Raw genomic sequence first — 57,671 nt, forward strand, 5'->3', positions numbered from 1 at the left:
CGCGGGAGAGTAGGTCGCCGCCAGTCTTTTTTAATCCGCCACGGCGGAGAACAAGCTCATCAATTTATTTTGATGAGCTTTTTTTGTGACCGAAATATAGATGATGAGATGAAAACAACAAATACAATGAAACGATAGACTCAAAAGTGTTTTAATATTATTGCTGATGATTTTAGCATTTCTCTTTCTCTAAATGTACTTTTTCAGTTTTAAACTATGTCGGTAATGACTTTCATCGAGGTCAAAATCAGTTGTTAGAAGTAAACGTATATATTGATAGCTCTAAAATACATGTAATTTTAGATATGGTTAGTGGCTATTTCTCACTTGATATTCAAAAGCAAAAAAAAGTGCGGCACTTGTTTTTCAAAAAAACGGGTAAGAAACTTCTACTGTAAAAATTTCTGATGTTATTAGCAAGAAAGTGAAAGTTATCTTGTTCAGAATTCAGGATATCGAAGAAGTGGTTCTTATCCCTTACACGGAAGGCGCTTATCAAAAATTCACACTTATTTTTTTGTTCAATTTGTAGGATTTGATCAAGTTAATGCCAAAAAAAAATAAGAGGTCACTAAAGTTTTCTTTCGATAAAAAGAACAAAATTTTGAAGGTGAAAGCACCCCAAACTTTAATTTTCAATAACAAGAAATTGGCGTATCAAGTTCAATTTAATCTAATGAATTTTGAAGCTGATTTTAAAAATAATACCGTCGCTTATTCTGGAACGTCTTTTTTTAAAAGAAGGGAATCCAAAGAAAATAAATAAGGTAGATCGGCTGAATGCTTATCGCGGTAGCTTTATGCATTTTTTAAGAAGCGCTTATCGAGATCAAATTGAAAGTCAGGGATTTTGGGTTAATCAGATTGTAAAAATAGACGCAAAGAAATTAAGTCCTCAGAAAAGTTTTTTGGCTTTAATCACCACCAAATTGCCGATGTCTTCTTTTACAAATATTGTGGGTGATAAAAAAATTCTTTCTTTTAAAGATATTCTTCAAGTCAATTACAACAAACATTGTTTTGAAATCAAGAAATCCAAAATTGAAAAAGCCAAGGCTGCAGTTCAGCAAACTTCCTACATTTATGTGGAGGGCAATTCCTTTGAACTTTATCCAGATGGAAATTCTTCGGATCCTGAATCTATGATTTTGCAAGGAAGATTAAACAATAATAAGATGGGAAATTTTTTACCGCTCGATTATGAACCGAAGATGGATTATAGAAAAAAGAGTGAAAATTTTCACTCTTTTTATTTAAACTTAAATATTAAATTACAGAAAATCCTGATTCTAAATCGGCGATAATATCGTCGATATGTTCAATTCCGACACTTAATCGAACTTGCCCTGCACGAATTCCCGCTTTTTCTCTTTCTTCATTCGACAATTGCTCGTGGGTTGTTGAGGCAGGATTAATTATTAAAGTTTTGGAATCGCCAACATTAGCAACATGACTGATTAGTGACAAATGATTAATGAATTTCACCGCGGATTCTTTTCCTCCTTTAATATCGAAACTTAAGACGCCACCAAATCCTCTTTTTAAATATCTCTTGGCATTTTCATGATCTGGAAAACTTGCTAATCCTGGATACAAAACGGTCTCCACTTTTGGATGGTTTTCTAAATATTCTGCAATCGTTTGTGCATTACTTACTGTTCGTTCTAAACGCAGCGACAATGTTTCTAAACCTTGCAATAGTAGGAATGAGTTGAAAGGGGATATGGTCGGACCGAAGTCTCGCATTCCTTCAACTCTAGCTTTAATGACAAAGGCGATATTTCCAAATTGAGAATCGACTCCGAAAACGTCAGTGAAAACCAAGCCGTGATAACTTTCGCAAGGTTCAGATAGTTGTGGAAATTTTCCATTACTCCAATCAAAATTTCCACCATCAATGATAATTCCACCGATTGATGTTCCGTGACCTCCAATCCATTTGGTTGCAGATTCTACCACGATATTTGCTCCGTGTTTCAAGGGTTGAAAAAGATAACCCCCAGCGCCGAAAGTATTGTCGACAATTAAAGGAATACCATGTTTTTTTGCCACCGCAGCAACGGCTTCAAAATCTGGAATATTTAAACTCGGATTTCCGATGGTTTCTAAATAAATGGCTTTGGTATTCTCATCGATAAGTCTTTCAAAACTTTCTGGTTCGTCATCTTCGGCGAATCGGGTTTCGATGCCTAACTTTTTAAAGGAAACTTTAAACTGATTATAACTTCCACCATATAAATAAGGAGAACTCACGAAACTATCACCGTGTTGAAGAATGTTAGTCAATGCTAAAAATTGAGAAGCATGTCCAGAACTCGTTGCCAAAGCTGCAACGCCACCATGCAAGGCTGCCATCCTCTTTTCGAAAACGTCGGTGGTTGGATTCATCAAACGCGTGTAGATATTGCCGAACTCTTTTAACCCAAAAAGATTGGCGGCATGATCTGCATCATTAAACGTGTAACAGGCAGTTTGATAAAGCGGTACGGCTCTCGAGTTGGTGGTTGAATCTACGGTTTGACCGGCGTGAACTTGCAAAGTTTCAAATTTTAAATTGCTCATATTTTAATTAATTGTTATTAATATTGTGCAACTTATCCTTTAAAAACACTTACCGAAAGAACCTAAATAAAGCTCTTTCGATAAATCAAAAGAGCTTAATATATAGAATTTCTATTTTCTAAATTTTAATATCTGACTTATCTTTCCCGCACGAGCGAGTTGAATTTTGCACCTTATTTATTTCTAAACAGGTTGCCAAAGTTTCAAAGGGTCAATTCCCTCCACTTTTCTGAATAAGTTGCGATGTTGTTAAAGAACGTCTTTAGTCTTGCAAATCTATAAAATTAATTCTTAACAAAAAGAAAATATTTTTCAAGATTTTTATTTTTCGATTAAATTGATTGTGTTTCAGTCATTTATTCTTTTGTTCCCCAAGGTGCGGTCGGAGTAGCAATCGTTTTGGTTAAATCGAACTTGACCGTAAATAATCGATCGCTTCCAACACGACGAAGATTGTAAGTGAAACCTTCGTTATCAATGGTAAACCACCAAACATTAGTCGCTGCTTTCGGAATCAGTTGCGCAGTGTAAGCATCTGCGGGAAACATTTGCAAATTTTCTAATCCAACATTTGAACTGGTGCCACCATATTGCGTCGATTTTTCTTCCGTTCCATCTGGATTTCGGTGGTCGTGTTTTAATCTTAAAATTTGATCTGCATTCTTATGTAAAACCCAAGTTCGAGATTGGTCTTCACCCACAAAAAACGGAATTCTAATATCATTTTTCTCACAAGACCGAACGTGCATGACTAATTTCTTTCCTGTAAAACCGTCGCCAGCAACGCCACCAGAAATAATTTCGCCTTCATATGATTTCCCACAATGAGTTTCAAGTTGAGCCCAGAATTTTTCGGACGGTGTTTTTTCTTGCGCCAAAAAATTGACTGGAATTAACAGCAATAAGTAGAGTAGTGGTTTCATGTTTTTTTTGAATAATATTTTTGTTTTATAAAAAGTTAAACATACAAAAATCCCTTCGGTAATAAAACTCAAGGGATATTAGGATATCTTTAAATTTTGCCATTTGATTTTAATCTAAATGCATATTATCAATTAGCCTAACCTCACCAACATTAACCACAATAAAGGCGCGGTAATTTTTATCTTTATAAAAGAAATCAGTTTGCTTTAAGGTCTGTTCATCAGCGATCTCAAAATATTCTAAAGTCATTCCTCGTTGGTCATCAAAAATATCTTTAACACGTTTGTTAATTTCAGCAATTGTAATAATGCGAAACCAATCATTTACTTTCACTAAAGTTTCGTGAATCACTTTACCAGCATCTCTTTGAACAGCATTTAATCTTTCGTTACGGGAGCTCATTGCCAGTCCGTTATCTTCTCGATAGATTTCAACTCCGTGAATTTTAACTGGTAATTTTAATTGTTGCACCAATTTCTCAATGATTGCCAACTGCTGAAAATCTTTTTCTCCAAAATAAGCGTTGTCGGGTTTTACTTGACGCAACAGTTCTTCTACCACGGTTCCGACACCATCGAAATGTCCAGGACGAGACTTTCCTTCCATTTCATTTTCCAGGCCATCAAAATTGTAGGCTTTGCTTTTCAATCCGGCAGGATACAGATCTGCAACTTCAGGAAGATAGACCGCATTCACGATTCCCGTATTTTCTAACAACTTTAAATCGCGATTGGTATCGTGTGGGTATTTTTCTAAATCATCCGGATTATTAAACTGCGTGGGATTTACAAAAATGGAAGATATAACCAAATCATTTTCTTTTTGGGCAGCTTCATATAGGGAAAGGTGACCTTGGTGCAAGGCACCCATGGTGGGAGCAAAGCCAATTCTTTTACCCATTTCTTTTTGCCTTTCGATATAATCTGTAAAGGTTTTCTTGTTTCTAAAAATTTCCATATTTAATTTGATAAGCATTGTAAAAATAGGAAATTCTTAGAAATGTAGATGACATTTTTCTTTATTTTATGAATGATATTTACCATTTTTAGGTAGATAATCTTAATTAATGTTAATTAAAAGTTATTACATTAAAATTTCGTAAATTTGCCTTGTAGAATATTCTGCCCAAAAATTAGAAAGAAAGAAAGAATTTATGCCGAACCAAAAGATTTTATATGTGACGACGGAGCTTTTTCCTTATCAGGAAGATAGCAACATGGCGACTATGGTGAGTAAAATGGCCCTCAAAATGCACCAAGACGGAAATGATGTGAGAGTGTTCATGCCAAGATTTGGCCAAATCAGCGAAAGAAAATTTCAATTGCATGAGGTAATTCGTCTGTCTGGGATGAATATCATAATTAATGACTTGGATCAACCCTTGATTATTAAGGTCGCCTCCTTGCCAGGAGAAAGATTACAAGTCTATTTCATCGATAATGAAGAATATTTCAAAAGAAAGCAATTTTATGTTGATGACGCCGGACAACCTTTTACAGATAATGATGAGCGCGCGATTTTCTTTGCTAGAGGAGTAATCGAAACCATCAAAAAACTGAACTGGGTACCAGATGTAATTCACCTTAATGGGTGGATGGCTTCATTTATCCCTGTTTATTTGAAAACTTTTTACAAAAACGACTCCTATTTTAATGATTCCAAAATTGTGCTTTCTGTGTACAATGAGGAAAATCTAGCATTAAATGAATCTGTAGAAGAAAAAATGAAGTTTGACAATATTACGGGGCTTAAAGCGTTTAAGAAACCAAGTTTTCAGAATTTCGTAATCGAAAGTATGGATATGGTGGACGTAGTGCTTAAAGGTGATGAATTCTTACAAGAGGAACTAGATAGTGCTTTTTCTGCGACCAAGACTACCAAATCTGAATACATAGAAGCCGAAGCAATCAATACTTTATACTAAATCAACTTACATTTAATGACAAGAACTATTCAAGAGTTATTCAAAATTACCGCAACTTTGGTAATTGGGAGTTTAATATTAGTGAATTGTGAACCGGATGCAGATCAATTGGGTTCACAATTTTTTCAAGACGGAGCGAAAGGTACAGAAGCATCTTACCCGATTATCGCTTATAACAACAACAATAACGATTCGATAAGAACAGATGCAGCTCGTCTGCAGAATGCAACATTGGGTGCCTTTACAGAACCTCAATTTGGATTGCAGAAATCTGCTTATGTAACGCAAGTTCGTCTGTCGGGGATTGCCCCAGATTTTGGCACCAATGCGAAGTTGGATTCAGCTGTGCTTGTAATTAAACCGCAATTCGCAGCAGATTCTGTGACTACGGTGACAAATGAAGATTATATTTACCCTATCGGTGCAGTGCCTGCAAAAAAGGTAGTAAGTACATTCCCCGTTATTAAATATGGAGATACTAAAATTAATGGTAAAACAATCTTTAATTTTAAAGTTCATGAAGTTACCGAGTTTTTAGGCGCTAACTCTGATAAAGTTCGCTCAACCAGAGAAGTAACTACCGGCACACAAATCGGTGCAAAAACTTTTGATGGTAAAGTTCATTTTGTAAAAATAACCAAAGATTCAGATAATAGTGTTTTAACCGAACAAGCTGCTGCGATAAGAATCCCTTTGGATAGTGCTTTTTTTGAGAATAAAATCATTAGTAAAGATAAGTCACCAGAGCTTGCTGATGCAGCTTCATTCATCCGATATTTCAAAGGGTTGAAAGTTTCTGTGGATGAAAATGATGGTTATATCTTTAATTTCGATCCTAACAGCGTCGAACTTAATCTCTATTACAAAAATGATGTTGTAACTAATGGAGTCACAACTAGAGAGCAAGTCGTATACTTGATGAATATGGGTTCTCCCAATGCTCATTTTAATCAAATTACTTATGACCGTACAGGAACTCCTGCTGCAGCTGCTTTAGCGACATCAAACCAAATAACTGGTGACGCAAAAATATTTACGCAAGGAATGGGTGGTCCTGGAGTGGGACTTAGAATTCCTGCAGCAGATGTTGCGAATATTAGAAGTCTATTCAACACTAATAAAATTGGGATCGTGTCTGCTAAAATCCGACTCTATACCGATGTTGGAAGTCTGAGCGATAAATATGCAAAACCAACCAGTTTTGTAGTTAGACAAAGAAACTTAACCCCTGAAGCGGGTGAGCCAGAATATCTGGGAAATTTTCTAACAGATATGAGCGCATTGGCTGGGACAGGAATTTACAATTTGGTAAAAGCTTATGATTTAGAAAAGAATCCAGCATATTACGATATAGGTATTACTCAAACGTTCAAGGATATTATAGAGAAGGAAGCAGCAAATTATGATCTGATTTTAAATGTAGGTACTTACACTTCAGATGCAAGTGGAAATTTGCAAGGTGCATTTTTTCCAAATTTAGGTCCGCAAAATTTCAATACCAGAACGTACACGCCGCATAGAGCAGTTTTAATAGGAACAGATCCTTCAAACGCAAATAGCGCAAAGTTAATTTTGACTTACGGACAGAAACAATAATTAAAAGAATAACTAAAAAAAATAAGATAGTGATATGTGTGGAATTGTAGGATATACTGGTTTTCAGGATGCATATGAGGTAGTGATAAACGGACTTCGCAGATTAGAATATAGAGGATATGACAGTGCGGGAATCGTTCTTGATAATAATAACTCTGATTTTACGATATCAAAAACTAAGGGAAAAGTTGATGATTTAGTTGCTATTTCACATGAGCTAAAAGGAACCTCCCATGTAGGAATGGGCCATACGCGCTGGGCAACTCACGGAGTACCGAGTGATAATAACTCACATCCACATCTTTCAAATAATATGAAAATTGCCTTGGTGCATAATGGGATTATCGAAAACTATGATACCCTAAAAATTATGTTAACCGAGAAAGGTTTCGTCTTTCATTCAGAAACTGACACCGAAGTATTGGTGAATCTCATTCAGTACATTATGGATGTGAATGCAGAAATGGATTTTCCAACTGCAGTTCGATATGCTTTAAATGAAGTTTTTGGCGCTTATGCAATCACAGTAATGCATGATGACTTTCCAGGATTGTTGGTAGTAGCGAGATTAGGTTCTCCCTTGGCAATTGGTTTAGGAAATAACGAATATTTTATCGCCTCAGATGCTTCACCTTTTGTAGAGTTTACCAAAGAAGCAGTTTATTTAGAGGAAGGTCATATGGCAACCATTTCATTAGAAGATGGTGTTGACATTAGAAATATAAAGGACAATGTAAAAATCACTCCCGAAGTTAGACAGCTTAAATTAACATTGGAGCAAATTGAAAAAGGAGGATATGAGCATTTTATGCTTAAAGAAATTTTCGAACAACCCAAATCCATTCATGATACGTTACGAGGAAGATTACTGGTTGAAGAGGGAATTATCAAAATGGCGGGAATTTGGGATAACCTGGAAAGATTAAACCAAGCGAAAAAAATTACCATTATTGCTTGTGGAACTTCCTGGCATGCTGGACTTATAGGTGAATATTTAATTGAAGAATTTGCAAGAATTCCTGTGGAAGTAGAATATGCTTCGGAATTTAGATATAGAAATCCAATCATCACGGAAAAAGACATCGTTATTGCGATTTCTCAATCTGGAGAAACTGCAGATACGATGGCAGCTATTAAGTTGGCTAAAGAGAGAGGTGCTTTTGTGTACGGAATTTGTAATGTTGTCGATTCTTCAATTGCAAGAGTAACCGACGCAGGTTCTTACACGCACGCAGGTCCAGAAATCGGAGTGGCTTCTACCAAAGCATTTACAGCTCAATTAACCATTCTTTCCTTAATAGCTTTAAAATTAGGGAAACATAATGGACAACTGAGTAATCAAGAATTTATGCGTCTAATTACTGAACTAGATACCATTCCACAAAAAGTTCAAGAAGCTTTAGAAAGTACGCACGAAATCACCAAAGAGATCGCGAAAAACTTCGTTGATGCACAAAACTTCCTTTATTTAGGGAGAGGATATAATTTCCCTGCTGCTTTAGAAGGTGCTTTAAAATTAAAAGAGATTTCTTACATTCATGCAGAGGGATATCCTGCTGCCGAGATGAAACATGGTCCTATCGCATTGATCGATGAGAATATGCCGATTGTTATTATTGCGCCGAAGCAAGGGCATTATGATAAGATTGTAAGTAACGTTCAAGAAATTAAAGCCAGAAAAGGAAAAGTGATTGCAGTGGTTAACAAAGGAGATACGCAAGTTGCATCTGTTGCTGATTACGTAATTGAAATTCCGGAGACTTCAGAATGCTTCTCACCAATTATTGCTTCCGTACCTTTACAATTGTTATCTTATTATGTTGCAGTGTACAGAGGAAACAATGTTGACCAACCAAGAAATCTTGCAAAATCAGTTACAGTAGAATAAAAAAGCAATCAAAGTGAAATAATACGTACAATTTTACGTTTTGAAAAATAAAACACGATTGTTTTTGTAAAAAAATTATATATTTACCGCTTAATTTTAAATATCAGAATGAAAAGAGTATTCCTTATATTATTGTCAGCTACCGTTGTCATCTCCTGTTCAAAAAGGGGAGGGTCTTCTGCTGGAAAAGGAGGTTCCAAAGGAGAGTTGATCCCTAGAGATAAATCAAAATCCTTTGTTGCTCAAAGACCTTATGGAATGGTTGCGATTCCGGCTGGATCTTTTGTAATGGGTTTGGCTGATCAAGATTTCACCAATACTCCTGAAAAAGCAACGCTAAAAACGGTTACGGTATCATCCTTTTTTATGGATGAAACAGAAATCACCAACGCAGAATACAGGGTTTTCATCAACTATGTTCGCGATAGCGTGGTTCGTTCTTTACTAGCTGAAGCCGCTGGTGATGGCGGCGGAGATACTGGTATTGGAAATTTCGCGTATGCTTCTAAAAAAGCGGGGGATAACAAAAATGCCTATCAAGAATTCATGGAGTCCCAAGGTGGTAGAGATGGCTACGATGAATCTAAGAAATTAGATTGGAGCGTTCCTTTACAATGGAGAACTTCTGATTATCCTGATGCGCAGTATGCGGAGATTTTAGAATCCGTGTATATCCCAACAGCAGAGAGGATTAATAATGAGAGAATTATCGATACCAGAAAGTTGAAGTACGCTTACAACTGGGAAGATATTGAATCTGCAGTTAAAGATAAATCTAGAGGGGAAAAATATTTGAAAAAAGAAAGTATAGCCATTTATCCAGATACGGCAGTTTGGATAAAAGATTTCAATTATGCTTATAACGAACCTTTATATGATGGTTATTTTTGGCATAGTGCTTATAAAAGTTATCCTGTTGTTGGCGTGACTTGGGATCAAGCGAGAGCTTTTTGTAATTTTAAGTCGAAGCTGAAATCTGATTACAACGAATCGCTAAAAAAGAAGCAACAAAAAGCCATGTCGTTCAGACTTCCAACCGAAGCAGAATGGGAATATGCTGCCAGAGGTGGTAAAGAAAATGCAACTTATCCTTGGGGTGGTCCTTATTTACAAGATGACAGAGGCTGTTACTTGGCGAATTTCAAACCAAAAAGAGGTAATTATATTGAAGATGAGAAGAAAGGGACTTATACCTACACTGCTCCGGTAAAGAAGTTTCCTAAAAATGGATTTGGTCTTTATGATATGGCAGGAAACGTTGCGGAGTGGACGGAATCCCCTTACAATAATTCAACGTACCAGTTTGCCTCAACTTTGAATCCTTATTTATCTAATCAAGCTTACAGAGAAGTTAGAAAAACCGTTCGTGGTGGATCTTGGAAAGATATTGGTTATTTATTAATGACTGGATCTAGAGATTACGAGAGAAAAGATTCGGCTAGAAGTTACATCGGCTTCAGAACTGTACAAGATATTGCGGAAGGAACTGCGAAATTTAAGAAAAGAACAAAATAAAACAAAATAACAAACTACTAAAATTCATAACTCATGTTTAAGACAAAAGAAGGAATCTATAATTTCATTTATTCTATCGGTGCTGCAATCGTTATTATCGGTGCGCTTTTCAAATTAACTCACTGGAGTTTAGGACCGCTTACTGGAAACGTTACTCTGGCAATTGGTTTAATTACCGAAGCAATTATCTTTACGATTTTCGCTTTTGATGCTCCGAAATCTGAAGAATCTTATGCTTGGGAAAATGTATATCCAGAATTATTAGATGCTCAAGCATTGGCAAATCCAAAACATGCTACGGGTTCTATGCAATTGGCGGAAGTGAAAGAACTAGAAATTTCTTTGTCAGATAAGTTAGATAAAATGCTTGCTGATGCTAAACTAGATGTTAGTTTATTTGACAGATTAAGAACAGGAATCGATAAGTTCTCTAGTTCTGTAGATCAAATCAACCAAACAGTTGATGTTAGTGGTTCTACTCAAAAATACAACGATCAATTGATGTTGGCTGCAAGTCATCTTGAGAGCATGAATGCCTTATATGCACTTCAATTAGAACACGGAAAGACACAAACTGAATATAGCAAAAAGTATGTTGAAGACATGCAAAGATCTGCGCAACATTCAGAGAAATTCAATGCAGAATTATCAGGATTAACTTCTAACTTAAATAGTCTTAATAGAGTTTACGGCGGAATGCTTAGCGCCATGAAATCATAGTTTTCTTACCATTATTAAAAATTTAAACTATTAACAAAATTTACTAAAAATGGCACAAGGAAAACAGACGCCTCGTCAGAAGATGATTAACTTGATGTATTTGGTGTTCATCGCAATGCTTGCGATGCAGATTGATCAAGAAATCATCCGTTCTTATAATGATACCAATCAAACGTTGACTGATACCCGTCTCTTGGTTGAAAAGAAAAATGATGATATTTTCGAAAAAACTTTAGAAGCAAAAGCTGCTAATACTCCAGATACGTACACGCAACCTTTGCAGGATTATAAAGGTTTAAAAGCGAAAACTAACGATTTGGTTGCCTTTATTGAAAACATCAAATCAACCTTAAAAAAAGAAGCTGATTACGCAGAAGACGTTGATGTTGCGGATAACTTTGCATCTTTAAATAATACAGAACCATCATCTAATTTATTTTTCACAGGTTCAGATGAAAATAAGCCGTCGAAAAATGCGGTAGATTTAAAGGCGAAAATTGAAGCTTTAAAATCTTATATCAAGCAAACTTTCGGGTCTAATTCAGAAATGAAAACGGTGATTGATAGAGCCAATACGCTTTTGATAACCGAGTTTCCGAAGGGACAAACCATTAAAAATAAAAACTGGTTGCAGTATAAATTTTACGGACAGCCTTTAATTGCGGCTCTATCTAATTTAGAAGTTATTCAATCAGAAGCGAGAAATATTCAGTCAGATGCTTTGATGACGATGTTACAAGAAAAAGTTGACGCAGATATTAAATTTGATGCTTATTCAGCCATTGTTTCAGCGCCAGCCTCAGTAGTTCAAGGAGAATCTGCCCAAGGAAAAGTTGCCATTGGTAATTACTCAAGCAATGTTCCAGGTTTAGCAATGCCAGGTTTGACGATTACAAACGGCCAGGGAGTTCGTAATTTAGATACAGGTTCTCTAGGTGATAAATCATTCAGCGGAAAAATATCGTTTACGGATGTAAATGGAAAAGTAATTGAATTACCGTACAACCATACTTATAAAGTAGTCTCAGGCGCACAGGAATTGAAAGCACAAAAAGGTGCTTTGGTTACTGCAGACAAAATGAATGTTCTTTACCGAGGATTACCGAATCCAATTTCGGGCTCGATCTTAGGAGCAGATATGGCTGGAATTTCATTATCAGCACCAGGCGCTTCTGTAAGTGGAGGTGGTGGAAAATGGAATGTAACGCCAGGAGGTGGAAGTACAGTTACTTTAACCATTTCAGGACGTGATCCAAAAGGTGGCACCATTTCACAAGCTTTCCCTTTTAGAATCAAAAATGTTCCGCCACCGGTTGGACAGATTCAAGGAGAATTTGTAGTTTCGATGCCAGCTAGTTCAATTGTTAATCAAAGAGTTTCTGTAGTGATGCCAGATTTTGATTTCCCAGTAAGTTTCTCTGTAAACAGTTTCATGTTTAGAGTACCAGGAAGAGCCGGAATTTTGGTAAATGGAAATTCATTAAGTTCTGTCGGTAATTTAACGAAGGCTTTAAGAGCAGGTGATATTGCTTTTGTATACAACATTAAAGCAACAGCAACGGGCTTAGGTGGACAAGCCTTAAAACAGATTCCACCAGTAGTAATAAACGTTCAATAAAAACGTTATTGATTTGATATTTTATCAGTCATTAGTATAAAAATTTTAGAATGAAAAAGGTCATATTAATAGTACTTGCTTTGAGTTTCAGCGCAGTTGGAGCACAGACTAAGAAAAAAACAAAAAGAAAAGCAAAGCCAAAAACAACTGCGGCTGCGAAGCCTGTTATTGTTGAGCCGGAGCCTGTTATTGAGATGCCCGTAGAAAATATGGGTGCCGCAGTTGATGACACTCCGATTAATTCAATGTCTATTCTTAATGCGAAGTCTCCGGAATCGTTTAGAAAATATAGAGATTTGAACATGATTAAGCAAGGTGATTCTATGGTTTCCAATAAAATTACTCCTTTGGATTATGGATTTATCGAAGATAAAGATATCTTGAAGAGCATGGTCGTTTGGGAGATTATTGATATGAATGATAAAATTAATCAGCCGTATTATCATAATGAAGATGGTTTAGTTTCGCAAAACAAATCTCTTTATCAAATCTTGTTTGATGCCATCAATGATGGTCAGATCAAAGAGGTTTATGACGACGAAATGTTCATGACCCGATTAAATCCAGATGCGATTCAATCTCGAATTAAAAACGAGGTGATGAGCAACGCGGGTATCGACCGGATTAACGAAGTTGGTAAATTGTCTGATGACGAAATAAAAGAATTTACCAATGTTTACGAAACCAAAACTGAAAATGTCAAAGTTTTAAAGATTAAAGGAATGTGGTACATCGACCGTAGAGATAGCCAAATGAAATACAGATTACTTGGTATTGCAGCGATGGGTCAAGATCCTTCTTTGATGGGTCAATTTGGACCAGACGGGCAACCACTTGCGACACAAGATGAGCTCATTGACTTGTTCTGGGTTTATTATCCAGATGCAAGAGAGGTGTTGGCAAACTCTGTCGCCTTCAATAACAAGAACCTTTCTTCAGATATCACTTTTGATGATTTATTAAATGCTAGAAGATTTTCAACGATTATATATAAATCAGATAACGGTTTAGGAAATGGTGTTATCAAGGATTATATCCCTAATGACGCTGATGAGCAGTTAGAAGAAAGCGAAAGAATCAAAGCGCAAATCCTGCAAATGGAAAGCGATATGTGGAGTTATTAATTAATTCCGTTTAAATTACACAAAAACCTGAGTACCTTTACTCAGGTTTTTTATTTCTTATTTCTGACTGAAAACCTTATCTTTTAAAGTATACTTATCAATGAAAAATGTAGATTATATTATCGTTGGCGATGGATATGCCGCTTTCTTTTTTGCCCATCAATTAATTTTAAATGGAAAATCCTTAGTTTTGTTTTCGGCCGAAAAGAAAGGTGCTTCGCAAGTTTCGGCGGGAATAGTGAATCCATTAGTTTTAAAGAAGTTTACCACCTTTTGGTTGGCTGCTGAACAAATAGAATTTCTGACCAAAACGGTAGCCGAAATTGAAACTTACACTGGTGAAAATTATTTAATTCATGAAAAAATTCACCGCATTTTTCATGACGAAAATGAAATGAAGCTATGGTCGATGAAAACCGAGACAGAAGAACTAAAGCCTTTCTTAAATCCCACTTTTGAAACGCTTGACACTATTAAAAATCCCTTCGGAACTGGTGAAGTGAATCATTCAGCTCGACTAGATGTCAACGGTTTTTTTAAGGATATTTCGACGTATTTAGAAGAACATGAAATGTTGGTTCGAGAAAAGTTTGACTATAATAAAGTCACTGATTCCACTTATGAAAATATCACTTTTAAAAATATTGTATTTTGTGAAGGAATGGGCGTGCGAGACAATCCTTTCTTTACCGATATTCAAGTCATTGCCAATAAAGGACATCATGCAACAGTTAGACTTTATGAAAAAATGAATCATCAATATACTTTAAAGAAAAAACACTTTCTATTTCCTTTAAATGATGATCTTCACTATTACGGCGGAACTTACGATCCCAATGAAAGAGAAAATGAAATCGATGAATTTAAAACTGAAGAACTGAAAGACGGACTTGCCGCATTTTATCCACATGATTTCGAAGTTGTAGAAGTAAATTACGGTTTTCGCCCCACCGTAAAAGACCGCCGACCAATCATTGGTAATCTTCCAGATCATCAAAATTATTATATTTACAATGGTTTAGGAGCAAGAGGAATTCTCAACGGATGTTATTTCTCCAAAGAATTGTACGAACATATTGAAAACGGTAAACCGTTAATGCCAGAAGTCGATTTAAAAAGATTCAATAAATAAGATTACTTTCTAATCAAACAATAAACGTCGCAGAATTTGCGACGTTTACTTATTCTATTACTGTTCTAATTTTCAACTTTCAACTATCAACTTTCAACTATCAACTATCAACTATCAACTAACTCGTAATCCATTTCCAAAGTTCCTTTGCCGTTGCTTTATTTCCGTACATCAAAATTCCGACTCGGTAGACTTTTCCAGCTAGAAAAATCATGAGCACGGTTGAAAGTAGAAGCAGTGAAACTGAAAGTGCAATTTGCCAAGCTGGAACTCCAAATGGAATTCTCGCAATCATCGCTACGGGCGAGGTAAAAGGAATCATGGATAACCAAAATCCAAGCGGACCTTCGGGATTCTTCATAATTGTAAAACTTCCGTACATTCCCAGCATTAGTGGAATAATGGCAAACATCGTGAACTGTTGCGTTTCCGTTTCGTTATCTACGGCAGATCCAATCGCAGCATACATCGAGCTGTAAAAAATATATCCGAGTAAAAAGAAGATAATAAAAACGCCAATAATCAATGGCACATTCATATCCAAAAGAATATGAGAAACTTCGCCAGCAGTTTGTTGCAAATCGAATTTTTCAATCATTTCCGTCGATTTTTCACCACCCGGAATTTGATCTTTTAAAGCTGAAAATCCGGTATTTAGAAATAAGGCGCCAATAACTGACATTGTAATCCAAATGCTGAACTGGGTCAAAGCAACCAAAGTGACGCCCAGAATTTTCCCCATCATCAATTCAAATGGCTTTACTGAGGAGATAATAATTTCGACCACGCGATTGTTTTTTTCTTCTAAAACACTTCGCATCACCCGAACACCGTAGATGATGATGAACATGAACACCGCGTACATCATGATCATTGCCAAAATAGATTTCACACCGAAAGATAGATCACTGTCAGAGCTCTTGTTATCAACGACATTTTGAGTGTTCAGTTCGAAACTCTCATCCAAATTTTTCATTTGGTCTTCTGAAATACCAAGAGTTTTAATTTTTTCTTTTCTAATAATTTTTGATAAATCGTTCGAAACTTTTAATTTCGTATCGAAACCAATCTTCTTATTGATCAGAAGTTGAGACCCTTTTTGAACCTCATCGTAATTTTGATTGTTCAATTCTGGAATAATCAGTAAACCTTCAATACCATCCATATCCTTCAGCGTTGCAACTAATGATTTCTCATTAACTGCGGGTACAAAAACATATTTAACTTGATTGGTATTTTTAAGATTACCTACAAAAAGTCCGCTTTTATCAACCACGTTAAAAGTGCTTGAGCTTTCATTTGCTTTAAACATAAAAGCAATTAATGCCGCAAAACCAATCATCAGAACCGGCGCTAAAAGCGTCAGCAGAACAAAAGATTTTTTCTTGACTTGCGTTAAGTATTCTCTTTTAGTGATTAGAAATATATTTCTCATGAATATTTTTTAATTGAAATTGTACTACAAATTATAAAACCAAGGCTGCGGATTGACTTTGCTTTCCGCTGACTGCATTAATGAAAACTTCATTCATGCTCGGAATCTTCTCGTCAAACGATCTGATTTTTCCAACTTTCATCAGTTCATTGAGTAATAAATTTTGGTCTCTATCATTTTTCAAATCAAAAGAAACGAGCTGGTTTTCCGTGGAATAATTATGAACCTCAAATTGAGTATGAAACTGTGCAAACTTTTCGTTATCGACGTCTGCCAAAGTAACATTAAAAATATTTTTCTTGAATTGTTCTCTTACATCGAATACTTTTCCGTCTAACACTTTTTTGGCGTTGTCAATCAAAGCGACGTAATCACACATTTCTTCCACACTTTCCATGCGGTGAGTCGAGAGAATAATCGTAGTTCCGTTCTTTTTTAAATTCAGAATTTGATCTTTAATCATATTCGCATTCACCGGATCAAACCCAGAAAATGGTTCATCAAGAATCAATAATTTGGGTTGGTGCAAAACAGTTACGACAAACTGAATTTTCTGCGCCATCCCTTTTGAAAGTTCGCTCAGTTTTTTCTTCCACCACTGGTCAATTTCTAATTGCTCAAACCAATATTTTGCTTGGGTCAACGCATCATTTTTAGTCATGCCTTTCAGCTCACCAAAATACAATAGCTGGTCACCAACCGTCATGTTTTTATACAGACCACGTTCTTCCGGCATGTACCCAATTTGTCGAATATGTTCAGGATTCAGTTTTTTACCATTAATGAAAACATTACCAGAATCGGCTTGCGTAATCTGATTAATGATCCGAATAAAAGTAGTTTTGCCAGCACCATTAGGACCCAAGAGTCCGTAAATACTAGCTTCAGGAACATCTATAGAAAAATCCTCCAACGCCAGTTTCTTACCTGCATTATAGGTTTTAGTTACATTTTCTGCTTTCAGCATTCAGTTAAATTTAATTGATTAGTCCTTTAAATAAGGCAAAAGTTACGGATATTCTTAAAATTTTTCAGGAGCCAGGAACCTGCTTTCTCGGCTCGCTTTTTTACAGATTTTCCCCTCGCTTAAATCCCATTGCAAATCTGTAAAAAGAGCTCAAACAAACCCGTTCAATCAGGGCTAGGAAATTGGGATAAAAAGAAACTAATTTATTAATTGAAGTCGTCTAGTTTTTCGAAATATCTAAGAATAAGTTGATCAGTATTTAACTTGTCTCTTACTAACTCGCAAATTCAAAATCCTTGTAGAACTTATCTGCCTCTGCAATCACGACATCCATCTCTTCTAAAGTGAAAACTTCTAAAAACTTCCGACGGAAATCTTTAAAATGCGGAATCCCACGGAAATAATTTCCATAATGTTGACGCATTTCAATCAAGCCTAATAGTTCACCTTTCCAGTCTTTGCTCCATTCAGCGTGTTGACGAACCGCTTCCAAACGCTGGGTAATGGTAGGTTCTGGCAAAACTTCACCAGTTTTAAAAAAATGCTTGACTTCGTTGAAAATCCAAGGATAACCAATGGCGCCACGACCAATCATAATGCCGTCGCAGTCGTATTTGTTTTTATATTCCCAGGCTTTTTGCGCAGAATCGATATCGCCATTGCCAAAAATCGGAATTTCGATATTTGGATTGTTTTTAACGGCGTGAATGTAATTCCAGTCCGCTTCACCTTTGTACATTTGAGCACGGGTTCTGGCATGAATCGTTAAAGCTTTTACACCAACTTCCTGTAATCTTTCGGCAACCTCCATAATATTGATGCTATCACTATCCCAACCTAAACGGGTTTTCACAGTCACGGGAAGGTGAGTAGAGTTGACAACTGCCTTGGTCAACCGAATCATTAAATCAATATCTTTCAAAACTCCAGCACCAGCGCCTTTGCAAACTACCTTTTTTACCGGACAACCAAAATTAATATCAACGATGTCAGGATTTACAGCCTCCACAATTTTGGCAGAAAGTGCCATCGCTTCTTCATCACCACCGAAAATCTGAATTCCAACCGGTCTCTCATAATCGAAAATATCCAGTTTCTTCATGCTTTTCATGGCATCGCGAATTAAGCCTTCAGAAGAAATGAATTCTGAATACATCATATCTGCACCGTGCATTTTACATAATCTACGAAATGGCGGATCCGAGACATCTTCCATTGGTGCAAGCAACAAGGGGAATTCGGGCAGTTCGATATTGCCAATTTTTATCATGGTACAAAGATATTAATAATGAAAGAAAAAATAAAGGAAAATTATCTTGGAGAAAATTGACTTGAATACAATTGATCTTAGTGATTTATACCACTAATCAAAATCATGATGCGTATCGTCTTTAGAATTTTTAAAGACGAACCACATTCCAATTGTTAAGCCAACAACTCCAGCTACTGCAGTCATTAAGGCTCGTTCTACTTTGTCTGGCTCTATGTTTCCAATATAATTAAAAAGAAATAAGATGATGAAAGTGATTGCGGCAATTATCGCAAATTTTGTACTTTTAATATTCATGATTATAATTTATATCCAATCATTATTCCGCCACGATAGGGTAAGAACTCGCCACTTTTATTCCATTTTCTACCATCATCGTCATAGCGGACGCCTAATTCTTTATGATATCCTTTATAAAAACTTTGGATGGTCCCAACGCCTAAATATAAATCCATATTCCAGCGATCACTTACCTGAAACTGATATCCGACTGTAGCTCCTAACATTAAAGAATAACCGTCTTGATATAAATCTGAAGTAACGTAAGTGGGTGATTCGGGCGTGTATTGGTAGGGTCCATCACTCCAGTAATTGTATTTTTGAATGATGTATTTTGCTCCCGAAATATTAGCGCCTAGATACCAATGTTGAAACGCTTCTTTGAAATAATATCTTCCATCAAATCCAACCATATACACTTGGGCATATTTGCCTGCAAAGGATTTCCAGGGAGAAATAAATACTTCGGCCTGCAAAGTAATCTTTTCTTTTAATTGATATTCTACACCTGCATTTAACATTCCAAGCGGAAGAAAAAGGGCATTGGCTTTTACGTAAACTTTTTTAGAATTGTCGGAATTCTGATTTTGAGCGTTACTCAAAACACCAAATAGGATGGCGAAAACTAGGAATGTATTTTTCAAATCTGTGAATTATTTTAAACTTTCTAAAAGTTGTGTTGCGGAAGTAGCATCTTTTCCTTGCTGTGTTGCAATGGTTTTAGCCATTTCGGCGTAGATTTTTGCATTGGCTTTCTTGCCGGTTTTCGTATAGATCTTTGCAAGAATATAAGTATTCTCCGCAGTTTCAGATTTCATGACAGATTTTTCTGCCCACTCTTCTGCTTTTTTCAAAGACGGCTGATTATTGATATGCTCACTGAACAACCAAGCGGCTTTTAATAATTCTTCAGAGTCAAAATTTTCTGCATTTTTGTAATACATCAACGCTGCTTTTTCATATTCTTTAAAGTTCCCAACATTAGGATAGAAAATAACCTTCATGCGGTTAAGAGCGATTTCTGCCTCTGTTTTACCAACTAAAGGAATTGCGTTTTTATAAAAATATTCGTCATTAATTACGCCAGTTTTTTGATTTAAGGAGCTTTCCATTACTTTGGAAATTTTAATGTTAACGTCAAACTGCTGATAAATATCGTCGGACATTTCTTGAACAATATCTGCTTTTCTATCTTTAAAAATCTGGTAATTTAAATCGCTTGGAGACTTTACGAAATACAATAACATTCCGATATCATCTCTCGTTAATTCTTGCTTTACCTTTCCTTTAAAATATCGCTCGGAGACTTTTTTTGCGAATTCATAATCAGTTTGAGCGTTCTGGCGCATTAAGTTTAATAAAAAGGCAGGGTCACTTTCTCCTTTTTGAAATAGCTCTTTCGGATTGCCTTTCGTGAGTAAAGGATTGTTGGCTTCCTTTGCAATCGCAATAAAATCTTGCTCGCCCATATACCCGTAATTCGTCATGACTACCTCGCCGTCGCCATTCAGAAATAAATAAGAAGGATAGGAACGAACGCCATACTTCATGGCGATTTCGCGACCTTCTCCTTTTTCCATGTCGAATCTGGCATTGATGAAATTAGCGTTGTAATATTCTCTCACGGCTGGAAGTGGGAAAACGTTTTTCTCCATTAATTTACAAGGGCCACACCAGGCGGCGTAGGCATCCATAAATACCAGTTTTTTTTCGCGTTTTGCTTTGGCTAAAACTTCTTTGAACGTAGTGTCTTCAAAATTAATCGATTCTTGAGAAAATGATAACAAGAAAAAAGATAAGAAAAGAGCTATAAGTATTTTTTTCATTATAATAAAATTCGACGCGAAGATAATTATAAAAAAATGATCAGTCGTTTTATTGATCTTTTTTATAGATTAATTAAACTTATTTTAGATTTCATTAACACAAAGAGCAACTGCTTGCTTTAAATGTAGTGTCTCTCTTGAGAAAATAAGTAAGGTTAAATTTGTAAGTCTTTTATTTCTATCCTAATCCTCGGAACAATTGTTCAAATTTTTAGATAAAAAAAACCAGTAAAAAATAAATGCTGAATTTTATTCCAATACTTATCCACCTCAGTTTTGTGGTAGTTTTTATATTATTCATATATAGAGTATTAATTTAATTTTTTTAATCAATAGGAAATTTTCACTTTTGATTTCGGAAAATGTTTTCAAACAATTCTACTAGATGGAAATTTTTCATGCATCATATTTTAATAATTCTCTACAATTAAATTTTTTTCAATGAAATACCGGTATCTGGTAATTTTCAGTAAAGTTTATTGGTAAACATTGCTAAATATTTATTAGATTTGGGAATTAATAAAATAAATTATTTAATATGAAGAAAGTTCTATTATCGTGTTTTCTGGTTGCAGGCTTTGCTGCCAGTGCACAGGTCACTGGTTCCAAAACGATTGGAATTGAATATGCCACCTTGGACGCTGCTTTTGCAGATCTTAATGCACAAGGTGTTGGCGCAGGTGGTGCCACCATCAATGTTCCTGGTGGATACACCGAGAACGCACCGGCAGGTGGGTATTTATTAGGAAGCGCTGCCTTAAATGCTTCACTTTCCAACGCGAACCGATTGGTTATTCAAAAAAGTGGAGGTGGAGTTAATCCATTATTCACCGCGCAAATCGGAACCAAAGTAGTTTCTGCTACCAATGCGGTGGGGGATGCTCTTTTTAATTTTTCTGGGGTTGATTATATGACCGTAGATGGAATTGATTTGCAAGATAATCCTGCAAATTTCGATGCTACTACTTTAATAGAAAGAGGATTCGTATTTTACAATTTAGATGCTACCGATGGAGCTAATAACAATACCATCCAAAATTGTACGATTACTTTTCTTAAAACTGTGAATAATTATGCGACCGGAATTTATTTCGGCCATTACACATATGCTGCGCCAGGAACTCCAGTTGTTCCTACATCTATAGATGGGACTCATAGTAATAACAAAATTTATAGCAATACTATTTCAAAAGGAGTTTTGCAAGCAATCTATTTTGGAGGTTATGGAGCGCCAGCACCGTATACTTTGTATGACCAAAATAATGACATTGGAGGAATGTCTGCAGCTACAGGCAACATGATTACTGATTTTGGTGGTTTAGTTAGTGGTAGTTTTTATATTACAAATACAGCTATTGTCGCGGTTAATCAAAATAACGCAAATGTTTCTTACAACGATATTACTTTTGGTGCTGGTGGTTTAGGAACTATTGGCGTACAAGTAGTTGGGGTTAATTCCACTTTTACTGTTAATAGCAACACGATAAATGCAGCAGGTCAATCTTACAATGCTACACCAAATATTTCTACGCATGCCGGCATTGTGAATCAGTCTGCGGGAGCAATTTTAACGGCCAATTCTAATACTATTAATATTACTTCTGTGCCCTATAACGGGACAAATAATTCTGTATATGGAATATTATCATCTTCAAATGGTAGTTTAACTGCTCAAGAAAATACAGTTATGAATGGATTAAGTCCAGCTTCATTTTTCGGGATTTATTCCGGTGCCTTAGCTAATGTTTCTATTAGCAAAAATATGGTGCATGGGTTAAGTAGTGCCTCTACTACAAGTGGAATTTACTTAATTGGTACTGCGCCTACTGGTAATATTTTTGAAAATAAAATATATGATATCACCTCAAATGGTGCCACAGGTTCTGCTTATGGAATTTATGTAGGTGGTGCAACTAGCGGTACCACAACTAATGTTTACAATAACTTAATTGGAGATATTAAAACCCCTTCAGTTAGTAGCACTAGTACAAGTTTGGCTGGATTATATTTAGCGAGTTCTGGCACACTATCTAATTTGAATGTTTATTATAATACGATTAATTTAAATGGAACATCAACAGGAGCTAATTTCAACTCAGCGGGGATTTATCATTCTAACAGCGCCACTGCTACTACCAATGCATTGGATTTAAGAAATAATATCATCGCCAATAATTCTACTCCTAAAGGTACAGGAAATGCCAGTGCTTTCAGAAGAAGTGCGGCTGGCGTTTCTAACTACGCAGCAACTTCTGATCATAATGACTTTTTTGGTACAACTGCGGTTTACTGGAATGGAACATCAGCAAATACACTAGCAAATTTGCAAACATTAGGAAGAGATGCAAACTCTCTTGATATAAACCCTTCCTTCATTGCAACTTTAGGATCTAGTCCAGACTTTTTAAAAATTAACCCTGCTGATTTAAGCACTCAAACATTAGATAATAAAGGAGCTACAATCGCTGGTTATACTTTAGATTATTCAGGGACAACTAGAGATGCAGCAACGCCAGACATGGGAGCTTACGAATTTATGTATGTTGCACCAACTACAGTTCCAGATTGTACGGTTCTTACTTTGCCAGCAGATTTTGCTACAGGGGTGACACCAAATCCTGCTGTTCTAACTTGGTCCGCAGCTGCTAGAGCAACAAGCTACAAATTAACGATAGGTACCGCAAGCGGACTTTCAGATGTATTGAATGTTACTGGTATTACAGCATTAAACTACTCTGCAACATTAACTGCAAATACTCAATATTTTGTTAAGGTAGTTGCAACCAACAATATTGGTGATGCAGTAGGCTGTACAGAAACTACGTTCACAACAGGTGCTCTAGTGTATTGTGGTCCTATCAATTACAGTAACGTTGAGCCACTTGTAAATGTTGATTTTGCTGGAATTAACAACACAAGTGCAGCGACAGGAGGACCTGCGCATGAGTTTTTCTTAAGCACGATTGGTACTGTTGAACAAGGTCAGCCATACCAGATCAAACTAAACGGAAACACAGATGGTAATTACACCTCTTATTATGTGGTTTTTGTGGACTGGAATCAGAATGGAGTTTTAGATGATGCTGGTGAAGTTTACTTCGCGGATGGATCATTGTTTCAGAAAAATACAGATGGTACGACTAGTACACCAGTTGTTGGAAACATTACCGTTCCTGCAGGTGCAAAATTAGGAAATACCAGAATGAGAATTAAAAAAGAGTACGGTGCGTCTGTCCCTACTTCGACAGGTAATTTTGCAAACCCTTGCGTTAATGGTGGTAGTTTTGGCCAAGCTGAAGATTATACTCTTAATGTTGAAGTATTCTTAGCGGCACAATCTAGTGCAACTAAATCTTCTGTTTCAGTTTATCCAAATCCTTTCCAAGATGTTTTGAAAATTTCAGACATCAAAGGAGTGAAATCAATTTCTGTAAATGATATGTCTGGAAGACTGGTTAAAAATATGAAACCAACTTCAGAACTTCAATTGTCAGAATTAAAAACTGGTTTATATATCGTTACTCTAAATATGGAAGACGGTAGTGTAAAATCATTCAAGACAATTAAAAAATAATAGAAAAACCTATTAATATAGAAACCGTCTCAGCAATGAGGCGGTTTTTTTGTGGAGTAAAACCAAGAACAGGAACTAAATTTTATTGATTTAGAGTTGATATGAATTTCATCTTAAATCGAAAAAAAACTCCGGAAAAGATCCGAAGTTTTAGTTTATGATATGGTCAATAGTTATTCAGGTTTGTATCCATCTTTCAAGGTGACCGTTCTATTGAAAACCAGTTTTTCTGTAGAAGAATCTCGGTCTTTGGTGAAGTATCCGATTCTTTGAAATTGGTAATGATGACCGATTTCGGCTTCTTTTAAACTTGGTTCTGCAAATCCTTTCACGGTTTTTAAACTTTCTGGATTAATGAATTGCAAGAAATCAACATCTTTCTCAGCATCTGGTTGTGGTGTTGTAAACAGTCGATCGTAAATTCTTACTTCAACTGGAATTGCATGTTTGGCTGAAACCCAATGCAAAGTGCCTTTAACTTTTCGCAGACTTTCTTCCGTTCCACTTCCAGATTTACTTTTCTCATCGTAAGTTGCATAAATAGTGGTGATTTCGCCATTCTCATCTTTATCTACGCTTTCTGCTTTGATGATGTACGCAGATTTCAACCGAACTTCGCCGCCTAATTTAAGTCTGAAGAATTTTTTATTTCCTTCTTCTTTAAAGTCTTCCCGCTCGATATACAATTCTCTCGAAAACGGAATTTCTCTCATTCCTGCATTTTCCTGTTCTGGGTTATTTTCTGTTTCCAGTAATTCCTCTTCATGTTCGGGATAGTTGGTAATCACTAATTTCACGGGATCAACAACTGCCATCACTCGAGTCGCAATTTTATTTAAATCTTCACGAACAAAAAATTCAAGCAGTTGAATATCAATTAAGTTTTCTCTTTTGGCAACACCAACTCTATCGATGAAATTTTTAATCGAAGTAGGCGTAAAGCCCAATCTTCGCATTCCAGAAATGGTTGGCATTCTAGGATCGTCCCAGCCAGTAACTGCGTTTTCTGCAACTAATCTTTGTAGTTTTCGTTTAGACGTAATCATGTAAGAGACATTCATTCGTGCAAATTCACGCTGTTTATTTCTTACCAACTCTTTATCATAAACTTGATCCAAATACCAATCGTATAACGGACGGTGATTTTCAAATTCTAAGGAACACAAAGAGTGTGAAATTTGCTCTATATAATCAGACTCACCATGCGCCCAATCGTACATCGGATAAATTTTCCATTGTTCGCCAGTTCGATGATGGGCTCTTTTTAAAATCCGGTACATCACAGGATCACGCATATTCATATTCGGAGAGGTCATGTCAATTTTTGCCCGAAGTGACATTGCACCTTCTTCGAATTCTCCGTTTTTCATTTTATAAAAAAGTTCTAAACTTTCTTCAACTGGGCGATTTCTAAAAGGAGATTCAACGCCATCTTCAAAAGGAGTTTTTCTTTGTTCCGTAATTATGGCTGATGGTTGCTCATCTACGTAAGCTTTACCATCATTAATCATTTGAACAGCCCAATTATATAACTGATCGAAATAATCAGAAGCATACAATTCCTGGTCGTATTTAAAACCCAACCAATCGATATCAGCCTTAATAGAATCTACAAATTCCTGTTCTTCTTTTTCAGGATTGGTATCATCAAAACGCAAATTCACGGGAGCGCCATATTTTTCCCCCATACCAAAATTGATACAGATAGCTTTCGTATGACCGATATGTAAATATCCATTTGGTTCTGGCGGGAAACGAAAACGCAGTTTATTTTGAGGAAAGCCGTTGGCTAAATCTTCTTCTATAATTTGCTCAATAAAATTGAGGGATTTTTTATCTTCTTCCATGGGATTGTTCATTCGGCAAATTTAGTGAAAAGTGTGTAAAAGAAAAAAGCAGAAAATCAGCTCATTTGAGAAGAATTAAATAAGAATAGAAGCACTTTTTAAGCTTAGTTTGTTAATTTGCCATATTATAAAAACATTTACTCAATTTTATGCTGACCCTCTCAGCGAGTTACGTTATTGAGTCTGTCCAATGTCAATAAAGATGCTAATTTATGACTGAATACAGGTGCAAATATTTGTTCAATTATCTAAAAATCTGCATCTTCGTAGTATAATAAAAATTTCTTATCGCTTCATCCAAAAGCTTAACTCCCATTACATTAAAATGCAATTCAATTTTATTGAGAGGTTGTTTTTTTGTATTGTTACTTTTGACATCTTCGCAGTTGTCTGCACAAATCTTTTTCAAGGGTGAAAGTAAACTGACACTTCAAGGTGATGCTAAGATGTACGGAGATACCGTTGTCTATCATCAAAGCAAAAGTGAATCAGCAGAACAACCTTCAAATCACGCTGTAATTTATCTGGTAAATGGTGCCAGTGTAACTGATCTCACTCAACGCTCCAAGACAGAGCTGATCTATATATCTGTACCTGAGAACTCTCCAGCAGAAAAAAGTCCCGTCAAAAAGGATTTAGCTAAAGTTAAAGTTCTGCCGCTTAAGGTTGCCGAGAGGCAGTATCATGTTCCAAAAATCACCTATATTTTTAATCTTCCCACTAGCGATCGTGATTTTCATCAAAAATCGAAGTCAACTGTTTTTGCTTTTTTAGGAAGTACCAATTACTGTAAATCAAAATTCCAATCTTCCGTCTTAGATACAGGTCATAAATTTGTATTTAATTTCCGCACTCAAAAATCGGAATTAGGATGGTACGTGCGTAATAATTCTATTTCTAGAAGTGTAAATTCATTCTACACACGACCGCCGCCGTTTCTGGCGCTATCTTAAATCCTTATTCATTTTAAAAGCTATCACCACAATATTGATTGTTGGCGGTAGTTCACACTTTTTAAATTTAATTTAATGAACAAATTATATCTACTAAAAAACAATTTTAGTTTTAAATTAGGCTTGGTTGCCATTCTCTTAATCTTTAGCAGCAATCAACTTTTTGCAGATGGCTCCAAAGATCTTTTTCCGCTTGGTAAAGCTGGAATTCGAGCTGCGTTGCGATCAAGTACATCAGTTGTAACGAATTATCCATTTCCAACCACCGGAACCCATTACGTTTACGCAAAAGTCGGCGAAAAAATCACTTTAGCTTCAAGCGCTCAACTCGCGGGAAACGTTTCTGCAATTCAATTGTATGATCCTTCCGGAACAATAGTAGTTAATGACGCAACTAATAATGGGTTGATTGCAAATCGTGCTGCAGAATTGGCGGGCCCACAGCTCAGTGGGACACCAACTGGCGGGACATACGCTCCGATTTATTACACGGTTCCTACTGGAGGTACCGGAATTTACCGCGTAGAATTTCTGGCCAGAGGTACTGCTGATGGTGCCGCGGTTACTATTGCCGACGGTCCATTTGTTCAAGCTTCTAATTCGTCCATCATGGCCTGGGACATTTCTGTTATCAATGATTTAGGAACTTTATTTGTAAAAGGACGTGTTTACAGTAACGTCTTTAATTTAAATAATGGAAGTAGTGGTGGAGAAACTAACGGATTTAATGGTCTCATGTATGTTTTAACAAAAGATGGTTATACCTATAGAGTAAATAACAATGGAAATAATGGTTTATATTTTACTTTTTTCGTAAACAATAATGGTTTTGTAAATCCCACTACAAAAATACCGCTCTACAAAAGTTTAAATTTTTCTAATATAACCGGTTCTAACGTACAAGATCCTAGGGTTTCGGACACTACCTCGCAGATTACCCATAAAATATTTTATGCTTTGCCAGCACCAAATTTACCCACAACTGCAAATGGATCTGTTCCAGGAGGATCTACGTGGTTAAATGGCTCAGCGGCCATTGCAAATGTAACTGGTATTTCCCTAACTGGAGTAGAAGGTGTGCCGGGTCAGGTGAGTAATAAAGGTGGTTTTGTTAATTTTACAACGAATGCTCAAGGAAATTATTTAATTACTATTAAAAGTATCGGCCTACCTGCATTTGTAACACGCACCCTTAACGCGGCGGCGACAAATGGACCCAATAAAGTTTTATGGGACGGAAAGGATGGAAACGGAGCTTCTTTACCCTCAGGAACTTTCCCAGCAGAAGTTACGGTTCAGTTTCAGGGAGGTGAAGTACATTTCCCTTTTATTGACATGGAGTATAATCAGAAAGGTTTTATCCTGGAACTTTTGGAGAATGGAAATCTTAATAATGTGGTTACTGATAAAGTTTATTGGAACGATACTGACGTAACAAATGGTACTAATGGTACTAATGCTCCGAGAGGAAGATATTCTGACCCGAAAAATAATAGCCATTTGTCTCCTACAAATAGTCTCGGAATTAAAAGCAATGAGAATGGTCACATATGGGGGCAGGGAGGATCTGGAAGTACCAATTTATTTGGCGATAACAAATCTATCGATACCTGGACTTTTATAGTAGGAGAGAAGGTTACAATTACCACCGCAATCAATGTGCGAATTGCAGATTTACTTATTTCTCAAGTCACTGCAGATAAAACGATTGTCAATCTGGGCGAAACCCTTCTTCTCACGGTTAAAGCTAAAAATAATGGACCCGATCCCGTAACTGGTTCTAAGTTCACATTTACTTTGCCTATTGGTTATGATCGACAAAGTTTAACATTTAATGGTAATGGATGTGGTACGCAAGCGCTTGCAATTTCTTACGATGTGGCTACGAGAACGTATAGTTCTAATCTTAATTTGCCAAATGGTTGCGAGATTACCTACACTTTTACGGTAAAAGTTTCCGCCACTGCACTGACCGGAAATCAAAACTTTAAAGCCACTATTTTACGTCCGAACGATGTAACTGATCCAGATGCAACTAATACTGATATAAACGTTCCGCCAACTGATGCCCAATATGAATGTACCAATAATGGATTGGGTGGCAATTGTAACAATATCAAGTCAACAGATGTTTTTTACCCGCCATGTTATGAAGCGCCAAGTGGTCTAGGCTTGGGAACGGATACCAAAATGGGAATTACCTTATTAAGCAGAGCTGGAAATGATGATGCTGATAAATGGCCAATGGTTCGGAAATCAGGTCACATTGCTTTAGAATCTAACTCTCGAGGTTTTGTAATTACCAGAATCGCAAAAGTAAATCTTGGTTTCATAAATCCTCCACAAGAAGGAATGATGGTGTACGATACTACAGACAAATGTCTGAAATTGTATTCTGATGGCGCTTGGAAATGTTTTTCTCAATCAGCGTGTCCATAATAAGACGTCATTGTTTATTAATGAATTAGAACTTTTAATATTAAAGAAAAAAATAATGAAAAATATATTTTCAATTTTCCTGCTCGCAATTTCGTCTACCGCATTTTCGCAGGTCATTATCGGTGATGCTGTTGGAACCGCAACAACTAAGGCTGCTGTTTTATTGGATTTTGCTGCGGGGCAAAACAAAGGAATCATCCTGCCATATGTTCAGACCTTACCTTCTGGACCTGGCTTGGTCGAAGGAACAATCTTGCTTGATGCCAGAAATCCTTTGAAAGCAAAAGTGTTATACTATAATGGAACTCCAACATGGTTTGATCTCAGCAGCAGAAATGAAGCTGACATTTCCTCCAAATTAACTATTCAGCCGACTACTATTAAAGAAGATGTAAAAGCAAGAGCTATTATCGGAGCAATAACTTCTGAGGCGGATGGGGTGTTAGTTTTGGAATCCTCAACGAAAGCAATGGTGCTTCCGATGGTTGAAAAAACGGCAGATGTTAAGGATCCAGCTCCTGGAATGATGGTTTATGTGAATAAAGCAGGCGGAAAAAGGTTAGCTGTTTTTAATGGCGCTAACTGGACTTTTTGGAAGCCCTAAGAAGTAACGAATAAATTAAAACTATCTATTACAAGTTGTAGAAGAAGGATTAAAAAACTCTTTTTCTGCAACTTTTTTTTTGTTTTTAATTACTTTTAAATATTAGTGCGACTCAGGTTTGTGAGTGGTTTCTCTCTACATTGTTTTGGTTTCTAAAGGTTTAACATTTTTAAATCCTGGAGAAAACACTTGGTTTCGCCAAAAAAATGTAACTTTATTTTCAATAAAAACAACCATAAAAACACAAAGCCATGTCTGTATTTATTTTAAGCAACCGAAGAATCCTGATGGAAAACGGTAAAGAATCTTTTTCGAATGAAGAAATTTCTTTGCCAAATTTTAGAATCGCAAAATGCAATTTCGACGGCTGGAAAGAACCGACGAAAGAAGAATTAAAGAAAAAAAACTACAAGGGAAGAGCTATTTTAAATTACAAAATACTTTCGGAACCGCAGAAAAGCGGTTATCAAGACGTGTTGGAAGTTCTACGAAAAGAGAAAAAATTAGCGGAATCAAAGTTGACCAGCGCCAATCTTGGTGGAACTCAGAAAATGTTTTATGATCTCTACAAAGAAATGTCGGCCACCAAACAAAGAAATGATGTTTTAATTTTCATTCATGGTTATGCGTATGATTTTGATGAAGAGCTACAGTCAATTCTCGAGTTGAAAAAAATGTACATCGATAATCCGTCATCGCCAGTGAATCATATTTTGTTCATTAGCTGGCCAGCTTCGAGCTCTGTTTTTCCGCTCACTTATTTTGATGATAAAGCCTCCAGCATTAATTCTGGAAATTCTCTGCTTCGATTATTTTATTTTTATATCCAGTTTATGAAAGATATTTTCTCTGAGAAAGATCTAGCTCCTTGCCATCAGCGAATTCATATTATTGCGCACAGTATGGGAAACAGACTGTTGCAAAGCATGCTTTACAGTTTGAAAACCGAAAATATAACCCGCGTGATCGATCAGGTAATCTTGCTAAGTGCTGACGTAAGTTTTAGAGTTTTCGAAGAGTCGGAGGAGTCCTTCGTCAAACTTCCGAAACTAGCGAATCGCGTTACGGTTTATGTGAATCGGAAAGATGCCGTTTTAGCCATTTCGCAATTTTCCAAAAATATCCTTTCGCCACGTTTAGGTAAAATGGGTCCCAGTACATTTTCTAAAATTACAGATATCATCTCCGTGGTCGATTGTACGGAGGTAAAAAATGACCTTAAAACATCTTTTAAATTTCAAGTTGGCAGTCATTGGAATTACTTGTCCAGCTCTGAGGTGCAGGGAGATATTATCGCCGTCTTGAATGATATCGATCAAAAATTGATTGCAAAACGCAAAAAGATGGGAGACCAATCCTATTTATTAGCTTAAAAAACTTTATTTTATTATTTTATTTTACACAAAAAACTTTTCACTTCAATTCTATATCCACTTAACTTTTCAAATAAGTTTTGTGAGTAGCCAAAAATATTCTTATTTAAAACTATTGATTATTTTAACCTAGTAGTGTTTTATATAGTATTTTTTACCCAATTACTAGAATGTGGTAAGAAATATTATTCAAAGCTTTGATTAAAAATACCATGAGTTTAAATTTAAATAAATCTCTTTTAATTAAATTGAGATGTATTTTATCCATTTCTATAATCTTTAATTATCTTTTTTTTCGTTTTAAAAAATTAGTGGATTGCTTATTGCTCTTACACTGTTGAAAGACAATAAAAATATTGTTATATAAGGTGTTATACGGTTTTTTATGATGCTTATATTATTTGGAAAATACCGATATGACAAAACTCATTTAACATAATAAATTTATTTCGGTAAAAATGGTGTAGATTGCACCTTCAATTCAAGGGGAGTTTCTCCCATCATCAACACAAATTTTGAAAGGTAAATAACAAGAAAATTTAACTGTATGTTATGCAGCGACGAATAATTTTTTTCACTTTAGCCTTTTTATTATTTTGCTGTCCTGTAATAGGTCAGCAACTAAATAATTACGTCAAGATAACTGATGTTTTCGGGAATGAAAATCCAGTCATAGACTGTGCTTATCCATTAACTGGGAATTGTTTAACACTTAAAACAACGGTCCCGGAATTTTATCAGACCACCTCCTATTCAGTTTCAACTGCAGAATTTTTTCCCTACGTTGCCTTTAACGCAGGAACAGCACTTAAAGTCGATGCTGACGATTCATTCACAAACAAAGTAAAAATTCCGTTTAATTTTTGTTATTTCGGTAATAATTACAGTGAAGTAGTCGTAGGGAGCAACGGCGTAATTACATTTGATACCAATCAATTAGGAAAAATAAATTACCCTAATATCGATTATCAAATTCCTAATATTGCACTTCCGAAAAACATGATCTTCGGGGTTTTCAGCGATTTAGTTTTTTCTAACGATAATGATTCTGAAATTTATTACGCTGTGGTTGGGACTGCGCCCTTTCGGAAATTTATTGTCAACTTCTACAAAGGAAGAATTCTAGGATGTACTGATACCTCAACTTCCCAGATTGTTTTGTCGGAGGGAACCAATACGATTGAGGTTTTTGTGGAAACTAAACCGCTGATTTGTGCGACGGCAAAATTTGAGAATTCTCTCCTGGGAATCATTAACGCCGATGGCTCATTGGGTTATTCGCCCCCTCAAAGAAATACAGGTAATTGGCAGGCACAAAATGAAGGGTGGAAATTTACGCCAGCTGGAGCATTGATCATTCCGGAAATTACGTGGTATGATTCTAATAAAGAGATTATTGGAAACGGTGAAACGGTCAGCGTTTGTCCTGAAAAAGATGAAGATTACTCCGTAGAAGTTAAATATAATATTTGCGGCAATTTGGATTTGATTTTGAAAGATACCTCTTCCGTAACATTTGCGACAGATTACCCAGTCGCCAAAGATTTTACAAAAATTTTCTGTGGGGGAACCTCCTTTAATGTGGATCTTAATACTAACGAATACTTAAAAGAACTTACGCCCAAAAATTCAGATAATTTTGTTTTTAAGTTTTATAATTCGGAAGAAGAAGCAATACTGGGCGGGGATTCGGAAGACACGAGTTTTGTATTAGATGCGAATAAAATTTTTTTCGTGCGCGTGGAAAATCCTGCAGATCCCAATTGTTTTAGGATATCAACCTTGAACCTTCAATTGATTTCAGGAAGTTTACCCACTAGCCTTCCGATTTGTGATATTAATAATGATGGCGTAGAAAGTAATTTTCAACTTTCTAACTTTAATTCAAAATTATTTTCCTTTCCTTTAAATGGAACGGTTCATTATTTTCTATCTCAAGCAAATGCTGATGCGAATTTAAACGAGGTTAAGACCGCTAATTTAACAGATAATTTTCAGCTTTACGTTCGCTACAAAACTGGAAGCTGTAGTCAGACTTTTGGTCCTATTACCATAAAATTTAATCGCGCACCGATCATCAATTCGCCTATAGATTATGAAATTAAATCCTGTGATTATCTGGGTGACGGTACGGAGCCATTTGAATTTAATACTATTCTAGGAGGATTAGTAACCTCAGAGCCAAACGCCACGTTACGATTTTATGCAACATATCAACAAGCATTTGTAGGAACGGGTTCTACATTGACTACGATTAGAGAGGGACTGTATCAGGTTTTTGTGCGCGTAGAAATACCCGGCGGTTGCTTCAGTATTGGTACCATTAATCTTAATATTAAGTTTACAAAAATTTTAGCCAAAGACGATACTATTTATATTTGTTTTGATGGTATTCAAGATGTAGATGTTAATTTGAAGGACTATGCATCTGCCATGTTGTTGCAGTCTCCAATTGGTATTAATACCACATTTTTTCAATCAATGGCTGCTGCAGTAGATCCTAAATCTATTCCCATCTCAAATTTACAAACGATTACTGATAACGGGAATTTAGTTTCAAAAACATTCTACGTGAAATTTTCGGATGGGTCAGATTGCTATGCGGTAAAGGCGATTAAAATTAATCTGGTTCATGTAATCATTAAACAATCAAAGTTTGAAATCTGTGATGTTTATAATGACGGCCAAGAAAATGTGGTAATTTCTACCTTAAGCAAAGACATCCTGGGTGGACAGAGCGGTACTGTCTATTATTTTAAAACTCGCGAGGATGCCAACTCCAACTTTAATCTTAATGCTCTAACAAACTACATTGTTCAAGAGAGAAGTCAACTTTTTGTGAAAATCGTTTCTTATACTTGTTCAGATATATTTCCAATCGACATCGTTCTCACGCCAACGCCTGTGATTAAAGAAGCTGTGAAGATTGTGTTGGATTCCGTGTGTGATAATAACAATGACGGCTTGGAACCATTTGATTTAACGAAATATGAGAAGGAAATTTACAAGGGCGCTAATACCGTCAACTTTCAATATTACACAGGCTATAATCCTACAAATAATTCTTTAACTGGCTTAATAGCAAAACCAAAAGAATTTATAATTCCGAACGCCACCGTTGTTTTCGTAAAAGTTTCTGCCGGCCGTTGTTTTTCTGTGAGTAGGCTAGATATTGCGTTGAGCTTTTTACCAACGATCGTTCTAAAACCTGCAGTACTGAGAAAATGTGATTACAACTTTGATCTCAATGAATCTTTTAATCTGGCAGATGCTCTGCCCCAGTTATTTATTGACAGCGAAAATTCTCTTGCCTTGGCAGATATAAAGGTTACATACTATCTCACAAAAGTTGCCGCAAACCTTGGGGCTCCTGCGGCAAGAATTAGCTCAACGGTCGTAACCAATAAATCAGAAAAGAGTGTTTGGGTGAGATTTACGTCGCCCATGGGCTGTTATTCTGTAGCGCCAATTGAACTTAAGACCTATGTTCCACCGAAAGGAAGAAATTCTGTCATCAGTAATCTATGCGACGACAACCTCGATGGCTTAGTAGATGTTGATTTAACCGACTTTACCGACAAAATGGTTTATACCGCACATCCGGAAAATATTTTCACTTTTTACTATACTAAATCGGAGGCGCAGTCTGAAGCCAATGCTATTAAAAATCCAGAGAAATTCAGCTTCAATCCCTCTGTTACCAGAATTTGGGTGCGGATTCAAGTTATTCCGGGATGTTTTGATACGGCCTTTATTGATCTTAGTTTCGGTACAAAGATTACCATAGACAGGTCCAAACCTTTTATGATTAATGAATGTGATCAAGACAATGACCGCATCGAAAATATTGATCTAACGCGTTTAGAAAAAACGATTTATGCAGGAGCTACATTTGAATATTATCCCACTGTTTTAGACATTAATAAGGGAACCAACAGAATACTTGATCCGCATGAATATGCGTTTACTGAAAATTCGGGACCTCAAAAAATTTATGCGAAGGTTAGCGCAGCGGGCTTTTGTCCAGAAAAAGTTGAAATTAAACTTAGCTTAAAGAAAACTCCAATGTTCAGCTTGCCAGCATATGATTTCTGCCCAGGTGGTTTTGTCGATATTAATCCCGATTTTCCAGCCCTCGATCTTGTAAGTTTCGAATGGATAAATCCCGCAGGAAATGTGGTTTCAACAAGCAAAGAATTGAAAGGAGTAAAAACCGCTGGCATTTATACCTTAACAGTTACCGCTTCAAATAACTGTTTCTTTACTGGTGATGTACTTGTAAAAGAATATGAAGGTCCAGTCATTACCAACCTTATCCCGAATGGGAATTCCTATACCGTCATCGCCACGGGAAGTAGAAAAATACTTTATTCCATTGATGGTATTAATTATCAGGACACCAATGTATTTTATAATCTTCCTCTTGGAGTAACAACTTTCTATGTTAAATTTTTTGACTCCACTTGTTTGCCAACCATCAAAAAAGGTTTGGTTCTCGATATTAAAAACGCTTTCACTCCAAATGACGACGGTATTAATGACACCTGGATCATCGATGATTTGAATGTTTTTGGAGGCGAGAAAACAAATCTAAAAGTGTTCAACCGATTCAAGGAGAAAATATACGAACAGGAAAGTGCAACTCGCCTGGTTTGGGACGGTAAAATCCATGGACGAATCGTTTCTTCAGATTCGTATTGGTATGTTTTGACCATGGCAGATGGTCGAGTTTTTAATGGTTGGGTTTTGTTAAAGAATAGAAATTAATTCTTATAAACTTTCTGACTGGCTAGTTGCAAATTCTCAACTCCATTTTAACTTAGAGAAATTTCAGTTCAATACCTTTGCACCATGAAATTATACGATATCATCATTATCGGTGGCGGACCAATTGGCTTAAACTGCGCCCTGGAAGCACAGAAAGCTGGATTGTCTTACCTGATCATTGAAAAGGGAACAATTGTCAATTCGCTGTACAATTATCCTTTATACATGACTTTCTTCTCCACGGCTGATAAATTAGAAATTGCTGAAATTCCTTTTATCACCACCGCTCCAAAACCTGGTAGGAGAGATGCTTTGGAATACTATCAGGGAATTACCCGTCAGAAAAGCCTTAATATCAACTTGTATGAAAAGGTTTTAAAAGTCAGCCAGGACCAGAATTTCTTGGTGGAAACTTCAAAAGCAACTTATCAAGCTAAAAAGGTAATCATCGCCACAGGTTTCTATGATCTTCCCAATTTAATGAATGTCAAAGGAGAAGATTTACCCAAAGTAAACCATTATTATTCTGAGCCTTATCCTTATGCACAACAGAAGGTTGCCGTTATCGGCTCCAGCAATTCTGCCATCGACGCCACGCTGGAAACCTATCGAAAAGGAGCAGAAGTCACCATGATTATTCGCCATTCTGAGATTTCAAAAAGTGTAAAATATTGGGTAAAACCAGACATCGAAAATCGGATTAAGGAAGGAAGTATCGCTGCTTACTTTAATGCTGAGGTTATAGAAATTACGGCACATGCAATTATTTTTAAAGATGAAAACCAAAAAATCCAGACGATAGAAAATGATTTCGTTCTCGCAATGACTGGCTATTTACCCGATTTTGAATTTCTAAAAAATGCTGGAATCGAATTGATAGGAGATTGCTTAAATCCATTGTATAATGAACAAACGATGGAGACGAATGTTCCTGGTTTGTATTTAGCAGGAGTGGTTTGCGGTGGAAAAGACACGCACCTTTGGTTTATCGAGAACTCCCGTATTCACGCCGAAATTATTGTGAAACATATTTTAGCATCTTCGAATTGATTTCGTGGTAAGGCTGTAATTTATTCAATATATTTGATTGATCTTAAAAAAAAACTTCTTAACCATATCTTATGAATAAAATAATTTTCGCACTCCTGATTTCGGCAACTGTAGGTGCACAGAATTCAGCTGATGACAAAATGAATATTGTGAAAACCAATGTCACCGCGTACGCCTTCCGCAACGTAAACCTCACGTACGAGCGAATTATTAATCAGAAGTTTTCTGTCGCCATTGGCTTTGGATCCATGGGAAAGGGCAGTGTTCCTTTCAGTAAAAGTTACATCAAAGATACCGAGCTTTCAAATGTTGAAGTCTCGCTCACCAATTTCACGATCGAACCCCGAATATATCTGGGTAAGGGCTACGGACATGGTTTTTATCTGGCGCCATATTACCGATACACTTCCTTTAATGCTGATAACATTGTCTTAACTGGAAATTATGGTATGGGCGACGTTCCTCTTAAGATTTCTGGTAAAGCCAGCGGAAACAGTGCGGGATTAATGGTTGGAGCTCAGTGGTTTTTAGGTAAAACCGATAACTGGGTTCTGGATTTCTGGATGGCAGGTGGTCATTATGGCAAAGGCAAAGGAGATTTCAGAGGAACTTCTAACAGAACGTTGAGTCCAGCGGAGCAACAGGAATTAAAGAAAAAAATTGACGGTCTGGATATTCCATTCGTAAAATACACGTCAACAACCGACGCAAATGGCGCCAACATTCTTGTTGACGGACCGTGGGCCGGAGTAAGATCTGGTCTTTCTGTAGGTTATCGTTTTTAAGAAATTTTCTTATTATAGATTGAAGTTCTGACCCTTTAAATAAAAATAAAATTCAACTTTGTCAAAGATTTTAAACTTTGACAAAGTGACTATCTCATCATTAATTCGTCGCCATGCAACACCAATCGGGTTTCTAAATTATTAGTAAACAATCCGCCCGTTCCTAAGCCTTGCGGGATTTTTGGGTTTTTGGTAAAGACATATTGTGCAATCGCATTCAGGCCGAGATTACTTTCTAAAGCAGACGTAATCCACCAGCCGATTTTTTTAGCTTCGGCAAATGAAATCCATTCATCTGTTCCGGAAAACCCACCAACTAAAGAGGGTTTCAAAATAATAAACTGTGGATTGATCTTTTCTAGAAGTTCTTTTTTATCATCGAAATTTAAAACGCCGATCAGTTCTTCATCTAGCGCAATTGGGGTCGGCGTATTTTTACAAAGTTCAGCCATTTCCTCAATATTCCCAGCTTTAATAGGTTGTTCAATCGAATGAATATCTAAATCTGCGAGCTCTTGCAAAACAATTTTCGCTTCTTCAAAAGTAAAGCCTCCGTTTGCATCGACTCTTAATTCGAGATCCTCTTTTCCGAATTTCTCTCTTAGTTGTTTTAAGATTTCTTTCTCAGCTTTCCAGTCTATGCCGATTTTCAGTTTGAGACAGTGAAAACCTTGGTTTAATTTTTCTTCGATTTGCTGCTTCATAAAATCTGCCTCGCCCATCCAGATTAAACCGTTGATTTTTAAAGATGAATATCCTTCTGAAAATTCGCTCGGGAAATAAAGATCTTCGCCGTGTTTCAAATTCAACATCGCCTGTTCGTAACCAAACCAAATCGAGGGAAAGTGCAGCAATTCTTTGCGCAGCGTTTTCTTATTCTCATTGATGTTGTCGCACAGCCATTTCAGCATTTCTTCGTATTCGGGAATATCCTCAAAACTTAATCCTCGGAAAATTCCACATTCGCCGATTCCTTTTTTATCACCGTCAAAAACTTCCAAGAAATAAGTTTCTTTGGTCGTCAAAACTCCACGGGAAGTTCCGCTGGCTTGTTTGAATTCTAGAATATATTGTTTAAAAGTTGCTGTTTTCATAGGTAATTAAATAGAAAAGAAAGTATCAGATTATTTTGTTAAAATCTAATTTCATTAGTGGTAAAAACCTTCCTTTGATAGAAGATTCCCGTTGGTCGTAAGTTATAAATCCAAATTTTTTATAAAAATTTTCGGCGTTTGGATCCGCCTCTAAAATTATATCGCGGGTATTCGATTCTTGCGCTCTTTTCAAAAAATCATTTAATAACAATTGGCCAAATCCTTTGCCGATGAAATTTTGAAGTAAAAATAAATGATCCAGTTTTAAATGAACGTCACTTAATTTAAGACAAGCATAGAACCCAATAATTTCATCACCTAAAACTAATTGATACGTTTCGTTTTCTGAAACGTATTGCGAGCTTATCGTTAGTTCTTTTTCCCAAGTTGACAATTGCTGTGTCGAATAACCCCAAAATGATTTACCATCCATGGTGATCTCTGTCAAGGCAGAATGATCACTTGGCAACGCTCTTACTATCTTTACTGGTTTCATAAAGTGCGAAGTTTTGTCGGAAGAACGATTCACCCTAGCCCCGATAGAAGCGATATCCTTTTTGTTTTTTGAAGAAAAGCAAAAAGATAAAGCGGATAGCGGGAAATAGCTTCAAAAAAAATAATAGAAATTATATGTCGACGAAGTGAAATTGGCTTAAAAAATTAAGATTGTGGATGTGCGTTTTTCATAAACTCCTCTGCCTTTTCCACCATATCATAACTTCCGCAGAAAAAGGGAACTCTTTGATGAAGTTCGGTTGGTTCAATTTCCATAATACGCTGGAAACCATCAGTGCATTTACCGCCGGCTTGTTCTGCCAAAAATGCCATTGGATTACATTCGTATAAAAGTCGCAGTTTTCCGGTGGGTGATTGCGATGTTGAAGGGTAAATATAGATTCCACCTTTAATCATATTTCGGTGAAAATCAGAGACCAAACTTCCGATATAACGGGACGTGTACGGCCGATCTTCTTCTTCTTTCTGACAAAATTTAATATAATCTTTTACCCCTTGTGGAAAATGAACATAATTCCCTTCGTTAATGGAATAAATGTTTCCAGTGCGCGAGAATTGCATATTGGGGTGAGAAAGGTAATATGTTCCCAAACTCGGGTCTAGTGTAAAACCATTTACGCCATTTCCGGTCGTGTAAACAATCATTGTCGATGAGCCATAGACAACATATCCAGCCGCAATTTGATTAACTCCTTTTTGTAAGAAATCTTCGAGCACCACGGGTGTTCCTGGTTCTGAAACCCTTCTGTAAATCGAGAAAATTGTTCCTACAGAAACGTTTACATCAATGTTTGACGAGCCATCTAACGGGTCAATTAACACCACATATTTACTCAAGTGAGCGTTGGAATGCGTATTAATTTCTATAAAATCGTCATTTTCTTCAGAGGCGATTCCACAGACTACTTCTCTTTGAGATAAAGCTTCGATGAAGATTTCATTGGCCAGAACATCTAACTTCTGTTGTTCTTCACCTTGAATGTTTTGATTTCCGACTTTACCAATGATATCGGCGATTCCAGCTTTGTTCACTTGGCGATTAACCACTTTCGACGCCAGCCGAATTGCACTGAGCAGGCGAGAAAGTTCACCAGTGGAATACAAAAAATCTTCTTGTTTGTCGATGATGAATTCACCAAGAGTTTGAAATGACTGCTCTGACATTATTTTATTTTTTGGGTTGTCACAAACTTCGTGAAATTCTTCCGATTTTAAAGCATTTGTTTTGATTAAATGACAAAAATCAGCGATTAATTTATATAAAGTGAGCAGCCATAAAATTTAAGGACCGCAGAAATTCTTTGTTTCTAAAGCTCAATATGAATCCAAGTTTTTTTTATTCGGTGATAATTAATATTTTTGACCCTCAGTATTTTTCACAGAGATGCGCTCTGAGTGAAATAAATTATTGATATCGAGGAGTTTAGATGAAGGTTTTTAAGTTTGGAGGCGCCTCCGTAAAAGATGCACAAAGTGTAAAAAATGTAGCCCTGGTTTTAGAAACGCAGGGTTTTCAGAATTGTCTCCTCGTGGTTTCTGCCATGGGAAAAACGACCAATGCTTTGGAAAAAGTGGTCGAGGCTTTTTTTGCAAAAGAGGATTACCAAACTGAAATCGAAAAAGTAAAACGCACACATTTAGAAATTTGTCAGGATTTATTTGCCGAGAATCATATTGTTTACGCTGACATTTCAACATTTTTTATTGAGGTTGAATCATTTTTAAAGCGCACGAAGTCACCCAATTATAATTTCGTTTATGATCAGGTAGTAAGTTGTGGTGAGATGGTTTCCTCTAAAATATTAAGTGCTTATTTGAATGAAATTCAGTTTGAAAATACTTGGTGCGATGCCCGAGAATTTATAAAAACCGACAGCAACTATCGCGAGGCAAACATCAATTGGGAAGAGACGGAAGAGAAAATGTCTGCACTGAATCAACACCAATGTTATGTGACGCAAGGTTTCATCGGGTCTGATGATAATAATTTCACAGTCACTCTCGGCAGAGAAGGTTCAGATTACTCGGCTGCGATTTTTGCTTATTGTTTAAATGCCGAAACCATGACGATTTGGAAAGATGTTCCAGGCGTTATGACCGCGGATCCCAGAAAGTTTGAAAACGTCTCGTTGCTCACCCATATTTCTTATGAAGATGCGATTGAAATGGCCTATTATGGAGCTTCAGTTATTCACCCAAAAACTTTGCAACCGCTCAAGCAAAAAAACATTCCTTTTTATGTGAAATCATTTTTGGATCCTAAAAGTTCTGGAACCAAAGTAGGAGCGAGCGAGAAAAGAAGTCAGCAGGAATCTTTTATTTTAAAGGAAAATCAGCATTTGATGCGCATTGCAACCCGTGATTTCTCATTTATTGCAGAAGAGCATTTGAGTCAGATATTCGCACATTTAGCCAAATATAAAATCAAAATTTCTTTGATGCAGAATTCTGCAATTTCCTTAGATTTATGTTTGGAAGATATGTACGGTAAAATTGAGGACTTGAAGCAGGAACTACAAAAAGAGTTCAATACCGAGATTATAAAAAATGTTTCGCTTTATACCATAAGAAATGCTAATTTAGAGCAATTGAATAAGTTTTATCAAAATAAAAAAATATTGCTAGAACAGATTTCCCAAAAAACAATACAGGTTATAACCAACTAATTGCCAATGAGTTTAATTTCTAAAAGTGATTTAATAAAAGCGTCCGGTTTAAGTAAACTGGGATTTTTAAAGAATCCTGCAGCGTCGGCAATTATGCGGCTTACCAGAATTGATAAAGTCAATAAATTATACGATGGACTCAAAGATAAAGTCGGAAAAGATTTTTTCGATTCTTTCGTACGCGATCGTGATTTGAAATATATTGTTTTTGAAGAAGACTTAGCACGAATTCCAAAAACGGGTCCTTTTGTTTTGGTTTCTAATCATCCTCTTGGTGGCATTGATGGCGTTTTGATGACTAAAATCCTCACTGAAATTCGCCCCGATTTTAAGATCATGGGTAATTTTTTATTGGAGAAAATTGAACCGATGAAACCTTACGTAATTTCCGTCAATCCCTTTGAAAATAGGAAAGAGCTTAAAAACAGCTCGTCTGGAATGCGCGAGACTTTAAAACATTTAGAAAGTGGTGGTTGTGTCGGTATTTTCCCAGCTGGCGAAGTTTCAAACCGAAATAATGAGTTTGGCGAAATCATGGATAGGAAATGGGAAAAGCCGGCTTTGAAGTTAATAAAGATGGCCAAAGTTCCCGTCGTTCCTATGTATTTCCACGCTAAAAATAGTCGGCTTTTTTATCAGGTTGCAAAGCTTCATCCTGATCTTCAAACGCTTTTATTACCGTCGGAAATGATGTATAAGCGAGAGAAGCCCATTCGCATTCGATTGGGTAAACCCGTATCTGTAAAAGTTTTAGAAGATCATGATACCATTGAAGAGCTAGGTGAATTCTTACAAAAGAAAATTTATCTTTTGAAATCTTATTATGAAAAAAGAAAATCGCTGGCTGATCGTTTAAATATTCCAAATCTAAGACTCAATTTCCCTTTGCTAAAAGAAGAAAATGTGGTACAGAATATTATTGATGAGACGCCCAGACAGGATATCGTCAACGAAATAGAAACGTTGCAAAAAAATGAAAAAATGCTTTTCCGAAATGGAAATTACGAAGTGTTTTTTGCAACGTATGCCGAAATTCCTTCCATCATGCGCGAGATCGGGCGGCAGCGCGAACTTACTTTTAGAAAAATAGGCGAAGGAAGCAACCTGCCTTTCGACCTTGATGTTTATGATGAGCATTATCATCATCTTTTTCTGTGGGACAGCAATGCAAAGAAATTAGTTGGCGCTTACCGCATGGCGCTGGGTGCTGAGGTGATGAAGAAGCACGGTATCGATGGTTTTTACACGAGCTCTCTTTTTGAATTTGACCCGGAGCTTCGTCCCTTTTTCCGCAAAGTAATCGAAATGGGACGGGCCTATATTTCGACAGAATATCAGCAAAAACCTTTGCCGCTTTTTCTTTTGTGGCGTGGGATTGTACATGTTTGTTTAAGAAATCCAGAACATAAGTTTCTGATGGGCGGCGTAAGTATCTCTGATAAATTTTCTGAATTTTCGAAATCGCTCATGATTGAGTTTATGCGGTCGCACTATTACGACTCTGCCGTGGCGCAATATATTCATCCGAAGCACGAGTTTAAAGTAAAATTAAAGGATCGCGATAAACATCTATTTTTTGATGAGGTAGAATCTGATTTAAATAAACTCGATAAGATCATCGATGATTTGGAGCCAGAAATGCGTTTGCCAGTTTTGATTAAGAAATACATCAAGCAGAATGCGAAAGTTATTTCTTTTAATGTAGATCCCAGTTTTAATGATGCAATTGATGGGTTGATGTATATTAGAATTAGTGAATTACCAGAGAGTACCATCAAACCAGTTTTGGAAGAAATGAGTGAACAAATTCGCAAGGAAGAAAATAATGACGCTGATAATCAATAATATTGCGATTATTTAGGAAAATAAGTTGATTTGATTTGGGAGATAAGGATAAAGTTGTTACTTTTGCACCACTCAATTAACGAAAGGTCTCTTAGCTCAGTTGGTAGAGCAATGGATTGAAAATCCATGTGTCCCTGGTTCGATTCCTGGAGAGACCACTTTAATATCAATCACTTACGATTCTCGTAGGTGATTTTTTTTTGGTGTTGCACGAATTATGCACGATTATGATCATAAGTGCTCATAGATTATAGGATAAAAGATTGAAATCCGTCTACAACATAAATATTTTAACTTACATGTTTGTATATTTACGTAATCGACTAAAAACTTTTAGATGCCACCAAAAGAAGATATAGAATACTACAGTGAGTTTTTAATAAAATTAGTAAAAGATCAAGGAATTTTTCTTGCAATTCTTTTTGTGTTATTTTTAATAGCCTTGTATTTTTTGTGGAAATATTTACTAAAAACTATTGAAAGATCCGTAGAAGAATCATCTGATAAAACGCTAAAAATTTATCAATCATCCATTGATAAAGATTTCTTTAAATTTCAGTCATTGCACGAAAATCAAATAGACGCAATTCATAAAGTTTATCAGGATTTTAATGAATTAAATATGCATATAAATTTCCTCCTTAATGGTGAGAATTTTTCAGATCAAGCGGATCCCAATGAATTAATAAGTCACATTATCCTATTGAGACATAATTTTAAGAAAACGTTTTTTAAAAATAAATTATTATTTAATAAAGATCTGTGTATTAAAATCGAGAGATTAATTCCAAAAGTAGACGAATTTATATCAACTTTTCAAAGTGGGTTATTTCCTGAAATGACTTCTGAGCAAAGAAATGAAAACGCAGGACTAAACGATGGATTTATCATATCAGGAATTTGGAGTGGTGGAACTTTTGAAACTTTATTAAATGAGCTCCTCGAAATAAATACTGAAATTGAGGATGAATTTAGAAAGATTGTTGGCACAGACTGAAAATTAAATACAACAATTAAGACATTTTATTCTTTTCATTAATAATAGGATGATGTAACAGTTTAAAATGAAAAAAAATTATAGTGGTGAAACAAATCAATCAAATCATTCATCTAACAAATTCAAAGGAAGTTTTAAAGTCTATTTTAAAGAATGGGTTTTACACTTCCTATGCTAATGAAATATTCGGTAAAGAAAGTATTCTCATACCTATGATCAGTTTCTCTAATATTTTATTTCGCGATATCGGGGAAAGTGAAGTCGTTAATTATGGTAGTTATGGAATCGTGTTCGAAAGAGATTATGCTATTGAGCAGTTTGATTTAAATCCTGTTATTTATGTAAAAAATCAAAGCGAAATGAGTGATGTTTTTTCATATAACTTCGAAACATCTATTATTCCGCAAGTCTTACATGTAGCAAAAAAATTTAGTATTGATAGCAAAGGGGAAACGTTTAGTAACCATATCAGCATTAAGCCAATTAGTGATGAAGTGAAAAATTTATTGGATACTGTCGATGAAAATGTCAATGACGATTTTTTATTATCAATTCAAAAAATTTTTGAAAACTATTACGTTAACACGCTTAAACAAGTTTTACTATTAAAAGCATTCAAAGTTGAAAATAAAGTTGGAGAGTTAAAAATTGCATATAATGAAAGGGAGTGGAGAAAGAGTTTTTTTGATTTAAATCATATAAGACAATTTAAACCTAATGGAACTTTGAATGAAGAATATGAGATGATAATTAACAAACAAAAACCGCATTTTACTGTAGATAATGTTTTACCTATTGAAGTTGGTAACATTAAATATGTTTATGTCGAAACTGATAGTGAAGTTGAAGAAATGCAACACTTTATAAGAGAAAATTTTGATGTTCCTGTTCAAGTTTCAACTTTGTTAGAATTACAAAAAAGTGAGAACTGATAAATGATACAGTTCTCTAATTCCCTCCATGCCAATTTTTTCTAAGACTGCTAAGCGTAAATCATGGACTGCATTTTTTATATTATTTTAAATAGAAAGAATTAAATGAAGAAAATAACTACTTCGACCAATTTAAATTCAAGAATTAGACTTTTCGCAGATTGGTTAAACAATGGTGGGGTTGAAACTATATGGTCAAAAGATTTAATCGAAGATTTAATCAAAGTTAAATTTGATTCAGTTGGGAATGTTGTTGAATCTACCGTTAGTTCAATTGTTAGAGCTGCCGTTTTAGCTTATGAAGCCACACAAATCACACCTCCACCTTCTTCGTTAGAATTTATGACCGAGTATCAAACTACATTACAAAAAGCATTTTTTTTTGAACAGGTTAATATAGATTCAAAAGAAGAGTTTGACGAAATTTTCGAACTAAATAAAAATTCAAAAGGAATATTGTATCGTGGTGTTAGTGAAGCGAAATTTAGAATATATAGTTCTCTTCAACGATATTGGATAAATGAAAAAATTTATGAGAAGGGGATAGACTATAAATCATTTATCGAAAAAATGATCGTGAATGCTAAAAAACAGCAAGGAAAGATACTTGAAAAATTTTTTAAAAAAAATGGGATAAGTCCAAATAATGATATAGCGGTTTTAAGTTTTTTACAGCATTATGGTTGTCCTACGCCATTAGTTGATTGGACAAATAGTTTTATCAATTCTTTATATTTTGCTACAGAAAGCTTTTCTGAAGACAAAGGAGAAGTTAGAGAAATTGAAAAATATTTTAGTGTCTATTACATAGAAGAAAAAGATCTTATATCTACAAGTTTAGTGAGTATCATTGAAAAGGGAATTCATAAAAAGAAAGAACATCTTAAAAATGATTTAGTAAAAAATGGAGAGTTGGATGGTATAAATGAAATAGAAATGAATAAATTTTTTTCCAATAATAGACTTGAGATGGCAACTAAAATGTTATATCAGAGGGGTTTAATTGATTATTTGACCAAAGTCGAAAGACTAATGACCTTTGAACTTACATATTTTTCTGACCTCAATGAGGGAACTGACATTCAATTTTCTCTAAATAATAGTATGAATATAATAAATCAGCAGGGAGTATTTATATGGAATTCAGATCCTTTTAAGCCAATTGAACAAGTAGGTAACGAACAATTAATTGAAAGGACTGATGTTATTTATAGGTTTTCAAAGTGTTATAATATAAATAAGAACTTGGTTGATTATGTTCGAGAAAAAATTAAAAAAGAAGGGATTGATAAAAATTTTATTTATCCTAATCCAAGTTTAATTGCACAAAACTGTTTTAGTGAAACAATAGAAAATTGTTAACTACTTTTTTTAAACTTTATCGTAAATATTCTTAGATCTATCATTCGCCCCTCCAACGAAACGCCTTGCGATAACCTAATTTTTCTGCTTCTACTATTGTTAGAGCGTTAACTCCACCGTTATTAATGTTTTGCGTAATATCATATTTTTGATCGAACGGTAGATGATATATCTTTCCGTCTTTTCCAATATTACATTTTATCCGCGGATAATTTTTTTCGTAAGGGACAATGACAATTTTTATTTTCAATGCATTTGCGAATTCTAAAGCTCTGTCTGTAAGATCAGTGGTAGTTACGAATATCGGTTGTAAATTATTGTCAAATGGGATTCCAATTTCCTCAAATAAAGTACCTTTAAGACCGATAAGGGAGTGATCGTAGTTGTCTAAGTAATATTTCATAGATGTACCGAATAATTGATTTATTGCATTTTCATGAATTTGTATACTTCTCCTCCAATTTTTGCATTGTATCAGCAAGGTTTCACTTCCTTTCTTGCAAATTAAATCAATCCCCAAATCATTAATTCCCTTTTTTATTCCATGATAAATAACTTTATAACCTTTTTTCTCGTAAATGTGACCGATATATCTCTCATAGTCTGCGCCAACCTCCGATTTATTCATCTTCCTCTTTACATAATTATCTAATGCTTTCTGAAGAATTTCAGTTTTTGACAACTGTTTTTTTTCAGTTTCAGAAACAAGTATATCTATTTTATCTTCAGTTTCTTGGGTGGAGTCATCTAAAAATATGTCGTCAGGAGTAGTATCAATCAAATCTTCAACTTCAGGTATTAAGCTTTCAATCTGTTTCAACTGTAGTTCAAGAGACATGTTTCTTTTTCGTAAGTTTCGATTTTCTCGACTAAACATTATTTGTGCATCTGAACATTTGCTTGCAATCTTATGCACGGGCATTACGATCCGTTTCTTATCTAAAAGAAAGTAGAACTCTGCATATTTGTTTGAAAGCCATTCAACAGAATTAAAAGTTTTATCGTACACATTTTGTAAATTTTGTGTAAGTTCTTCTAATTCATTTTTTTTGTAATTAGTCTCAATTTCTATTTGGTCTAATCTGCTTTTTGTTTGAACATCTAATTGATTCTTCTCTAATTGAATTTTTTCTGCAATAACTTTTAAAGATTCAATTTTTGTCAATGTATCGGTATATTTAGAATTTATTTTCACCTCTAAATCTTTGTTGAGTAGTTTTATCTCATTCAATTTTTTTAAGTAATCGGAAAATTTTTCGCTAAAGAATTTCATCAATTTCATCAATTCTATTTTTTATATTTTGATAATTAGCCTTTTTTGTTTCTAACTCATTTTTATAATTCTGTAATAAAATTTCTAAATATTTTCTTTTAAAAACAAGGTCTTTTTTAAGTAATATGTATTCTTTAATTCTGTTAAAGTAAATAATTAATAATACCACAAGAATAATAAATACGCTAAGGATAATACTCTCCGTATTATCGTCGTTGAATTGGAATCCAAAGAATTTCATAACCATATGTAAACCTGCTTTTAGGAAAGCAAGCACACAGAAAAACGTAAAAACTATAAGAATGATTCCAAAAAAAAAGTCTGTTGCGTTATTTCTTCTCATTATATTTTATAAAAATTACATTTAAATTATTTTAACATAGTTAATGACCCTATTAACTTTACTCTTCTCCACAATCCCACTTCCTCCTCAGTCAGTCCATAAATTTCATGCATCATGCGATCTATTTCCTGATCGGTAGAAATTATCTGAGGTTGGATTTGTACTGCTTTATTTCGATTTGTTATTAAATCTTTCTATACAATAATTTACAATATCATCCACTTCTTCTATCTGCCGTGACGATGCATTACCTCTAACAAAAAACTTTTTCCCTTCTCTCTCTTTTAAAAATGCAGGGAAGGATTGTAATGGTCTAACAGTAACTATAAAAACTTCTTTTTCATCAATGGTATGGAAATCACCTGATATATTGTTTACAACCTTATTTCCTAAAAACTGTGAAATCATGTCATCAAATTCTAATCGAAAAAAGTCATTTTCATTCTTATCCTCGCATAAGGAAAAGTCATTTGAGAGACCTGTGACATTTCCATTGTCTTGGACTCCAATCAATAAAAAACCTCCTTGTGTATTTAGAAAAGAAGCAATGGTCTTAGCAATAATTTGTTTAACACCGATTCCTCCTTGTTTAGTCTTGAAATTATAAAGTAGGGAAGGCTTAAACTCGATCTGTTTTCCTTCACCGAGCTTGATTAAATCCGCAGGTGTAAATTGATCAGTTTCAGATGTAGGTTTATTATTCTCAGACTTTTTAGCGTGATCCCACCAATATTCCTCGTCCATTCCCTCCCAATCGATGGGGGTTTTGAGTATTGTATGAGTGCTTGGTTCGAAATAACTTTCTTCCCATTTACCATTACCTAAGTACCCTTCTGCCCATTCATCTCTATCGTAAAATGATATTTCAACTTCTAACTTATTAGTATTATATGAATTTAGAATATATTGTTGATACTCCCAATCTAAGTTGTTCATTATGGCTTCGAAGTTAGTTCCTCTATACTTTATTCCATGAATAAATAAACTATCTCCGTCATCCACATCCTCATTCAAAGATTTATTTATGATCGCGTAAATTCCAATTTCATTTCCAAAATTGTTCATATAAACGTCGTCACCTTCCAAGAAAATTTTCAAAGGTTCTTCATCTTTGTTAGAAAGTTTAGTTCTCTCATCTTCGTGAAGGATCGCTATGAATTGAGCGTAAAATTTAAATGCGTCATTTCGTGCTATAATAGGATTCTGATTTTCAAATTCCCTCGTTTCTTCAAGAAAATTGAATTTTCCGTCATGAACATTCTTTATAATCTTGATCCTTACTTCGTAATGAATATTTGCCATTTTATAATGTTCTGTATGTTAAATTAACCCTTTCTCCACAATCGCAATTTCCTCCTCCGTCAACCCGTAAAGTTCATAAACCATGCGATCTATTTCCTGATCGGTAGAAGTGATTTGAGATTGGATTTGTATTGCTTTGTTTTTCTCTTGGTCAAAGTACTGTTCCCAATCTGCCTTGCGGGAAAGGGTAAGTTCTACCTTTTGTTTTTTCAGTTCTTTTAGGAAATCATCATACGATAATTGATACCAACTTTGTAACTTGTTTGAGAGACTTTCTATGGAAAATTCTCTTTTTAAAGTCCTTTGAAATTTACCTGAAATTTCCACCAATTCTTTGTTTATGCGTAACATTAAATTAGTTTTCTCAACATATAATGTCTGATTCACAGGTGATAATTTTTTTATTGGAAATTCTTTAGCATCTTTTATAAGTATTTTTTGAAATCTATCTTTAAATTCCTCTAAAAATTGCTTCTTGTGGTAGAAAGACATTAGTTTACTATTTATAACGGCTATTAAATATTCTGCTTGATAGCCATCTTTAGGAATTAGATTAAACGCATTCTGAGAGTTGTACAATTCCTCTGTTGTCAAAGCAGCCCATATTCTCTTATCTGACCAATCAATTATTTGCTTTACAAGAATTCTTTTGTCTGTAAAAAATTTTTTCTCTCTTGGTGCACCCAACCATTTACCATAACTTATCCACTCTTTCTCACCCCAAGTAACGTTATATCTTCTTATATCATTTCCTGCTAATAATTTTCTGAAAGTCAAATCTTTTTGCTCGACTGAGTGAAATACTCTATCTTTTATTTGATCTTGCGAGTGACCTTTATATTTGTCATAAGGAGTTAAACCTAAACAAAACTCAACACAGTCAACAAGTTTAAGAGTATCTACTTGGCATCTATTAAGTATTTGGGTATTTAAATTATCTACATTAATGCGAAAGAGGAAATTGTCATCATTTTTCCATTTAAGAGGATCAATAAAAGAATGTAAGTCTGCCGTGATAGAGGAGATTTCACTAATTCTATCAAAACCTTTATAAGCGATTATTTCAACTGAAGATTCAGTACTGATTTCTGCTTTAAATGTTAGGATTATCGTGTCAACTTTCACTTCACCTGAACCACCGCCAAAAGATTCATTGGGAAGCCTAACGATACTTTGGATTGTAGTTTCTTTTAATAGTAATTTTCTTAGATCTTTATAAGATTCTTGAGTAAGTAAAGAAGAAGGAATTATCAATGATGAAACTCCTTCATTATTCAATAAATTTACTGACTTTTCAATAAATGATGAGTATAAATTAATTCTGTTGTTAGCAGTTTTAAATATTTCAAATAAATGTTTAACAATTATTTTATCCAAAGATTTTACATCTACGTATGGGGGATTCCCAACAATTACATCAAAACCACCCTTACTAAAAACCTGAGGGAATTCTCTCTCCCAATTAAATGCTTTGTCGCCGGCAACGTCAGGATCATCAATTAATGAGTTTCCACACTTGATGTTATCATTCAAACTATTCAGTTTCCTGTTGGGTTCTGCGGTTCTTAACCAAAGAGAAAGTTTCGCAATCTCAACGGATTCTTCGTTTAGATCTACTCCAAAAAGATTGTGTTCTAAAATACTCTCAGAATGATAACTGAAAATAATTGGAACGTTGAGTAATTTGGCTTCCAACTCGTCAACATATTGGTGTTCTTCAATCAGAAAATTCAGGGCTTCATTCAGAAACGCACCTGAACCACACGCAGGATCTACAATGGTAATTTGCAATAGCCAACTACGGTATTGATCCAATTTACCCAACAGGTTTTCCTTTGTTTTCTGTTGGCGTTTTTTATCTGTAAAATAATCTTCTTCTACAATTTGAAATTCGGTTTTCTTTTCCTCACAGAGTTTACCCACCGTATTTTCGACAATGTATTTGGTGATGTATTTTGGGGTGTAGAAAACTCCGTCCTTCTTTCTTTTCGTTTTGGACTTGTCGATTTCAGTTCCATCCAACTGCGCCTTAATCTCATCGATTTCATTGAGCGAGTTTTCGAAGATGTGTCCAAGAATATTGACATCAACTTCACTTGCAAAATCGTATTGAGATAATCTAAAAGTGTGTTGGTAAAGTAGGTCATCATCAATCTTAATCTGATCCAAGATCTCATCCTCTTTAAACAAACCGCCATTGTAAGCGAAGACATCGTGATTCTTTCCTTTGAATCCTGTATTCAGATATCCAAAGTACTTTTTATAACGATTATAAAGCGGGTCGTAAGCATCTAAATCTTTCAGTTTATCCCACTGCTCTAAAATCTGTCTTACAGAGTTGGGTGGTAACAAACCTCGATCTTCTCCAAAGAGCAAGAACAGAAGTCTGTCTAATAATTTTTGCGACTTTTGGAAAAGGAGTAGAGGATCGTACTCAGGATTAAGAAGTGTTAAATTTTGGAATAATTCTCTTTTGAAAATAGAGTAGTCCTTGTACAGTTTCTTAGTAACAATATCTTCCTGATTAAGAGATTCATCTTTTAATTTATTAGGGATATCGTTTTTAATGTTGTCGAATGATAGGAGTAGATAGAGTAGATTAAAGTCATCCTTTTGAAGGGTGAAAAGATTGAATTCTACGAACCTTACCGAGTCATCAATATATAATCTAATTTTTTCGAAATTAGACGTTATAACGTACTTGCATCCTGTTTGGTTATTTTTGTAATTAAACGCCTGTTCTTCGACCTTCCCAAGATCCGTGGTATTCGTTCCTTTCAGTTCTATAACACCAACTACGTTTTCATCAATGATAATTGCACCATCCGCCTTTTTACTGTCTTTTATGTTTTTGTATTCGGTTGTAAGATTGAAACCAATTGTTGGGTTTAAGGTGTAACCAAATATTTTGACGAATAAATCTCTCAGAAATCCTTCTTGATACTGTTCCTCTTTAGAATTCCGAATATTTTCTTGAATCTCATGGTTGTGAAAATGTGCACAAAATAAATCCCATTGGATAATGAGATTTTCTTTGTTTTGCGTTTTGAGATATTTGGAAATAATCGTTTTCTGAAACATATTTAAATTTAAACATTAAAATTAAACAATTGGTGAACATTCCGCAACTTAATGTCTAAATGGAGTTAATTTCCACCGTGTAACAGAACAGAGTTGGTTTTAAAGGTGGTTTCTAAATCCATTGAGGCTAAGTAATGTTGTGTAACAGTACTGTTGGAATGACCCAACATTTCAGAGATGATATTAATCGGTGTGTCATTTCGATTTAAAGTGGTTGCATAGCAATCTCTTGCTTTGGATAAATTCATTTCGATCGGTAAGTTTAACTTTTTAGATATGATGACTAAATTTTTATTAATCTTTCCCCGATACTTATGGATTTTGTTGGCGAAATACTGATCTTTATAATCGTCCACCAATTTACCGAGAACAAAAGGACTTGCGGTATTTCCCACTTTATCCAATAATAACTGAAGTCGATCACTCATGGGAACCACGATTTCTTTTTTGTGATTTTTACGGGTGTTTTCGGTTTTCTTTCTATAAAATACAAAATGATCTCCTTTTTTCTGATCCCATCTCAATCTGAACAGGTCTGCGAAATTGATTCCATTACACAGATATAATATTTCCCAAATGTCACGGGCATATTCCTCACCTTTGTTTTCGAAGTCAGAATAATTTAGGAACGTTTGTAATTCAACAGCATCTAACACTTGTTTCTTTGGAAAGGTATTACAGATTTTTAACCCATCTCCCCCAAAAGGATATTTATAATCCGTTGGGATCTTTCCGTTGTTGGAGAAATAATTGATGACTGTTCGCAAGTCTCTAAAGATACCTGCAACGTAGTTATTTGAGTTCCCGTTTTTTAATTTCGTCCGTTGAAATTTTTCTAAGAATTGTTTATTTATCTCAGCAATTGATAATTCCTTGTTATCAGTTGTGAATGCATTTCTTGAATTTCTCATTTTTTGAATCGTTCCTAAGGCTAAGTGAGATCTCTCTTCAATGTATCTGTTAAAAAGACTTATAACGGTTATAGATTCTTCTGCGGTTTCGGGTTGTCCCTTATTAAAGAAACGATCTTTCAATAGTTGACGGTCGAAAGTCTGCATTTCGTTTACAATCTCTTCAGCACGGTTTACTCGCTTCTGACAATCGTTCCTAAATTTAGTGTAATCCTTGTTAGTTGATTTTTTGATAAGAACATCATTATATAATTCCTTACTCATCTTCGTAATGTTTAAAAAACATTTATTTTTCCCCCAATTGACTTCAACTGCGAGATTGTGCTCTCCTTTTTTATCGATATGTCGAGTGTCCAAGACTAATTTACATGTTGCCATACTATTTTAAATTTTTATTTGTGGTAGTTTAATATTCATTTTGGTTTGTTGACCATTCTTTATCCAATCGTCTATTTCTTCTCGATTGAATACTAATTTTTTTCCTATTTTATTAAAAGGTATCTTTTGCTTGTGCACCATTGTATATACTGTTGATATGGTGAGCGGGATATATTCTACAAGGGATTTTATATCCATATATTCTTTGATTTTCATATTGCTTTTTTTTAATGTTAAAAAACAAAGACGTAACGCAATGCTACGCCTTTGTTTAATTTTGGCATAATTATTAAAATGCTTTATTATTAATTTACAAATTCAGACCAACTTCCTTCTAATAAGTTATTATAGGTTTGAGTAAGAAACTCAGCATCTTTACAAATTATGGGAGTTCCTAAATTAGTATGAAAAGTTGTTTCCATAATTTCGATACGGGAATTGACTTCCTCCATAATTACACTGAACGTAATTTCGTTGTCTCTTATAAATTGTAAATCTTCTTGATAAATTTCTCTATACAATAATTCTAATAATCTGAAAAAATGGTAAACAGGGTTGTTATGTTCTGTTATCCCGATCAGGCATTCATTGAATTTTGGATCATATAAGTTGCCCTGTGGTATTTTACTCAATACCGCTAAATAATTTAATTTTTTAAATTTCATAATAATTTTTTTTAATTTTCCCTAATTGGGTTCTTCTCTTTTGAGATACATTCATAATATTTTTGACAACTCCTCTTATGTTGTTGTATATTCAAATGATAACCTTTTAAAACAAGAAAGTCAAATAATATAACAGTAATCAATATTATATTCGTAAATAAATACCACTATAATTATAAATTCATTATATTTTTTGATTGTGAGTCACTGATGGATTGGGCGAAGTTTGTTTTAATCTTTGATTTTTGTTTTTTTATCATTTTTTTTTGAAAAATTTTAAAATCTACTTTACAAATCTGACATAGTTGGAGGTCAGAATAGGAAAATATGTTTTTTACTCTAATCATTAGAGTAAAAAACATGTTATCCTTAAACGTATTTAACTCCATAATACGGTTGGAAATCTACTTGCAATGCTAACGGAATGCTAACAGATAATAATTTTTATTCCTTCCTATTTACTTCTGAATCATTTTCCACTATAATTTCAGTAAGTCGGGTAAACCGCATAGAATCATTAATAAAATAAGTAATGGAAGAAAAGAGATATAAATTATCAGTAACTAAAGATGTTTTCAATATTAAGTTCGAGGGACCTACGAAAATATATTTTGGCAGAGTTGACAATTCACTTCGAACGACAGAAAAAACAATAACGGAATTTTCACAATTGATACTGAGACCATATGCTCATTCGTGGAGTGGTGGAGTATTTAACGGGAAAAGAAGTAAGGCATCATGGTTGGAATCATCAGTAATAGGGTTAGATTTTGACAAGGGGCTACAAACCGTTGAGGAAGTTTATAATAAGTTTAAGGAATTTGATATAACACCAAACGTATGGTATACGACATTTGGAGACTCACCCGAACTGCGCAAATTCAGGGTTGTTCTATTTTTTGATCAGTCTATTAAGGGTCATAAAGTATATGATAAAATCATGAAGAAACTTGAGCAGTTTTTTATCATTGATACAGCCTGTAAGGATGAATCGCGAATATTTTACGGTGGTATTTCTTCGTATATAACCTCTACAGTTCCAATTTCTCTTAGTAAGTTCTTAGTATTTACTAATGTTAAAATTATTTCTAAAGACAATGGATTACCTCGTGGCATTATTAAATTGAAGGAAAATTCTGCTTTAATATCGCAATCCTTATATAATAACTATAGTGATGATGGTTTTAAAGCAGAAAATTCCACCTCTTCTCTTCCTTCCTACTTAAGTGGGAGGAATCTCATTAATTGGGACGAAGACCGAAAGAAAGTAAAAATATTGGATGAATTCCTTTCAGGAGCATGGTTAACCCATCCTGAAATTTTTGGATTGGCGAGTAATCTAAAATATGTTGAGGGTGGACTAAAAAAGATGAGGAACACAATGAAACATTTTAATGATTTGGGAAGGACAGGGTATACCGATGATAATTACAGCACTGTAACCTATATTAGGAATAGTAATTACAAACCCCAACTCATTCACTCATTTTCACCTTATGACGAAGACGAAGATTTGTATGACATTGTTTCCGCTATTAAAAATGTAACGGGCTTCATTAAAATTTTGGACCAACCTGCAAAGATGAAACTTGAGCCTGCAAAGAAGATTTTTGAAAAAAACTTTAATGAGGTTCTAAACAACTCGGAAACAGATACAGTTTACATTTATGCGTTACCTACTGCATTTGGCATAACCCATAAGATAACAGGAGTGGAAAAAGTTATAATTGCACTCCCGACAAATGCGCTTAAGAATGAAGTGGGTGGAAGGATGAGTGTAGATTACACTTTAACTCCTGATTCGATAGTCTTTTCAGATTCATCGATTACCAAGAGAATTGGACACTTATATGACGTTGGATTACCGAATAAGGCAATGGGATTAATTCGTGCTATTGCAGACGGTAGATACTCATCAAATCAAGATGATAAAAACAGTGCCATCAATTATATTTTGCAGTTGGAGGCTTGCGGAAATCTCGATAAATCTGTGTTAACAACACATTCGAGAGTAACAAATTCCGACTCGTTACCGCACGAGACAATTATTTTCGATGAAGATCCATTGAGTGATCTTGTTGAAATTAAAAAAACAACGATAGACGACATTTCACACTTATTCTTTCAATATGAA

Annotated in this window: 43 protein-coding genes, 1 tRNA gene and 1 riboswitch (1 of these 45 running past the window's edge); of the genes, 24 read left to right on the forward strand and 20 right to left on the reverse strand. The window is 35.2% G+C overall.

The annotated features are described in order from the left end of the window. Positions 1-683: 683 nt before the first annotated feature. Entirely contained in the window at positions 684-1,304 is a 621-nt protein-coding gene (locus BMX49_RS04640; RefSeq protein ID WP_126337189.1) for a hypothetical protein, read from the forward strand. On the opposite strand, the gene BMX49_RS04645 is transcribed toward BMX49_RS04640, so the two are convergent. From BMX49_RS04645 to panC, 3 genes are all read right to left on the reverse strand, one after another. Next, positions 1,267-2,562 (reverse strand): O-acetylhomoserine aminocarboxypropyltransferase/cysteine synthase family protein, encoded by a 1,296-nt coding sequence (locus BMX49_RS04645; RefSeq protein WP_034717332.1) that lies wholly within the window; start codon positions 2,560-2,562, stop codon positions 1,267-1,269. The genes BMX49_RS04640 and BMX49_RS04645 overlap by 38 nt on opposite strands. 134 nt (positions 2,563-2,696) lie before the next feature. Beyond that, a riboswitch (SAM riboswitch) is annotated at positions 2,697-2,802 on the reverse strand. Positions 2,803-2,918: 116 nt separating this feature from the next. Beyond that, positions 2,919-3,485: a hypothetical protein gene (locus BMX49_RS04650; RefSeq protein ID WP_034717330.1), complete on the reverse strand. Its 567-nt coding sequence runs from the start codon at positions 3,483-3,485 to the stop codon at positions 2,919-2,921. Between the two features lie 109 nt (positions 3,486-3,594). Continuing rightward, entirely contained in the window at positions 3,595-4,443 is an 849-nt protein-coding gene (gene panC, locus BMX49_RS04655; RefSeq protein WP_034717504.1) for a pantoate--beta-alanine ligase, read from the reverse strand. A 196-nt stretch (positions 4,444-4,639) separates the two neighbouring features. On the opposite strand from panC, the gene BMX49_RS04660 reads away from it, so the two are divergent. From BMX49_RS04660 to BMX49_RS04695, 8 genes are all read left to right on the forward strand, one after another. Next, positions 4,640-5,410, forward strand: coding sequence for a glycogen/starch synthase (locus BMX49_RS04660; protein WP_034717328.1), 771 nt, complete (start codon positions 4,640-4,642; stop codon positions 5,408-5,410). A gap of 15 nt (positions 5,411-5,425) precedes the next feature. Beyond that, the gene (locus BMX49_RS04665; RefSeq protein WP_034717326.1) at positions 5,426-7,006 is read left to right on the forward strand and encodes a DUF4270 family protein; all 1,581 of its coding nucleotides are present in this window, start codon (positions 5,426-5,428) and stop codon (positions 7,004-7,006) included. 34 nt (positions 7,007-7,040) lie between these two features. Continuing rightward, on the forward strand, positions 7,041-8,894 hold the full coding sequence (gene glmS / locus BMX49_RS04670) for a glutamine--fructose-6-phosphate transaminase (isomerizing) (protein ID WP_034717324.1): 1,854 nt from the start codon (positions 7,041-7,043) through the stop codon (positions 8,892-8,894). Between the two features lie 108 nt (positions 8,895-9,002). Beyond that, positions 9,003-10,409, forward strand: coding sequence for a T9SS ring complex lipoprotein PorK/GldK (gene porK, locus BMX49_RS04675; protein WP_034717322.1), 1,407 nt, complete (start codon positions 9,003-9,005; stop codon positions 10,407-10,409). 33 nt (positions 10,410-10,442) lie between these two features. Further along, positions 10,443-11,129 carry a type IX secretion system motor protein PorL/GldL gene (gene porL, locus BMX49_RS04680; protein ID WP_034717320.1) on the forward strand — a complete coding sequence of 229 codons (687 nt, stop codon included), beginning with the start codon at positions 10,443-10,445 and terminating at the stop codon, positions 11,127-11,129. Between the two features lie 49 nt (positions 11,130-11,178). Then, on the forward strand, positions 11,179-12,747 hold the full coding sequence (gene porM / locus BMX49_RS04685) for a type IX secretion system motor protein PorM/GldM (protein ID WP_034717319.1): 1,569 nt from the start codon (positions 11,179-11,181) through the stop codon (positions 12,745-12,747). A gap of 194 nt (positions 12,748-12,941) precedes the next feature. Continuing rightward, positions 12,942-13,871 (forward strand): type IX secretion system ring subunit PorN/GldN, encoded by a 930-nt coding sequence (gene porN / locus BMX49_RS04690; RefSeq protein ID WP_051803607.1) that lies wholly within the window; start codon positions 12,942-12,944, stop codon positions 13,869-13,871. 100 nt (positions 13,872-13,971) lie between these two features. Beyond that, a complete protein-coding gene (locus tag BMX49_RS04695; RefSeq protein WP_034717318.1) occupies positions 13,972-15,003 on the forward strand; it encodes an NAD(P)/FAD-dependent oxidoreductase in 1,032 nt (343 codons plus the stop codon). A 118-nt stretch (positions 15,004-15,121) separates the two neighbouring features. On the opposite strand, the gene BMX49_RS04700 is transcribed toward BMX49_RS04695, so the two are convergent. The 6 genes from BMX49_RS04700 to BMX49_RS04725 form a co-directional block, all read right to left on the reverse strand. Then, entirely contained in the window at positions 15,122-16,438 is a 1,317-nt protein-coding gene (locus BMX49_RS04700; protein ID WP_034717317.1) for an ABC transporter permease, read from the reverse strand. 31 nt (positions 16,439-16,469) lie between these two features. Then, positions 16,470-17,405: an ABC transporter ATP-binding protein gene (locus BMX49_RS04705; RefSeq protein ID WP_034717316.1), complete on the reverse strand. Its 936-nt coding sequence runs from the start codon at positions 17,403-17,405 to the stop codon at positions 16,470-16,472. Between the two features lie 274 nt (positions 17,406-17,679). Next, positions 17,680-18,675 carry a tRNA dihydrouridine synthase DusB gene (gene dusB, locus BMX49_RS04710; RefSeq protein ID WP_034717315.1) on the reverse strand — a complete coding sequence of 332 codons (996 nt, stop codon included), beginning with the start codon at positions 18,673-18,675 and terminating at the stop codon, positions 17,680-17,682. Positions 18,676-18,768: 93 nt separating this feature from the next. Further along, positions 18,769-18,972, reverse strand: a complete 204-nt coding sequence (locus BMX49_RS04715; protein ID WP_034717313.1) for a hypothetical protein — start codon at positions 18,970-18,972, stop codon at positions 18,769-18,771. A 2-nt stretch (positions 18,973-18,974) separates the two neighbouring features. After that, positions 18,975-19,598, reverse strand: coding sequence for a DUF3575 domain-containing protein (locus BMX49_RS04720; RefSeq protein WP_034717310.1), 624 nt, complete (start codon positions 19,596-19,598; stop codon positions 18,975-18,977). Between the two features lie 9 nt (positions 19,599-19,607). Then, entirely contained in the window at positions 19,608-20,780 is a 1,173-nt protein-coding gene (locus tag BMX49_RS04725; protein ID WP_034717308.1) for a thioredoxin fold domain-containing protein, read from the reverse strand. A 538-nt stretch (positions 20,781-21,318) separates the two neighbouring features. Here BMX49_RS04725 and BMX49_RS04730 point away from each other — a divergent pair. Further along, positions 21,319-24,354, forward strand: a complete 3,036-nt coding sequence (locus BMX49_RS04730; RefSeq protein WP_034717307.1) for a T9SS type A sorting domain-containing protein — start codon at positions 21,319-21,321, stop codon at positions 24,352-24,354. Positions 24,355-24,527: 173 nt separating this feature from the next. Here the strand turns inward: BMX49_RS04730 and BMX49_RS04735 are convergent, their stop codons facing one another. Next, a complete protein-coding gene (locus tag BMX49_RS04735) occupies positions 24,528-26,201 on the reverse strand; it encodes a glutamine--tRNA ligase/YqeY domain fusion protein (RefSeq protein ID WP_034717500.1) in 1,674 nt (557 codons plus the stop codon). A gap of 386 nt (positions 26,202-26,587) precedes the next feature. On the opposite strand from BMX49_RS04735, the gene BMX49_RS04740 reads away from it, so the two are divergent. The 7 genes from BMX49_RS04740 to BMX49_RS04770 all read left to right on the forward strand — a co-directional run bounded on the left by BMX49_RS04740 (position 26,588) and on the right by BMX49_RS04770 (position 38,172). After that, complete coding sequence (locus tag BMX49_RS04740) at positions 26,588-27,154, forward strand: hypothetical protein (protein WP_034717305.1); 567 nt, start codon at positions 26,588-26,590, stop codon at positions 27,152-27,154. Between the two features lie 75 nt (positions 27,155-27,229). Further along, positions 27,230-29,593, forward strand: coding sequence for a phage tail-like protein (locus BMX49_RS04745; RefSeq protein ID WP_051803586.1), 2,364 nt, complete (start codon positions 27,230-27,232; stop codon positions 29,591-29,593). A 55-nt stretch (positions 29,594-29,648) separates the two neighbouring features. Beyond that, positions 29,649-30,197 (forward strand): phage tail-like protein, encoded by a 549-nt coding sequence (locus tag BMX49_RS04750; protein ID WP_034717302.1) that lies wholly within the window; start codon positions 29,649-29,651, stop codon positions 30,195-30,197. A gap of 251 nt (positions 30,198-30,448) precedes the next feature. After that, a complete protein-coding gene (locus BMX49_RS04755) occupies positions 30,449-31,570 on the forward strand; it encodes an alpha/beta hydrolase (RefSeq protein ID WP_034717300.1) in 1,122 nt (373 codons plus the stop codon). A gap of 552 nt (positions 31,571-32,122) precedes the next feature. After that, positions 32,123-36,337, forward strand: coding sequence for an FIDD domain-containing protein (locus BMX49_RS04760; protein ID WP_034717298.1), 4,215 nt, complete (start codon positions 32,123-32,125; stop codon positions 36,335-36,337). 84 nt (positions 36,338-36,421) lie between these two features. Next, on the forward strand, positions 36,422-37,387 hold the full coding sequence (locus BMX49_RS04765) for a YpdA family putative bacillithiol disulfide reductase (protein WP_034717296.1): 966 nt from the start codon (positions 36,422-36,424) through the stop codon (positions 37,385-37,387). Positions 37,388-37,458: 71 nt separating this feature from the next. Next, on the forward strand, positions 37,459-38,172 hold the full coding sequence (locus BMX49_RS04770; protein ID WP_034717295.1) for a DUF3575 domain-containing protein: 714 nt from the start codon (positions 37,459-37,461) through the stop codon (positions 38,170-38,172). Positions 38,173-38,261: 89 nt separating this feature from the next. On the opposite strand, the gene BMX49_RS04775 is transcribed toward BMX49_RS04770, so the two are convergent. The 3 genes from BMX49_RS04775 to fbp form a co-directional block, all read right to left on the reverse strand. Beyond that, on the reverse strand, positions 38,262-39,266 hold the full coding sequence (locus BMX49_RS04775) for an o-succinylbenzoate synthase (protein ID WP_034717293.1): 1,005 nt from the start codon (positions 39,264-39,266) through the stop codon (positions 38,262-38,264). A gap of 25 nt (positions 39,267-39,291) precedes the next feature. Continuing rightward, positions 39,292-39,762, reverse strand: coding sequence for a GNAT family N-acetyltransferase (locus tag BMX49_RS04780; RefSeq protein ID WP_034717291.1), 471 nt, complete (start codon positions 39,760-39,762; stop codon positions 39,292-39,294). A gap of 164 nt (positions 39,763-39,926) precedes the next feature. Further along, positions 39,927-40,946, reverse strand: a complete 1,020-nt coding sequence (gene fbp / locus BMX49_RS04785; protein WP_034717288.1) for a class 1 fructose-bisphosphatase — start codon at positions 40,944-40,946, stop codon at positions 39,927-39,929. Between the two features lie 263 nt (positions 40,947-41,209). On the opposite strand from fbp, the gene BMX49_RS04790 reads away from it, so the two are divergent. From BMX49_RS04790 to BMX49_RS04815, 6 genes are all read left to right on the forward strand, one after another. Further along, on the forward strand, positions 41,210-42,448 hold the full coding sequence (locus tag BMX49_RS04790; RefSeq protein ID WP_034717286.1) for an aspartate kinase: 1,239 nt from the start codon (positions 41,210-41,212) through the stop codon (positions 42,446-42,448). 6 nt (positions 42,449-42,454) lie between these two features. Then, entirely contained in the window at positions 42,455-44,293 is a 1,839-nt protein-coding gene (locus BMX49_RS04795; RefSeq protein ID WP_034717284.1) for a bifunctional lysophospholipid acyltransferase family protein/GNAT family N-acetyltransferase, read from the forward strand. Positions 44,294-44,378: 85 nt separating this feature from the next. Beyond that, positions 44,379-44,451: transfer RNA gene (locus BMX49_RS04800), tRNA-Phe, on the forward strand. A gap of 179 nt (positions 44,452-44,630) precedes the next feature. Continuing rightward, on the forward strand, positions 44,631-45,290 hold the full coding sequence (locus tag BMX49_RS04805) for a hypothetical protein (RefSeq protein ID WP_034717282.1): 660 nt from the start codon (positions 44,631-44,633) through the stop codon (positions 45,288-45,290). 86 nt (positions 45,291-45,376) lie between these two features. After that, a complete protein-coding gene (locus BMX49_RS04810; RefSeq protein WP_126337190.1) occupies positions 45,377-46,222 on the forward strand; it encodes an abortive infection system antitoxin AbiGi family protein in 846 nt (281 codons plus the stop codon). A 105-nt stretch (positions 46,223-46,327) separates the two neighbouring features. Then, positions 46,328-47,584 carry an FRG domain-containing protein gene (locus BMX49_RS04815; RefSeq protein ID WP_034717277.1) on the forward strand — a complete coding sequence of 419 codons (1,257 nt, stop codon included), beginning with the start codon at positions 46,328-46,330 and terminating at the stop codon, positions 47,582-47,584. 40 nt (positions 47,585-47,624) lie between these two features. On the opposite strand, the gene BMX49_RS14760 is transcribed toward BMX49_RS04815, so the two are convergent. The 7 genes from BMX49_RS14760 to BMX49_RS04850 form a co-directional block, all read right to left on the reverse strand. Beyond that, on the reverse strand, positions 47,625-48,866 hold the full coding sequence (locus tag BMX49_RS14760; protein ID WP_051803584.1) for a restriction endonuclease: 1,242 nt from the start codon (positions 48,864-48,866) through the stop codon (positions 47,625-47,627). After that, positions 48,844-49,200 (reverse strand): hypothetical protein, encoded by a 357-nt coding sequence (locus BMX49_RS04825; protein WP_034717275.1) that lies wholly within the window; start codon positions 49,198-49,200, stop codon positions 48,844-48,846. Before BMX49_RS04825 ends, BMX49_RS14760 begins: the two co-directional genes overlap by 23 nt. Before the next feature lie 168 nt (positions 49,201-49,368). Next, entirely contained in the window at positions 49,369-50,502 is a 1,134-nt protein-coding gene (locus BMX49_RS04830; protein WP_034717272.1) for an AlbA family DNA-binding domain-containing protein, read from the reverse strand. 18 nt (positions 50,503-50,520) lie between these two features. Next, the gene (locus tag BMX49_RS04835) at positions 50,521-53,583 is read right to left on the reverse strand and encodes an Eco57I restriction-modification methylase domain-containing protein (protein WP_034717271.1); all 3,063 of its coding nucleotides are present in this window, start codon (positions 53,581-53,583) and stop codon (positions 50,521-50,523) included. A gap of 65 nt (positions 53,584-53,648) precedes the next feature. Next, entirely contained in the window at positions 53,649-54,872 is a 1,224-nt protein-coding gene (locus BMX49_RS04840; RefSeq protein WP_034717270.1) for a tyrosine-type recombinase/integrase, read from the reverse strand. Positions 54,873-54,878: 6 nt separating this feature from the next. Further along, positions 54,879-55,088 (reverse strand): helix-turn-helix domain-containing protein, encoded by a 210-nt coding sequence (locus BMX49_RS04845; RefSeq protein ID WP_034717267.1) that lies wholly within the window; start codon positions 55,086-55,088, stop codon positions 54,879-54,881. 89 nt (positions 55,089-55,177) lie between these two features. Next, positions 55,178-55,504: a hypothetical protein gene (locus BMX49_RS04850; RefSeq protein ID WP_126337191.1), complete on the reverse strand. Its 327-nt coding sequence runs from the start codon at positions 55,502-55,504 to the stop codon at positions 55,178-55,180. 565 nt (positions 55,505-56,069) lie between these two features. On the opposite strand from BMX49_RS04850, the gene BMX49_RS04860 reads away from it, so the two are divergent. After that, positions 56,070-57,671, forward strand: the 5' portion of a protein-coding gene (locus BMX49_RS04860; RefSeq protein WP_034717261.1) for a hypothetical protein. The gene runs 819 nt beyond the window's last position; only the first 1,602 of its 2,421 coding nucleotides appear in the window; the start codon lies at positions 56,070-56,072; its stop codon lies beyond the right edge, outside the window.

The sequence above is a fragment of the Kaistella antarctica genome, assembly GCF_900109615.1.
Taxonomy (GTDB): Bacteria; Bacteroidota; Bacteroidia; order Flavobacteriales; family Weeksellaceae; genus Kaistella; species Kaistella antarctica.

Excerpts from the sequence above, each read along its gene's own strand:
- BMX49_RS04645 (WP_034717332.1), bottom strand. The coding sequence starts at position 2,562 with ATGAGCAATTTAAAATTTGAAACTTTGCAAGTTCACGCCGGTCAAACC.
- BMX49_RS04650 (WP_034717330.1), bottom strand. The coding sequence starts at position 3,485 with ATGAAACCACTACTCTACTTATTGCTGTTAATTCCAGTCAATTTTTTG.
- panC (WP_034717504.1), bottom strand. The coding sequence starts at position 4,443 with ATGGAAATTTTTAGAAACAAGAAAACCTTTACAGATTATATCGAAAGG.
- BMX49_RS04660 (WP_034717328.1), top strand. The coding sequence starts at position 4,640 with ATGCCGAACCAAAAGATTTTATATGTGACGACGGAGCTTTTTCCTTAT.
- BMX49_RS04665 (WP_034717326.1), top strand. The coding sequence starts at position 5,426 with ATGACAAGAACTATTCAAGAGTTATTCAAAATTACCGCAACTTTGGTA.
- glmS (WP_034717324.1), top strand. The coding sequence starts at position 7,041 with ATGTGTGGAATTGTAGGATATACTGGTTTTCAGGATGCATATGAGGTA.
- porK (WP_034717322.1), top strand. The coding sequence starts at position 9,003 with ATGAAAAGAGTATTCCTTATATTATTGTCAGCTACCGTTGTCATCTCC.
- porL (WP_034717320.1), top strand. The coding sequence starts at position 10,443 with ATGTTTAAGACAAAAGAAGGAATCTATAATTTCATTTATTCTATCGGT.
- porM (WP_034717319.1), top strand. The coding sequence starts at position 11,179 with ATGGCACAAGGAAAACAGACGCCTCGTCAGAAGATGATTAACTTGATG.
- porN (WP_051803607.1), top strand. The coding sequence starts at position 12,942 with ATGCCCGTAGAAAATATGGGTGCCGCAGTTGATGACACTCCGATTAAT.
- BMX49_RS04695 (WP_034717318.1), top strand. The coding sequence starts at position 13,972 with ATGAAAAATGTAGATTATATTATCGTTGGCGATGGATATGCCGCTTTC.
- BMX49_RS04700 (WP_034717317.1), bottom strand. The coding sequence starts at position 16,438 with ATGAGAAATATATTTCTAATCACTAAAAGAGAATACTTAACGCAAGTC.
- BMX49_RS04705 (WP_034717316.1), bottom strand. The coding sequence starts at position 17,405 with ATGCTGAAAGCAGAAAATGTAACTAAAACCTATAATGCAGGTAAGAAA.
- dusB (WP_034717315.1), bottom strand. The coding sequence starts at position 18,675 with ATGATAAAAATTGGCAATATCGAACTGCCCGAATTCCCCTTGTTGCTT.
- BMX49_RS04715 (WP_034717313.1), bottom strand. The coding sequence starts at position 18,972 with ATGAATATTAAAAGTACAAAATTTGCGATAATTGCCGCAATCACTTTC.
- BMX49_RS04725 (WP_034717308.1), bottom strand. The coding sequence starts at position 20,780 with ATGAAAAAAATACTTATAGCTCTTTTCTTATCTTTTTTCTTGTTATCA.
- BMX49_RS04730 (WP_034717307.1), top strand. The coding sequence starts at position 21,319 with ATGAAGAAAGTTCTATTATCGTGTTTTCTGGTTGCAGGCTTTGCTGCC.
- BMX49_RS04735 (WP_034717500.1), bottom strand. The coding sequence starts at position 26,201 with ATGGAAGAAGATAAAAAATCCCTCAATTTTATTGAGCAAATTATAGAA.
- BMX49_RS04745 (WP_051803586.1), top strand. The coding sequence starts at position 27,230 with ATGAACAAATTATATCTACTAAAAAACAATTTTAGTTTTAAATTAGGC.
- BMX49_RS04750 (WP_034717302.1), top strand. The coding sequence starts at position 29,649 with ATGAAAAATATATTTTCAATTTTCCTGCTCGCAATTTCGTCTACCGCA.
- BMX49_RS04755 (WP_034717300.1), top strand. The coding sequence starts at position 30,449 with ATGTCTGTATTTATTTTAAGCAACCGAAGAATCCTGATGGAAAACGGT.
- BMX49_RS04760 (WP_034717298.1), top strand. The coding sequence starts at position 32,123 with ATGCAGCGACGAATAATTTTTTTCACTTTAGCCTTTTTATTATTTTGC.
- BMX49_RS04765 (WP_034717296.1), top strand. The coding sequence starts at position 36,422 with ATGAAATTATACGATATCATCATTATCGGTGGCGGACCAATTGGCTTA.
- BMX49_RS04770 (WP_034717295.1), top strand. The coding sequence starts at position 37,459 with ATGAATAAAATAATTTTCGCACTCCTGATTTCGGCAACTGTAGGTGCA.
- BMX49_RS04775 (WP_034717293.1), bottom strand. The coding sequence starts at position 39,266 with ATGAAAACAGCAACTTTTAAACAATATATTCTAGAATTCAAACAAGCC.
- BMX49_RS04780 (WP_034717291.1), bottom strand. The coding sequence starts at position 39,762 with ATGAAACCAGTAAAGATAGTAAGAGCGTTGCCAAGTGATCATTCTGCC.
- fbp (WP_034717288.1), bottom strand. The coding sequence starts at position 40,946 with ATGTCAGAGCAGTCATTTCAAACTCTTGGTGAATTCATCATCGACAAA.
- BMX49_RS04790 (WP_034717286.1), top strand. The coding sequence starts at position 41,210 with ATGAAGGTTTTTAAGTTTGGAGGCGCCTCCGTAAAAGATGCACAAAGT.
- BMX49_RS04795 (WP_034717284.1), top strand. The coding sequence starts at position 42,455 with ATGAGTTTAATTTCTAAAAGTGATTTAATAAAAGCGTCCGGTTTAAGT.
- BMX49_RS04805 (WP_034717282.1), top strand. The coding sequence starts at position 44,631 with ATGCCACCAAAAGAAGATATAGAATACTACAGTGAGTTTTTAATAAAA.
- BMX49_RS04815 (WP_034717277.1), top strand. The coding sequence starts at position 46,328 with ATGAAGAAAATAACTACTTCGACCAATTTAAATTCAAGAATTAGACTT.
- BMX49_RS14760 (WP_051803584.1), bottom strand. The coding sequence starts at position 48,866 with ATGAAATTGATGAAATTCTTTAGCGAAAAATTTTCCGATTACTTAAAA.
- BMX49_RS04825 (WP_034717275.1), bottom strand. The coding sequence starts at position 49,200 with ATGAGAAGAAATAACGCAACAGACTTTTTTTTTGGAATCATTCTTATA.
- BMX49_RS04830 (WP_034717272.1), bottom strand. The coding sequence starts at position 50,502 with ATGGCAAATATTCATTACGAAGTAAGGATCAAGATTATAAAGAATGTT.
- BMX49_RS04835 (WP_034717271.1), bottom strand. The coding sequence starts at position 53,583 with ATGTTTCAGAAAACGATTATTTCCAAATATCTCAAAACGCAAAACAAA.
- BMX49_RS04840 (WP_034717270.1), bottom strand. The coding sequence starts at position 54,872 with ATGGCAACATGTAAATTAGTCTTGGACACTCGACATATCGATAAAAAA.
- BMX49_RS04845 (WP_034717267.1), bottom strand. The coding sequence starts at position 55,088 with ATGAAAATCAAAGAATATATGGATATAAAATCCCTTGTAGAATATATC.